Genomic DNA, 54,302 nt, shown 5'->3' on the forward strand with positions numbered 1-54,302 from the left:
CGGCCGATGAAGCCATCCCCGCCGCGCTATTGATCTGTCTGGTGCCCTTGGCCGGGCAATGGCGGGCGCTGGATGGCGAGATCGGCAAGCTGGACAAGCAGATCCTGGCTCAGGTCAGGCAGCAGCGAGCCGCCTTGCGGCTGACGACGATCCCGAGCGTCGGCCCGATCATCGCGCATGCGACCCTCGCCGCCATCGGCGACGGCCGCCAGTTCGCTTCGGCCAGGGACTTCGCCGCCTGGCTGGGCCTGACCCGCAAGAGCCATGACACCGGCGGCAAGCACAGGCTGACCGGCCATATCAGCCGTGCCGGCGACAGGGACCTGCGAAGGCTGCTCATTCTTGGCGCCAGTTCCTGGCTGCGCCAGGTCAGGGTCAAGCCCGACAGGGGCTCGCCCTGGATCCGCGGCCTGCTGGCCAGGCGGCCGGTCAAGGTCGCTGTCGTGGCGCAGGCGGCCAAGACCGCCCGCATCATCTGGGCGATGCTGCAATCGGGACAACAATACAGGGCACCAGCTGCGGCTTAACCGCCATCGAGGCCCTTAACAGCGTAAGGAGCAAAAGGCAGCACGGCAAAATGGTCAGGACCTGGGTCGGGACACTCCGCCTTCGTCATCGCGACACCAAAGCGCGCTAGAATGATTGGAACCCGATCCGCGTAACCCCTACAGGTCAGCGGTCATCAAAATCGACCGCACTAAAGGCCGAATACATGACCGCTCCAGACCCACGCCGTCGTCGCCATTTTGCCTCTTGCCTAAAAGGGGCCGTCCATACATGACGAAAACGCGAAGGCTTCGATCAAATTCCGAACGCTTGCGAAAGCCGCACAATGCAAAAGGCGGCCGAAGCCGCCTTTCCAAACATGTCTGTTGAAGAACCTTACTCGGCCGACGCGGACTCGGCGGCCTTCTTCTCGGCGGCGTCCTGCGCGGCCTTCTCGACGGCCAGCGCCTCGGCGGCGGCGACCTTCTCGGCCTCGATGCGGGCGCGTTCGGCGTTCAGCGCGTCGCGCTCTTCATCGTTCAGCTTGCGGGCACGCACGCCGGTGTTTTCCGAAATACGGGCCGACTTGCCGCGACGATCACGCAGGTAATAGAGCTTGGCACGGCGCACCTTGCCGCGGCGCACGATCTCGACGCCCTCGACCATCGGCGAGTAGACGGGGAAAACGCGCTCGACGCCTTCGCCGTAGGAAATCTTGCGGACGGTGAAATTCTCCTGGAAGCCGGAGCCGGAGCGGGCGATGACGACGCCCTCATAGGCCTGGACGCGGGTGCGGCTGCCTTCGGTGACGCGCACCTGGACGCGCACGGTGTCGCCGGGCTGGAATTCGGGCAGCTTGCGCTTGGCTTCGATCTTGGCGGCCTGCTCGGCCTCGAGCTGACGGATGAGATCCATCTCAATATCCACTTCTTGTTCTTCCGACAGTCAGAGCGTCCTCGGCTCGCCTTGCAGTTCCAATGACCGCTCGGCTATGCCCTTTGCCACAGGCATTGGACAGGGACGGCTACACCGCCATTGTTGACGGGTCCAGAAGATCGTTCTTCCGGTTCGGGCGGCGACATACAGCTATTTCGGCGCTTTGTCACGCCTTTGGGGCGTATTTTTTGCGCTCATGGCACCATCTTATTGCCACCCTGCCGGGTTGCGCGAAGCTGGCGAGCTTTCTAAGTCGGAAAAAAGTGATTTTCCCGGGCCTCCCCTCAATGACGTTCTTCGATGCCGTCCTGCTCTTCCTCGCGGGTTTTGCCTCGGGCGCCGCCAACGCAGTCGCCGGCGGCGGCACTTTCCTCACCTTCGGCGCCATGACGCTGGTCGGCTTGCCGCCGATCGTCGCCAACGCCACCTCCTCGGTGACGCAGTTGCCGGGTTACATCACCTCGACGCTCGCCTATTGGACCGATATCCGGCATTTCTGGCGCGGCGCCCTGCTGCTTTGCCTTATCTCGGCTGGCGGTGCGCTGGCCGGTTCGCTCATCCTTCTGGCGCTCGACAATCCATCGTTCCGGGCCTTGGTGCCGTGGCTGCTCATCGCCGCCACCGCCCTGTTTGCCGCCGGGCCTTGGCTGAAGCCCGCGGCCGGGCCGGAGCATCAGGCCTCGGTCGGCTCGCTTGCCGGTTCGCTCGCTCAGTTCGCAACAGCGGTCTATGGCGGCTTCTTCGGCGCCGGCATGGGCGTGATGATGCTGGCCACCCTCGGCATCACCCAGGCGGGCGACTATCACCGCCTGAACGCGTTGAAGAACATGCTGTCCATCGTGATCGCGATCGTCGCCATCCTGGTTTTCGTTTCCGGAGGCGTCGTCGCCTGGCCGCAGGCGATCGTCATGATCCCGGGCGTAGCGCTTGGCGGCTATGCCGGGGTGTGGATCGCCAAGCGCGTGCCGCAAGGCGTCGTGCGTGGCTTCGTCATCGCCGTCGGCCTGCTTTTGGCTTTCTACTATTTCACCAAGAGTTGACCTGGCGCCAACAGATCCGGCCGCCGTTCCCTGGTCAGCTTCTCGGCCTCGGCGCGCCGCCACTTCGCGATCTTCTTGTGATTGCCGGAAATCAGCACGTCCGGGATCGGCCTGCCCTCGAATTCCTGCGGCCGTGTGTAGTGCGGATGCTCGAGCAGGCCGTTCTCGAAACTTTCCTCCTCGCCGGAGACGGCGTTGCCCATGACGCCGGGCAAGAGCCGAACCACGGCGTCGAGCAGCACCAGCGCCGCCGGCTCGCCGCCCGACAGGATGAAATCGCCGATCGAGACTTCTTCCAGGTTGCGCGCTTCGATGAGCCGCTGGTCGACGCCCTCGAAGCGGCCGCAAAGGATGACGGCGCCCGGCCCGGCGGCCAGTTCCCGCACCCGGGACTGCGTGAGTGGCCTGCCACGCGGGCTCATCAAAAGACGCGGGCGCGGATCGCCCGGCGGCGAGGCGTGATCGATGGCCTTGGCCAGCACGTCGGCGCGCATCACCATGCCGGCGCCGCCGCCGGCCGGCGTGTCGTCGACGGTGCGGTGCCTGTCGGTGGCGAAGTCGCGGATCTGTATCGCCTCCAGCGACCAGGTGCCAGTTTCCAGCGCCCGGCCGGCGAGCGACAGGCCGAGCGCGCCCGGAAACATTTCGGGATAGAGCGTCAGCACCGAGGCGGCAAAGCTCACCGGTTGCCCCCGGCATCCTTCGGTCCGCGCGGCCTGCCCTTCGGATCGAAGCCGGAACCGCCGGGCGCCTCGCTCTCTTCGTCGTCGACCAGCCCGGCAGCCAGAGGGTCGATCTCGACAAAACCGTCGGCGATCGACACATGCGGCACCGCGGCCTGGGTGAACGGGATCAGGACGCCCTTGCGGCCGGCGAGCGTGACGTCGAGTATGTCGCCTCCGCCGAAATTATGCACGGCGACGATCCTGCCGATAACGCCGGTGTCGTCCCTGACCTCCAGGCCGATGAGGTCGGCGTGGTAGAACTCGTCCTCCTCGCCGTCATCCGGCAGCATCGAACGGTCGACGAAGAGCTCGGTGCCGGCGAGCGCCTCGGCGGCGTTGCGGTCGTTGACCCCCTTGAGGCGCACCACCACGACCGTGCCGGCCGGCCTGATATCGAGGATCTGGAAGGCGCGGCCGTCCTTGGCGTAGAGCGGCCCGTAGTCGGCCAGCGCCAGCGGATCGCCGGTGAAGGTCTTGACCCGCAATTCGCCCTTGATGCCGTGCGCGGCACCGATCACAGCCATCTGTACGGGGTTCTGGAGCTTGGACATCGGCGGATCCTTTGCCTTGCTCTAGAGCAATTCCAGGAAAAGTGTGTAGCGGTTTTCCGTTCGGAATTGCGAAAAAACAATAGCTGGAGCAGTTCGGCGATTTTACCAATCGCTGAACTGCTCTAACGCCCTCAAGTCGCCATTTCAATGATCGCCTCTTCACCGCTTCCTAACCTGCCGGGTGGAAAATGCCGCCATGCAGGAATTCCTCATCCCGGCAAAACCCGACCTTCAGGCGGCGCGCGAAACCTGGCTGAAGACCTTGGCGCGCGAGCGCCGGCTGTCGCCGGAGACGGTCGAAGCCTATGAGCGCGACACGCGCCAGTTCCTGCATTTTTTGACAGCACATTGCGGCGGTCCGCCCGGCATCGCCGACATCGCAGACCTGCGGCCTGCCGATCTGCGCGGCTTCCTCGCCGCGCGCCGCAATGACGGCGCCGGCGCCCGCACGCTCGGCCGCGGCCTGGCGGGCATCCGTTCGCTGCTGCGCTTTCTCGAAAAGCGCGGTCTCGCCAACGCGGCAGGTGCGGCAGCGCTGCGCGCGCCGCGCCAGCCGAAATCGCTGCCCAAGCCGCTGACCGCGAGCGATGCGAAACAGGTCGTGGCCGTGGAAGGCCAATTGGCGGAAGAGCCATGGATCGCCGCCCGCAACGCCGCCGTGCTGACGCTGCTCTATGGTTCCGGCCTGCGCATCTCGGAAGCGCTCGGCCTGACCGGCGCCGATCTCGCGTCGGACACCGACACCGTGCTGCGCATCACCGGCAAGGGCGGCAAGACAAGGCTGGTGCCGGTGCTGCCGGTGGCGTCACGTGCGGTCGCCGAATACCGGCGGCTCTGTCCCTTCCATATCGATCCGAAGGAGCTGCTGTTCCGCGGCGCCCGCGGCGGACCGCTCAACCCGGCGATCCTGCAGCGCGAGATGGCGAAGCTGCGCTCGGCGCTGAACCTGCCGGACACCGCCACGCCGCATGCCTTGCGCCATTCCTTCGCCACACATCTGCTTGGCCGCGGCGGCGACCTGCGCACCATCCAGGAACTGCTCGGCCATGCCAGCCTGTCGACCACGCAGGTCTATACCGGCGTCGACACTGCAAGGCTGCTGGATATCTACGAATCCGCTCATCCAAGGGCATGAACCCAGACTTCGTCATACCAGGGCGAAGCAGGAGCGGAGCTCCGTCGCGGAGATCTTGGTATCCATGCCATGACCTCGACGCTTCGCAACCGTGTAGGATTCTGCATCGTCGCATTCCGCGGCTCACGTCTCGGAATGGATCCTCGGGTCTGCGCGGCGTCGCTTCGCTCCTTACCCCGCCCGTGGATGACGACCCGGATGGGCGTTTCCGCTTGCCACCAGGGGGCATTCCATCCGACAGCTCACCACACCGGGAACAATTTCATTCCGCCGATTAACGGTTTTGCCGCTTTTGGCGGTTAAGAAGCTCCTCATGAAACGCGTCATCGCCATCGCCGACCGCGCGACTCTCGTCTCGTTGAAGCTGCTTGCAGCACTCAACGTGCTGTTTTTCCTGTCATTCCTCGCCGTCCTGCTGCTGGCCGGCAGGGCGCATGCCGAAGCTCCCGCCTGCGCCGGCACCGATCTGCTGGCAAGTCTTGCAAAGAGCGACCCCGCCGCCTTCAAGAAGGTCGAGGCCGAGGCGGCCGCCGTTCCGAACGGCAAGAGCCTGTTGTGGAAACTGGAGAAACCGGGCGAAAAGCCGTCCTATCTCTTCGGCACCATGCATATGACCGACGTGCGCGTCACCACGCTGCCGGCCGCCGCGCGGAAGGCCTATGACGGCGCCGGCACCATCATCATCGAAACCACCGACGCCCTCGACAAGGCCAAGATGATGGCCGCCATGGCCGCCGAGCCAGGCCTGATGATGTTCACCGACAACACGACGCTGTCCTCGCTGCTGTCGCCGGAAGACGCCGCGGTGCTGAACAAGGGGCTCGACGCACGCGGCATCCCGCCCCTGACCGTCGCCAAGATGAAGCCGTGGATCCTGTCGGCCATGGTGGCATTGCCGGCTTGCGAGGTGGCGCGCCAGGCTGCCGGCGCGCCGGTGCTGGACGTCAAGCTGGCCTCCGACGCCAAGGCGGCGGGAAAGAACGTCGAGGGACTGGAGACCGCCGCCGATCAATTGCGCGCCATGGCCTCGCTGCCGCTTTCGTACCACATGAAGGGGCTGGTCGAGACGCTGAAGCTCGGCGACAAGGTAAACGACGTCAACGAGACGATGATCGTGCTCTACCAGCGCGGCGAGGTCGGCATGTTCTGGCCCCTGTTCCGCGCCGTGCTGCCCGATGCCGGGAACGACCAGGCCGGCTATGCCGCTTTCGAGCAGACCATGATCACCAGCCGCAACAAGGTGATGGTCGACCACGCCATGCCGATTCTGGCCAAGGGCAATGCCTTCATGGCGGTCGGCGCGCTGCATCTGCCCGGTGCTGACGGACTGGTCGAAGATTTCCGCAAGGCGGGGTATATTGTTACCGCCGTCAACTGAGTCGTCTGGCGGCTGGCGGACTGAAAACGCCGGTTTTTCAGCGCTTTCCGCCCGCCCGCGTGAAACCCAATTCAGGGTTGCGCGTTGATGGCTGTTGATTGAAGCCTTTCTTTCCAAGGAGGACACGTTTCATGGCGAACCCTAATGACCCCTTCACCCCTCCGAGCACCCCTCCCTCGTCGGGTGGCGGCGGCAGCGGGTGGCTGATCGCCCTTGTTGTCATTATCCTGGCCATCGTTGCGTATTATGTTTTTGGCAGAAGCGGCGGCGAAAAGGCCCCCGCGCCCGCCGAGCCGCCGGCCGCCACCACGCCGGCCCCGGCCCCTGAACCGGCGCCCGCAACACCTGCTCCGGCGCCCGCGCCGGCCCCGACTCCCGCGCCAGCTCCGGCACCTGCGCCTGCTCCCGCACCAGCTCCAGCACCTGCGCCGGCTCAATAATAAGCTACAGCTCAACGACAAACGGCCCGCCAAAAGCGGGCCGTTTTGGTTGGTGGCAGCCTTGCCTTCGTTGAGCCTTCGGTACTGGCGCGTGGCGCGCAGTTAAAGCGCGTCGCGATCTTTCAGATTCGCTCCATGCGCTTTAGGTTTTTGATTTTACGCATGTCTTTATCCCGAAACCGGTTCCCACTTTCGGGAGACATGCTTTAAATATGAATGGGCTTGAAGAATGTCGCCAGCGCCGCTTCCTTCACCGCTTCCGACATGGTCGGGTGCGCATGGCAGGTGCGGGCGAGGTCCTCCGAGGAGCCGCCGAATTCCATCAGCACAGCCGCCTCGTGGATCATCTCGCCGGCACCGAAGCCGACGACATGGACACCGAGCACGCGGTCGCTTGCCTTGTCGGCCAGGATCTTCACGAAGCCGTCGGTGTGCAGCATGGCGCGCGCGCGGCCATTGGCGCTGAACGGGAATTTGCCGACCTTGTAGTCGATACCGGCCTTCTTCAGCTCTTCCTCGGTCTTGCCGACTGAAGCGATCTCGGGGCTGGTGTAGACGACGCTCGGGATGACGTCATAGTTCACATGGCCGGCCTGGCCGGCGATCATCTCGGCCACCGCCACGCCCTCGTCCTCGGCCTTATGCGCCAGCATCGGTCCGGCGATGACGTCGCCGATGGCATAGATGCCGGGCACGCTGGTCCTGAGATGCCCGTCGGTCTTGACCCGGCCACGCTCGTCCGTCTCGACGCCCGCTTCGTTCAGTCCCAGGCTGTCGGCATAGGGGCGACGTCCGGTCGCGACCAGCACCACATCGGCCTCGATGGTTTCCGCCGCGCCGCCCTTGACCGGCTCGAAGGTCACGCTGGCGCCCTTCTTGGACTTGGCGACGCCGGTGACCTTGGCCCCTAACTTGAACTCGAAACCCTGCTTGGACAGCAGCCGCTGGAACTGTTTCGAGACTTCGCCGTCCATGCCGCCGAGGATGGTGTCGAGGAACTCGACGACCGTTACCTTGGCGCCGAGCCTGGCCCACACCGAGCCGAGCTCCAGCCCGATGACGCCACCGCCGACCACCACGAGGCTGGCGGGCACCTTGGCCAGCGACAGCGCGCCGGTGGAGGACACGACCACCTTCTCGTCGAAGTCGACCTTGACGCCCGGAATGCCGGCGACGTCGGAGCCGGTGGCAATCACGATGTTCTTGGTCTCGATCTCCTCGACCTTGCCGTCGTCGCCCGTCACCGACACCTTGCCGGCGCCGATCACCTTGCCGGTGCCGCGGAAACTGTCGATCTTGTTCTTCTTGAACAGGAAGGCGACGCCGCTGACGTTCGAGGCCACGGTCGCATCCTTATGCGCCAGCATCTTCTTGAGGTTGAGCTTCGGCGCGCCGACCTCGACGCCCAGCGTATCGAAGGCATGGCCGGCCTCGGCGAACATCTCGGAGGCGTGAAGCAGCGCCTTCGACGGGATGCAGCCGATGTTGAGGCAGGTGCCGCCGAAGGTGGCGTTCTTCTCGATCACCGCCGTCTTCAGGCCGAGCTGCGCCGCCTTGATGGCGCAGACATAGCCGCCCGGCCCCGATCCGATGATTACGACGTCATAAGCCATGATGGTGTCCTTCTGGTCTGGCCTTCAGCGGCCGCCGCTCACATTGAGGATCGCGCCCGTTATATAGGAGGCCGCGTCCGACAGAAGATAGAGAACCGCGCTCGCGACCTCATCGGCCGTGCCGGCGCGCTTCATCGGCAGCATGTCCTGCATCCGCGCCACGCGATCGGGCTGTCCGCCCGAGGCATGGATCTCGGTCTCGGTGATGCCGGGGCTGACCGCGTTGACGCGAATGCCTTCGAGCGCGACTTCACGCGCGAGCCCGATCGTCAGCGTGTCGATCGCGCCCTTGGAGGCGGCGTAGTCGACATATTCGCCGGGCGAGCCCAACCTGGCTGCGGCGGACGAGATATTGACGATGGCGCCGCCCCGACCGCCGTAGCGGGTCGACATGCGTTTCACCGCCTCGCGCGCGCAGACGAAGGAGCCGACGACGTTGATGCGCATCATGCGCTCGACACGCTCGGCGCTCATCTCGTCGACACGCGCCTTGGCGTCGACGATGCCGGCATTGTTGACGAAGGCGTCGAGCCGGCCGAAGGCGCGGTCCGCCGCCTCGAACATCGCCACGACATCGGCCTCGCTGCCGACATCGCCCTTGACCGCGAAGGCTTCGCCGCCGGCGGCTTGCAGCTCGGCGGCGAGCGCCTCGGCCGCAGCCTGGTTGGAGACATAGTTGACCGCAACGCGATAGCCGGCCTGGTTTGCCTGCCGGCAGATGGCGGCGCCGATGCCGCGGCTGCCGCCGGTGACCAGCAGCGTCTTCTTGTCGGTGCTCATTCCTGACAGCCTTTCAGCGCAAAGACGTCCCAAGGCACCTTGGAGAAGCCGGCGGGACCGTAAGCGGCCGACATTTCGAGCGACGGCCCGAGATCGGGAAAGATCAGGCTTTTCGGCGCGTCGGTGCCCTCGGCCGGCAGCAGCCCGAGGGTGCCCTTGTCATCGGCGCTGTAGATCACACCTTCCCAGACCGTGCAGGCGGCAAGCTCCTCGCCGGTGACGTCGCCAGTCGGGCATTTGTACATCAGCGAGCCGTGCGGGCGCGAGGCGGAGCCTTCGGTCCACATGGCGATGCCGTCGAGCACGACATTGTTGTCGAGGATCATGCGAAAGCTGTTGGTGATCGTCGCCGAGGTGCCGGCTGGGGTGAAGTCGATCTCGGCTCCGCTTTTCGCGTCGCCATAGACGGCGAGCTGGATCGGGCAGGCGGCTTGCGCCGCCACGGGGATCATCGCCACGCCGGTCGCTATCGACGCGGTCGAAAGACTTTCCGACAGGAAAGAGCAGATCGTCACCGCTATCCGCCTTGAACAGCTTGATCGAGGATGAAGACTGTCGAAAGAAAATAATCTATCTCGAATGCAACGTTGTCATTCCTATCGACCGGAACTGCGTTCACTTCATATTTGAGGGTCAGGACGCGAGAACTTTCCGCCAGCTCAATATAGACGTCGCGCCCATGACCGCCGCCGATTGCCCATTTGAATTCGCTCTTGTTCAGGAACTGCAATGCCTTGGGCAAGGTATGTATGGCTATGGGGCTCGTGCCTCCAAAAGTCACGGGATGCCGGCCAACGTCGACGTCGAGATGGCCGTACCAAGTCGCCATCATTCCACCCGGTTGCAATCTCCCGAAGACGGGTTCGACGCGAATCGATCTCAGACGAAAATCGGGGCTGAAGAAGAACTCGCAATTTCGACCATAGATGCACCAGACCGACTCGGGATCGTCGTGGCGATAGTGATCGTCCGCCCTCACATCCTCCGGGTCGATCAAGCCTCGAACCGTTTCACGACTGCTTTTGCCAAGTTCGAGAGGCCCCGCCCGGCCTGTCGTCACAAGCTCGAACAGATCGATTGGCTCGACCGTTTCAGCCACCGCGCCAAACCTCAGAGATCGAGCACCAGCCGCTCGGGGTCCTCGAGGCTTTCCTTGACACGCACAAGGAAGGTCACGGCTTCCTTGCCGTCGACGATGCGGTGGTCGTAGCTGAGCGCCAGATACATCATCGGCCTGATCACGATCTGGCCGCCGACCACCATCGGCCTCTCCTGGATCTTATGCATGCCGAGGATGCCGGACTGCGGCGCATTGAGGATCGGCGTCGACATCAGCGACCCGTAAACGCCGCCGTTGGAAATCGTGAACGTGCCGCCTTGCATGTCCGCGACCGACAGCTTGCCGTCGCGCGCGGCGAGACCCAGCCGGCCGATCTCCTTCTCGATTTCGGCGATCGACATCTGGTCGGCGTCGCGCACTACCGGCACCACCAGCCCCTTGTCCGTGCCGACGGCGACGCCGACATGGGCGAAGTTCTTGTAGATGATGTCGGTGCCGTCGATCTCGGCATTGACCGCCGGGATCTCCTTCAGCGCGTGTGTCACCGCCTTGGTGAAGAAGCCCATGAAGCCGAGCTTCACGCCGTGCTTCTTCTCGAACACGTCCTTGTGCTTCGCCCTCAGCGCCATCACCGCGCTCATGTCCACCTCGTTGAAGGTGGTGAGCATGGCGGCGGTCGACTGCGCCTCCTTGAGGCGGCGCGCGATCGTCTGCCTGAGCTTGGTCATGCGAACGCGCTCCTCGCGCACCGCATCGTCGGCCGTCGACGGCGCCCGGGCCGCGACGGGAGCAGGTGCCGCCTTCGGCGGCTCGGCCGGCTGCGAAGGCGCACCCTTGGCGATCGCGTCGAGCACGTCGCCCTTCAGCACCTGGCCGCGTTTGCCCGAACCCGGCAGGTGGTCGACAGCGAGATTGTGCTCGGCGATCAGCTTCGCCGCGGCCGGCGCCGGCGGCATGGTGCGCGGTTCGATCGGACCACCGCCGCCGGCAACCTTGGCGGTTTCGGCCGCGGCCTGCTTGGTCGTGGAGGCGGCGTCCGGGCTGGAGGCCTGCGCCACCGCGTGCGGCTTGGCGGCGGCGGGAGCAGCCGCTTCGCCACCGGCGGAAATGGAGCCGAGCAACGCGCCGACATTGACCGTCTCGCCTTCCTTGACGGTGATCTCGGAGAGCGTCCCGGCGCCCGCGGCAGGCACCTCCACCGTCACCTTGTCGGTTTCGAGCTCGACCAGCGGCTCATCGGCGGCGATCGCGTCGCCGACCTTCTTGAACCACTTGCCGACGGTCGCCTCGGTGACGGATTCGCCGAGAGTGGGGACGCGGATTTCGGTAGCCATTGTGCCTGTCCGTTCTCTTCTCTTCTTGAGGTCTGTTTCGTTCGGGTCTGCTTATTCGCCCAAGACCTGCCTATTCACCAAGCGCGTCGTCGAGCAAGGCAGCGAGCTGGCTGAGATGCTTCGACATCAGTCCGGTCGCCGGCGAGGCCGAGGCCGGCCGGCCGGTATAGCGCACCCGCTGATGCTTGGCGTCGATATGCGCCAGCACCCATTCGAGATAGGGGTCGATGAACGACCAGGCTCCCATGTTCTTGGGCTCTTCCTGGCACCACACCATCTCGGCGTTGCGGAAGCGCGACAGCTCGGTGATCAGCGCCTTGGCCGGGAACGGATAGAGCTGTTCGACGCGCAGCAGGTAGATGTCGTTGATGCCGCGCTTCTCGCGCTCCTCGTAGAGGTCGTAATAGACCTTGCCCGAGCACAGCACGACGCGGCGGATCTTGGAGTCCTTCACCAGCTTGATCGGCTGGTCGGCCAACAGCTGCGCGTCGTCCCACAACAGCCGGTGGAACGAGCTTTCGCCCGCCATCTCCGACAGCGTCGACACCGCCCGCTTGTGGCGCAGCAGCGACTTCGGCGTCATCAGGATCAGCGGCTTGCGGAAGTCGCGCTTCAATTGCCGGCGCAGGATGTGGAAATAGTTAGCCGGCGTCGTAACGTTGGCGACCTGCATGTTGTCCTCGGCGCAGAGCTGCAGGAAACGCTCGAGGCGCGCCGACGAATGCTCCGGCCCCTGGCCCTCGTAGCCGTGCGGCAGCAGGCAGACCAGGCCCGACATTCTCAGCCACTTCCGCTCGCCGGACGAGATGAACTGGTCGAACACCACCTGGGCGCCGTTGGCGAAATCGCCGAACTGCGCTTCCCAGAGCGTCAGCGCCTTCGGCTCGGCCAGGCTGTAGCCATATTCGAAGCCGAGCACCGCCTCTTCCGACAGCATCGAGTTGATGACCTCGTAGCCGGCCTGCGCCGCCGACAGGTTGTTGAGCGGGATGTAGCGGGTCTCGTCGCGCTGGTCGTAGAGCACGGAATGGCGCTGCGAGAAGGTGCCGCGCTCCGAATCCTGGCCGGAGAGGCGGATCGGGTTGCCGTCGAGCAGGATGGCGCCGAAGGCCAGCGCCTCGGCCGTCGACCAGTCGATGCCTTCGCCGGATTCGATCGCCTGGCGGCGGTTCTCGAGGAAGCGCAGGATCGTCTTGTGCGCCTCGAAATCCTTCGGCACCTCGGTCAGCTTCTTGCCGATTTCCTTGAGCGTGCGGACCGGCACCGCGGTCTTGCCTCGGCGCTGTTCGTCCTGGTTGTCGGCCGTGCGCAGGCCCGACCACGCGCCGTCCAGCCAGTCGGCCTTGTTCGGCTTGTAGGATTGGCCGACTTCAAATTCAGACTCGAGATGCGCGCGCCAGTCGGCCCGCATCTTGTCGACCTCGGCCTGGGTGATGTGGCCTTCGGCGATCAGCCGGTCGGCATAGACCTGCACCGTCGTCTTATGGCTGCGGATGTTGCGGTACATGATCGGCTGCGTGAAGGACGGCTCGTCGCCTTCGTTATGGCCGAAGCGGCGGTAGCAGAACATGTCCACCACCACCGGCTTGTGGAACTTCATGCGGAATTCGGTCGCCACCTTCGCGGCGTGCACCACCGCTTCCGGGTCGTCGCCGTTGACGTGGAAGATCGGCGCCTCGATCATCTTGGCCACATCCGACGGATAGGGCGACGAGCGCGAGAAGCGCGGATTGGTGGTGAAGCCGATCTGGTTGTTGATGATGAAATGCAGCGTGCCGGCGACGCGATGGCCGCGCAGGCCCGAGAGCCCGAACATCTCGGCGATGACGCCCTGGCCGGCAAAGGCGGCATCGCCATGCAGCAGCAGCGGCATCACCTTGGCGCGTTCCGACAGCGGCACGATCTCACCGCGCTCGCGGCCGGCGAGCTGGTCCTGCTTGGCGCGCGCCTTGCCCATCACGACGGGGTCGACGATTTCCAGATGCGAAGGATTGGCGGTCAGCGACAGGTGCACCTTGTTGCCGTCGAACTCGCGGTCCGACGAGGCGCCGAGATGGTACTTCACGTCGCCAGAGCCCTCGACGTCGTCGGGCGCGGCCGAGCCGCCCTTGAACTCGTGGAAGATGGCGCGGTGCGGCTTGGCCATGACCTGGGAAAGCACGTTGAGGCGGCCGCGATGCGCCATGCCGAGCACGACTTCCTTCAGGCCGAGCTGGCCGCCGCGCTTGATGATCTGCTCCAGCGCCGGGATCAGCGATTCGCCGCCGTCGAGGCCGAAGCGCTTGGTGCCTTTGTACTTGACGTCGATGTACTGCTCGAAGCCTTCGGCCTCGATCAGCTTCGACAGGATCGCCTTCTTGCCGGTGGCGGTGAAGGTGATCTCCTTGTCGGCGCCCTCGATGCGGGCCTGGATCCAGGCCTTCTCCTCGGGATCGGAGATGTGCATGAATTCGACGCCGAGCGTCGAGCAATAGGTGCGGGTGAGGATATCCAGCATCTGCCGGATGGTGCCGAACTCGAGGCCGAGCACGTTGTCGAGGAAGATTGGCCGGTCGTAGTCGGCTGTTGTGAAGCCGTAATTTTCCGGCGACAGCTCGTTATAGTCCTCAAGCGGATTGGCGATGCCCAGCGGATCGAGTTTGGCGTGCAGATGGCCGCGCATGCGGTAGGCGCGGATCATCATGATGGCACGCACGGAATCGCGCGTCGCCTGGTGCACGTCGGCGTCGGAAACGGCTGCGCCGTTGACGACCGCCTTTTCCTTCACCTTCTTTTCGATGTGCTTCTCGATAAGGCCCCAATTGCCGTCGAGCGCCGAGACCAGCTCGCCATTGGCCTGCAGCGGCCAGGAGGGCTTCGCCCAGGAGGCGCCGGTGGCGTTTTTGCGAACGTCGCCCGCGTCGTCCTTCAGCGCCGCGAAGAAATCCTGCCATTCCGGATCGACGGAGGCCGGATTGTCCTCATAGGCGGCGTAGAGCGCGTCGATGTAGTCGGCGTTGCCGCCATAGAGGAACGAGGTGAGCGAGAATTGGTCGTTGGCCTGATCTTGTCTTGCCATTTTCATCTGCGGAGCCTGGCTCCGTCTCCTTAGTTGGAGGGGAGTAGGGGAATAGGGGAGGAAGGGAGTAGGGCACGTGCTGCCGCCATCTTTCCCTACTCCCCTACTGCCTTACTCCCCTACTCCCTTAACCCTTGATCGCCTCGACCAGCGTCGTGCCGAGCCTTGCCGGCGACGGCGAAACCCTGATGCCGGCCGATTCCATCGCCGCGATCTTGTCTTCCGCGCCGCCCTTGCCGCCGGAGATCACCGCGCCCGCGTGGCCCATGGTGCGGCCGGCCGGCGCCGTGCGCCCGGCAATGAAGCCCGCCATCGGCTTGCTTCGGCCGCGCTTGGCCTCGTCCTTGAGGAACTGCGCGGCGTCTTCCTCGGCCGAGCCGCCGATCTCGCCGATCATGATGATCGACTTGGTCTCGTCGTCGGCGAGGAACATTTCGAGCACGTCGATGAACTCGGTGCCCTTGACCGGGTCGCCGCCGATGCCGACCGCGGTGGTCTGGCCGAGGCCGACATTGGTGGTCTGGAAGACTGCCTCATAGGTAAGCGTTCCCGAGCGGGAAACAACGCCGACCGAGCCCTTGCGGAAGATGTTGCCGGGCATGATGCCGATCTTGCATTCGTCGGGCGTCAGCACGCCCGGGCAGTTCGGACCGATCAGCCGCGACTTCGAGCGATCGAGCCGTGCCTTGACCTTGACCATGTCCATCACCGGGATGCCTTCGGTGATGCAGACGATGAGCGGTATCTCGGCCTCGATCGCCTCGATGATGGCTTCGCCCGCGCCCGCCGGCGGCACATAGATGACGGAGGCGTTGGCGCCGGTCTTTTCCTTGCCCTCGGCGACGGTGGCGAAGATCGGCAGCGTCTCGCCCTTGGCGCCGGTCCAGGTCTCGCCGCCCTTCTTCGGGTGGATGCCGCCAACCATCTTGGTGCCGTGATAGGCCAGCGCCTGCTCGGTGTGGAAGGTGCCGGTCTTGCCGGTCAGGCCCTGCACCAGCACCTTGGTATTCTTGTCGACGAGAATGGACATGGGAGAGAACGCCTCTGAATTCAGCGATTACAAGAAAGGATTGACGGCCCGGACCGAGCCATAAACCTGGTTGTGGTTGAGATCCTCGGTGTAGAAAACCGGCGCGCCGAGCCGCTCCGCGGCCGCGAGCAATGCCGCGTCGCAATATTTGAGTTGATAGCGGCGCGCGAGACGGAGCCCCGCGATGACATAGGCCTGGTCGACCGGGACAAACGGAAGCGTGCCGAGAAAGACCAGCCACTCGTCGACCACAGCATCGGCGAAGACCGACTTCCGTCTCGCGACATTCGCGAATTCGGCCAAGGTCTGGCCCGAGACGCCGAACACAGTCTCGAGCACAAGGCTTTGCGCGATATCATGTCGGCGGGGATCACTTGTCCTCTCCGAAGCCGCGTAAAGGAGGACGTTCGAGTCGAGAAAGCATTCTATCTTCTCGTTCGGCATAGATCTCGTCCCGGTTCCATTTGTATGCAGGGCCCAGGTCGAGAGGTTTTTCGGCCATCAGCCTGCGCATCCCTTCCCGCGCCCAGGCAATCCTGTCTTCCTGCTCGACTTCATGCGCAAGTAGTGAACGAATGAGGGCGTTGAGCGTCGTCTTGCGACGCGCGGCAAGGCCTCGCGCCTGCTCAAGCAGGGTCTCGTCCATGGCCAGGGTGACGTTTTTCATTGTCCGTCTCCACATAAATACACAGCCATAATATGTGTGATTATGTGTAATCCTTCAGCCGCCCTGACCGCCGTCTCCATCGCTCAGCCTTCCTTCATCTCGGAAGGCGAGACGCGCCGATAGACGCCGCTCACCATGTCTTGCCAGACATCGTTGCCGGCGGGCTTGAACTGCAGTTGCATGCGGTATGTATCGGCGCCTTCAAAAACATAGGCCACGCGCGCGGCGCCGCGCGGCGACGAGCGCTCCAGAGTGAGCCTGCTGCCGTCCCACTGGCCTGTGGCGGGAGAGGCCGGCACAAAGCCCATCGAGTCGAACTGATGCATGGTGGCGAGGCCGTTTTGCTGGTCGAAGCCGAACACATTGTGCGCGCCGAACGAAACCGTGCCGTCGCGACGCTGGCGATAGCGCTGCACCACGAACAGGCCGCCGAACTCAGGCTGCGCCACCACTTCCGCGGTCGCCGTGCCCGCATCGGTCCACTGCGTCGCCGCCACCTCTTCCTCGCCGCGCCACGCGCCGACCAGCGCCTGCAGGCGCAGGTGATCGGCCGAGAGGGAAGAGAAGGCGTTCATGGTCAGAGCCGCTTCAAATCGGTGACGGTGAGGTCGCTCTTGGCGTTGCCGGTGTTCAAAGTCGTCGCCGGCTCGAACATCAGCACCACCGGTTCGGCGGTGAGCGAACGCGGCCGGTGCTCGACGCCGCGCGGCACGACGATGAAGTCGCCCTCGCCGAGCTCGACCGGCCCGTCGCGGAAATCGATGGCTATCCTGCCGCGCAGCACGAGGAAGGCCTCGTCCTCATTGTCATGCGCATGCCAGTCGAAGGCTTCGCCGAACTTGGCGATCTTGGCCTGGGCGTCATTGACGTCGCCGGCGATGTGCGGATCGAACACCTTGTCGATCTTCGCATCCGCTGCCTCGACTAGGTTTATTTTGCGCGGAGGCATCCGCTCAGCCCTTCACCGCCTTGACGATCTTCTTGGCCGCGTCGTCGAGGTCGTCGGCCGAGACGACGTTCAAGCCGCTGTCGTTGATGATCTTCTTGCCGAGCTCGGCATTGGTGCCTTCCAGCCGCACGACCAGCGGCACCTTCAGCCCGACTTCCTTGACCGCGGCGATCACGCCTTCGGCAATGACGTCGCATTTCATGATGCCGCCGAAGATGTTGATCAGGATGCCTTCGACCGCCGGATCCTTGGTGATGATCTTGAACGCCGCCGTCACTTTCTCCTTCGAGGCGCCGCCGCCGACGTCGAGGAAGTTGGCGGGCTCGGCGCCGTAGAGCTTGATGATGTCCATCGTCGCCATGGCGAGCCCGGCGCCGTTGACCATGCAGCCGATATTGCCGTCGAGCGCGACATAGGCGAGGTCGTATTTCGACGCCTCGATCTCCTTCTCGTCCTCTTCGGTGGTGTCGCGCAGCTCCATCACGTCCGGATGGCGGAACAGCGCGTTGTTGTCGAACGACACCTTTGCGTCGAGCACGCGCAGATGCCCGTCCTTCATGACGATCAGCGGATTGACCTCGAGCAGGCTCATGTCCTTGTCGACGAAGGCCTTGTAGAGCGTCGGGAACAGGGCGGCGCCGTCCTTCGCCGCATCGCCGTCGAGCTTCAGCGCGGCGTTGAGCTTCTTCACGTCTTCCGCCGTCACGCCCTTTTCCGGGTCGATGGCGACGGTGAGGATCTTTTCCGGCGTGTCATGCGCGACCGCCTCGATGTCCATGCCGCCCTCGGTCGAGACGACGAAGGCGACGCGGCCGACCGAGCGGTCGACGAGGATCGACAGATAGAGCTCGCGGGCAATGTCGGCGCCGTCCTCGATATAGAGGCGGTTGACCTGCTTGCCGGAAGGTCCGGTCTGCTTGGTGACCAGCGTATGGCCGAGCATTTCCTTGGCGTTGGCGACCACCTCGGCGGCCGACTTTGCCAGCCGAACGCCACCCTTGGCGTCGGGGCCGAGTTCCTTGAACTTGCCCTTGCCGCGGCCGCCGGCGTGGATCTGGCTCTTCACCACATAGAGCGGGCCGGGCAGCGCCTTGGCGGCGGCTTCCGCCTCGCTGGCGTTGAACACCGGCGCGCCTTCGGCAACCGGAGCGCCAAAGCCCTTCAGCAGCGCCTTGGCTTGATATTCATGGATGTTCATGCGCTTGGTCTCCGCAGAGGGGCGATTACTTGCCGGCGAGATGTGGGGCGATCTTGGTGCAGGCCTCGGTCAGACCCTGAACGGCGGCCACCGAATTGTCGAACATCTTCTGCTCGGCCTTGGACAGGTCGATCTCGATGACGCGCTCGACGCCGCCGGCGCCAATCACCACCGGAACGCCGACATAGGTGTTCTTGACGCCATATTGGCCCGACAGGTGCGCCGCGCAGGGCAGCACGCGCTTCTTGTCCTTGAGGTAGGATTCGGCCATGGCGATGGCCGAGGCGGCCGGCGCGTAATAGGCCGAGCCGGTCTTCAAGAGGCCGACGATCTCGGCGCCGCCGTCACGGGTGCGCTGCACGATCTGGTCGAGCTTCTCCTTCGAGGTCCAGCCCATCTTGACGAGGTCGGGCAGCGGGATGCCCGAAACCGTCGAATAGCGGATCATCGGCACCATCGAGTCGCCATGGCCGCCGAGCACGAAGGCGGTGACGTCCTCGACCGAAACCTTGAACTCTTCGGCCAGGAAGTAGCGGAAGCGGGCGCTGTCCAGCACGCCGGCCATGCCGACGACATGGCTGGTCGGCAGGCCGGAGAACTTCTGCAAGGCCCAGACCATGGCGTCGAGCGGGTTGGTGATGCAGACGACGAAGGCCTTCGGCGCGTATTTCTTCAGGCCGGCGCCGACCTGCTCCATGACCTTGAGGTTGATGCCGAGCAGGTCGTCGCGGCTCATGCCTGGCTTGCGCGGCACACCGGCGGTGACGATGCACACATCCGCGCCTTCGATGCCGGCATAGTCGTTGACGCCGGTCAGCCTGGCGTCGAACCCGTCGACCGGCGAGGACTGCGCGATGTCGAGGCCCTTGCCCTGCGGAATGCCTTCGGCGATATCGAACAACACCACGTCGCCGAGATCCTTGAGGCCGATCATATGGGCGAGCGTGCCGCCGATCATGCCCGAGCCGATGAGCGCTATCTTGTTGCGTGCCATGTCAGGATGTTTTCCCTTGTCTGTGACGATGCCCAAATCTTGGCAGAATTGACGACGGGGCCGGGAAGGCCGGAAGGATGCGGGAACCCGCGAGATTTCGCCGCACCCAATAGCTCCGGCGCGGAAGAAATTCAAACGATTATTTCGAGCTTAGTGTTTTCAATCGGTTAGATGGTTTGGGAATTACGTAAACGTCAAAATTTGTGAGCCGACTGAGGAGAATTTACACAATGAACGTCGAAATCAGAAGGCTCCATCCCGGCGATGACGCCCTTGTGATGCAAGTGGCAAACGATGTCTTCGACGAGCCGGTCCGACCCGACCGCCGTGGCGGTTGTCGACGGAATGGTGGTCGGCCAGTGTGCCGCGGTCATCCACCGCCATCCCGACAAGGTGAGCGAGCTCTACATCGATGAAGTCGGCGTGGCACCGCCTTTCCAGCGGCAAGGCATTGCGAGCAAGATGCTCGATGCTGTGTTCGAGATCGGCCGCGAGCACGGCTGCGAAGAGGCCTGGGTCGGCACCGAGCCCGATAACGAGCCGGCGCGGGCGCTTTATGAAGCGCGGAATGAGCAGCATGGGAAGGCGGAGGATTTCGTCATGTATGTATATGAGCTTGCGAGACTGGACGAAGCGCCCATGCCTTCATGAGGCGACTACGCCCGCGCCTGCCGCGCTTCCGCCACCGGCGCCCCACCGTCGTTCCGCCCAGCCTTCCAGCCAATCTCGGCTCTGCATTTCGATCAGTCGCGAGGCGGTGCGTTCGAACTCGAACACTTCCGTGCCGCGCTTGGCGGTGTAGAGCCCTTCGGGTGGCGCCTCGGCGCTCATCACCAGCCGAATGCGGTGATCGTAAAGTGTGTCGATCAGCAGGATGAAGCGCTTGGCCTCGTTGCGCTTGCCTTCGCCGAGCACCGGCACGTGGTCGATGAAGATCGTCGAGAAGCGGTCGGCGATCGCCAGATAGTCGCGCGCCCCGTGCGGCTTTTCGCAAAGCTCGGCGAAGGAAAAGCGCGCGGCATCGCCGGCGGCGCGCGGCACGACGATATGACGCCCTTTTAGCGCGATCGTCGTCTCCGCCGTCGGCCTGCCTTGCGTCATCGCCGTCCAGGCCTCGTCGAGCGCGGTGTCGGCCGCCTCGTCGGCAGGCGTGACATAGACCGGCAGGCGATTGAGCTTTTCCTGCCGATAATCCTTTTCGGCATCCAGCGTCAGCACTTTGGCATTGCGTTCGAGCAGGCCGATGAATGGCAGGAAGAGCTGCCGGTTGAGGCCATCCCGATAGAGGTTCTCCGGCGCGACGTTGGAGGTGGCTACCAGCACGACGCCGTTGGCGAACAAGGCTGAGAACAGGCGCGACAGGATCATCGCATCGGCGATGTCGGTGACGGAAAACTCGTCGAAGCACAGCACCCAGGCCTCGTCGGCCAGCGCCCGCGCCACCGGCGGGATCGGGTCGTCCTCCTTCACGTCGCCGTTCTTGCGCGCCGCGCGGTGCTTCTGGATGCGGTCCTGCACGTCGGCCATGAAGTCGTTGAAGTGGACGCGGCGCTTGCGCCTGACCGGCAGCAGCTCGAAGAACATGTCCATCAGCATGGTCTTGCCGCGTCCGACGCCGCCATGGACGTAGAGGCCCTTGACTGGCTCCCGCGGCTGCCTTTTGCGCGCGAACAGCCAGCCCAGCGCGCTGGATTTCTGCGCCAGCCTTTTTGCCGAGATCTCGTCGGTCAGCCGGTCGAGCGCGGCGACGACACGCTCCTGCGCCGGGTCGCGTCCGACCGCGCCGGTTTCTACCAGGTGGTCATAGCGCTGCCTGACGGTCACATGGGTCTGGAGGCCGTCACGCAGATGCATAGTTCACGTCGTTTGCTGTGAGCAGAATGCTCTGGGTGCCAAGGGTGTGCTGAGATTCAGGTCAGGCCGAGCCGAGAATGGCGGCTTGCGAGAACCGGAGCGGAGCGTACTTGAAGTACGTGAGCACCGGAAGCCGCCGTTCGCAGGCCGGCACCACCTGAATATCAGCACACCCTATGGCTTTACCTTGTAAGCGAAATCGGCTGGCCGTTGGAAGTCTGGCCGTCGAACTTTTCGCCGCCGGAGGAATAGAGCCTGGCCAGCGCGCCGCCGTTTTCGTCATAGAGCGTGAGCTGCTTGCCGGCGACGTTCCACGACTTGATGCCGTCGATTGGGGCTGGGCAGTGCAGCGGCCCGGCGCGATAACCGGCGCCGAACTTGGTCTGCGGCGTCGCCACCTTGCAACCCTGGCCTCCGACGCTGACGTTCCAGACGCCGGCGACGCTGGCCGCGGTCAAATCCGTCGCGCCCGCGGGCGCCGCGCCGTCCGGCGGCAGCGAGGCGACCTGCGTGTTCTTCGGCGCGGTCGGGAATTGCGACGGGTCGGTGGTGCCCGGAGCGGCCGGCGGCGGCAGTTGGTTCTGCGTCACCGTGCCGGACGGCGCCGGCGTGAGCGGCGCCGGCTGCTGGTCGTCCATCGACGAGAAGCGCGAGGTCGAGCAGCCGCCCGCAACGAGCGCGGCCAGCGATACGGCCAAAAGGCCCGTTTTCGAAAAAGTGCGGGTCTTTGAAAAAGTCATTCCAACCTCCGTCGGATCCGGTGGGGGGCGCCGTCCGCGTAAACACTCGCTTCACCAAGATGGCGAAGGTGGCAGAATTTCAACCCGATATGGTTAAAATAGGGTTTTCGGAGCTCGTGTTGCAAATTTATCGCAAGGGTGTCTCCTGCCGGAGACACGCCGGGCGTCTCGGGCCGTAACTTATTGAAATTTCAGGCTTGCAGCCGTGCGCTAGGCACGAAGACATAGCCGTCGGGGCCGACGACATAGCATTCGCGCAGGCCATGCGGCTTGTCGATCGAGCCTGCCAGCACGACATGGCCAAGCGCCGCCGCCTTTTTCTCCACCGCATCCGGATCGGCACCATAGAGGCGCAATTCGACGCCGGCGCCGCGCGTTTCGGCACCGGTAATCACGCCGGTCATCGGATTGTCGAGATAAGAATGATCGGCATGCAGCATGAGGATCGAGCCCAGCAGCGCGATCGCGGCGAAATCCTCGTCGGCATAGATGATTTCAGCGCCGAGCACGTCGCGGAAGAAGGCTCCCATCGCCGTCGGTGACCAGAAGGTTGACGCCCAGCCCGCGCGGCAGCGAGCGGCCGAAATCCTCGGCCCTCATCCATGGTGTCTTGGTCCGCTTCATCGCCATGGCGCTCGTCCTCCGGTCCCGATCGTAAACCAAGCAATGTTCCGGCCCTTGGCATTCGTCAGCAAAATGCTTGCGCCAGGCGGCGGCGTCCTTATTTCAGGAAAAAGCAACAGAGCGGACGGAGAATCGATGGCCGCGGGAAAGAAAGCAGCCAACCGCTACTATAGCGGCCCGCCTAGCGATCATTTCGACGGCGCGCTCTTTTTCAATCCCGAGGGCAGGCCGCCCGCGCGCTTCAGCGATTTGCTGAGATGGCAGTTAAGCGGGGCACGCTCGAAATGGCCGGCGGCTTTCCCAAGCCCCTACCGCCAGGCAAAGCCGGACAAAAGGATCGAGGGCGTGGCACTTCGGCTCACCATGGTCGGCCACGCCTCGCTGCTTATCCAGACCGCCGGATTGAACATTCTGACCGACCCGGTCTGGTCGGAACGCGCCTCGCCCTTCGCCTTCGCCGGGCCGAAGCGAGTCAACGCGCCGGGCGTCGCCTTTTCCGATCTGCCGCCGATCGATCTCGTGCTGGTCAGCCACAACCACTATGACCATCTCGACCTCGCCACATTGCGACGGTTGAAGCAGGGCCATGACCCGCTTTTGCTCACGCCGCTCGGCAATGACGCGATCGTCGGCGCCGCAGTATCCGGCATGCGGCTTTCGGCGCATGACTGGGGCGAGCGGGTCGAAGTCGGCAACGGCGCCGTCGTCCATGTCGAGCCGGCGCACCATTGGTCGGCGCGCGGCGGACGCGACCGCCGCATGGCGCTATGGGCGGGTTTCGTCATCGAGACGGCTGGCGGCAAGGTTTATTTCGCCGGCGACACCGGCTTTCATGACGGCATCAACTACCGGCTGATGGCAAAAAAGCATGGCGGCTTCCGGTTGGCAATTTTGCCGATCGGCGCCTATGAGCCGCGCTGGTTCATGGCACCCCAGCACCAGAATCCCGAGGAAGCCGTCCAGGGCATGAGGCTGTGCAACGCCGCCCATGCCGCCGGCTGCCATTGGGGCACCTTTCAGCTCACCGACGAGCCGATCGAGGAGCCGGCGCAGAGGCTGGCCGAGGCATTGGCGGCCGAAAGCATCGCGCACGAGCGCTTTCGCGCCATGCGCCCCGGTGAGATATGGGACGTGCCCGCCGCCTGACTGAGGAACCGGAGCCGGCGAAACGCGTTGGTCCAGCGACGCAATTCGCTCGGAGCCTCCCATGATCAGGTGGATCATCATTCTTCTCATCGTCGCCGCCGCGGCGAGCCTGCTCGGCATGCCGGCCCTGGCCGGTGCCGCCGCCATGGGCGCGCGCATCCTGATCGGCATCGTGCTGATCCTCTTCCTGCTGCTCGTGCTCGGCGTGTTCGCGGTGACCTAGGCGCGACCTCTTTGTTGTCGCCGCGCGCGACCTCTTGGTCGTCGCCGGGCGCGGCGCCTTCGCCGCCGCCAGCATGCGCCGGACTGGTAATTCCTGCCCGTTTCCGCCATATAGCGCCAAACGGACACTGAAATGACGGGATCGATGGCAGGCACCGCCCCCTTCGCCAAGATGAACGGCATCGGCAACGAGATCATCGTTGCCGATATGCGCGGCCGTGCCGATCACGTGACAGCCGCCGCCGCGACCGCGCTCAATGCCGACGCCGCGACCAAGTTCGACCAGATCATGGCGATCCACGATGCGCGGACGGCAGGCACCGCCTATTACGTCGACATATTGAATTCCGACGGCTCTGGCGCCCAGGCCTGCGGCAACGGCATGCGTTGCGTGGTGCAGGCTTTGGCCGCCGAGACCGACCAGAAGATTTTCACCTTCGAGACCCGCGCCGGCATCCTCAACGCGCAGGAACATGCCGACGGCACGATCTCGGTCGACATGGGCAAGCCGCGCTTCGGCTGGCAGGAAATCCCGCTCGCTGAGGAATTCCGCGACACCCGCATGATCGAATTGCAGATCGGCCCGATCGACGCGCCGGTGCTGCACTCGCCATCTGTCGTCTCGATGGGCAATCCACACGCCATCTTTTGGGTCGACCGCGACGTCTGGTCCTACGAACTCGACCGCTTCGGTCCGCTGCTCGAGAACCATCCGATCTTTCCCGAGCGCGCCAACATCACCATCGCTCAGGTCACCTCGCCGCGGACGATGATCATCCGCACCTGGGAGCGCGGCGCGGGTCTCACCAAGGCCTGCGGCTCGGCTGCCTGCGCCGCCGTGGTGGCGGCCGCGCGCACCAAGCGCACCGGCCGCAGCGTGACGCTGATCACGCCCGGCGGCGGCGAACTGCATGTCGAGTGGCGCGAGGACGACCACGTGATCCTGACCGGCGCCGCCGAATGGGAGTTTTCCGGCAGCTTCGATCCCTCGACCGGCGCCTGGGCACGCGATACCGAAAGCGCTGCCTGATGTCCGCTCTCGCCAAAGGTGTCGACGTCGTCACGTTCGGCTGCCGGCTGAACACCTATGAATCCGAGGTGATGCGACGCGAGGCCGAAAGCGCAGGCCTGGGCGCGCTCCAAGGCGGCGCCGTCATCTTCAACACCTGCGCCGTCACCGCCGAGGCGGTGCGCCAGGCCAAGCAGGCGATCCGCAAGGCCCGGCGCGAGAACCCTGAGGCGCGCATCATTGTCACCGGCTGCGCCGCGCAGACCGAGCCGCAGAATTTCGCCGCCATGGACGAGGTCGACCTCGTCCTCGGCAACGAGGAGAAGCTGAAGGCCAACTCCTACCGCGCGCTGCCCGATTTCGGCGTCAACGACACCGAGAAGGCGCGCGTCAACGACATCTTCTCGGTGCGCGAGACGGCAAGCCACATGGTCGACGCCATCGAGGGCCGGGCGCGCGCCTTCGTGCAGGTGCAGAATGGCTGCGACCACCGCTGCACCTTCTGCATCATCCCCTATGGCCGCGGCAATTCGCGCTCGGTGCCGATGGGCGCCGTGGTCGAGCAGATCAAGCGGCTGGCCGGAAACGGCTATGCCGAGATCGTGTTGAGCGGCGTCGACATGACCAGCTTCGGCGCCGACCTGCCGGGCAGCCCGAAGCTCGGGAAGCTGGTGAAGACGATCCTGCGCCAGGTGCCCGACGTGAAACGACTGAGGCTCTCCTCGATCGATTCGATCGAGGCTGACGACGACCTGCTGGATGCGATTGCCACCGAGCCCAGGCTGATGCCGCATCTGCATCTGTCGCTGCAGTCGGGCGACGACATGATCTTGAAGCGCATGAAGCGCCGGCATCTGCGCGACCAGTCGATCCGCTTCTGCGAGGACGTGCGCAAGCTTCGCCCCGGCATCGTCTTCGGCGCAGACATCATTGCCGGCTTCCCGACCGAGACCGAGGCGATGTTCGAAAATTCGGAAAGAATAGTCGAGGAATGCGGCCTGACGCATCTGCACGTCTTCCCGTTTTCCCCGCGCGAGGGCACGCCCGCCGCGCGCATGCCGCAGGTTCGCCGCGAGCTGGTCAAGCAGCGCGCCGCAAGGCTGCGCGCCGCCGGCGAAGCCGCCTATCGCCGCCATCTGGCGGCGCTTGCCGGCACGCGCCAGTCGATCCTGGTCGAGCGCGACGGCCTCGGCCGCACCGAAGGTTTCACGCTTGCCGCGATCGCCGTTGGACAACCGGGCGAGATCGTCGAGGCGGTTGTCACCGGCCATGACGGCGCCCGCCTGATCGCGGCTCCCCTTGCCGCCCAAGCCGCCTGAGACTGCGAGACGCATGGCTGGTTTCTTCAAGAAGATATTTTCGTTCGGTAAGAAAGAGGTCGTCGAGGAGCGTGTCGACGAGACAGCGCCGCTGCCGCCGATCAAATGGGACGCGCTGGAGGCGCTGAAGCCGGGAGCCGAGCAGGAGCCTACGCCCCAGCCGGCGCCCGAAGAGCCGAAGCCCGAGCCCGCCCCGGTCATCCCGCCGGCACCGGAGCCGGTTGTTCCCTCCGAGCCGGAACCGCTGCCCGAACCCAAGCCGGAAGAAGAGCCTCAACCGGCGCCGGAGACACCTGAACCGCCGGCGCCGGAAGAAGTGCCGGTGCCGCCTGCCCGGCCCGAGCCCACACCGGGGCCGGCACCCGAGCCGAAACCGCAGGAAATCCCACCGCCCGCGCCGAGCGAGCCGGACATCGTGCCGTCGCGGCCGGAGCGACAGCCGGAACCGGCGCCGGTCGAAGTACCGACGCCGCCAAGCGAGGTTCCAGCCCAGACGCCGGTGCCTGAAATCCCGCCGTCGACTCCATCCCTGTCGCAATCAACCTCCGAGGCCGGCGCCGCCCCTCATCCGCCTGCCGGCACCTTCTCCCCGTATAGTGACGGGGAGAAGGAGGAAGCTCTAACGCCGACGCCCCCCTCTCCCCGTCCTTCACGGGGAGAGGGTAAGGGTGAGGCGCAGCGCCAACCTGTAGAGGATTCGGCACCGACCCCCGAGACGTCGACGGAAATTCTGCAGCCTCTTCGCCAGCCGGCGCCGATCGAGCCGCAGCCGGTGCGCGCCGAGATCGCTCCCGAGCCCGAAGCCGCGCCAACGCCCCGCCCTCCCCTCGAGGGGGAAGTAGGGGCGCCCCCAAAGTCCGCTCCCTCCGCCGGCAAGGTGACGGTCGCCAAGAAGGTCGAGCAGAAGGCCGAGCCGCAGAAGGCGCCCGAGCCGGCGCCGAGGCGCTCCTGGTTCCAGCGCATGCGCGACGGGTTGGCACGTTCCTCGCGCGAGCTCACCGGCAACATCGCCGGCGTGTTCACCAAGCGCAAGCTGGACGAGGACACGCTGCAGGATCTGGAGGACGTGCTCATCCGCGCCGACCTCGGTGTCGAGACGGCGCTGCGCGTCACCGACTCGCTTGCCTCCAGCCGTTACGGCAAGGATGTTTCCGATTCGGAAGTCCGCGCGGTGATGGCCGCGGAAGTGGAAAAAGTCCTGACCCCGGTCGCCAAGCCGCTCGAGCTCGACCTCAGCCACAAGCCGCATGTCATCCTGGTCGTCGGCGTCAACGGCACCGGCAAGACGACGACCATCGGCAAGCTGGCGGCCAAGCTGACTGAAGGTGGCCTTTCGGTGATGCTCGCGGCTGGCGACACCTTCCGCGCCGCCGCCATCGAGCAGCTGAAGATCTGGGGCGAGCGCACCAAGTCGCCGGTCATTGCCACCAAGCTCGGCGCCGACGCCGCCGGCCTCGCCTACGATGCCTTCGAAAAGGCGAAGGAGGCCGGCTCCGACGTGCTGATCATCGACACGGCCGGCCGCCTGCAGAACAAGACCGAGCTGATGGCGGAACTGGAAAAGATCGTGCGCGTGCTGGGCAAGCTCGATCCGGAAGCGCCGCACACCGTGCTGCAGACGGTCGACGCGACCACCGGCCAGAATGCGCTGAGCCAGGTCGAGATCTTCCGCAACGTCGCCGGCGTCAACGGCCTGGTGATGACCAAGCTGGACGGCACGGCGCGGGGCGGTATTCTGGTGGCGATCGCCGCCAAGCACAGATTGCCAGTCTATTTCATCGGCGTCGGCGAGCAGGTCGACGACCTCGAACCGTTTTCCGCAAGCGAATTCGCCAGGGCGATCGCCGGCGTGGCTTGAACATGGCGTGATCTGCCTGCTTTTCGGCCAGATCATGCGCAACAAGGATCTTTATGAACATCCTCGAACGCGACCCGTCCGACCCGCGCCGCAAGCCGCTCAATCCCGGCTTGAAGTTCCTGCTCGAGCTTGGGCCAGGCCTGGTGTTCTTCTTCACCACCATCCGCGGCGAATGGCTTGCGCAAAAGTTCCCGATCCTCACCCATCTCGGTGAGCCCATCCTGATCGCCACCGCATTCTTCATGGTCGCAACGGCCCTCTCGCTCAGCGCGTCCTGGGCGCTGACGCGCAGCCTGCCGCTGATGCCGCTGGTCTCGGCGATCGTTGTCTTCGTGTTCGGCGCGCTCGCCTTGTACCTGCAGGACAAGACCTTCGCCTTCATGAAGCCGACGATCATCAACTCCCTGTTCGGCGTAGCCCTGCTCGGCGGCCTGGTCTTCGGCAGGTCGCTGCTCGGCTATGTCTTCGATTCGGCCTTCCAGCTCGACGCGGAAGGCTGGCGCAAGCTGACCTTCCGGTGGGGGCTCTTCTTCCTGTTCCTGGCCGTGCTGAACGAGGTGGTGTGGCGGAATTTCTCCGAAGCCACCTGGCTGTATTTCAAGGTCTGGGGCACGATCCCCATAACCTTGCTCTTTACCTTCAGCCAGATGCCGCTGATCATGCGCCACTCGCTGGAGGAAAAAGCCAAGGACGAGGACAAGGAAAGCAATTCCAGGAAAAGTGTGTAACGGTTGGACTCGGCGACTTCGCCGTAGCCTTCCGCCCGGAATTGCGCGACGACAGGGGGACAGGGATGGAATTCCTCACCACGCGCGACGAGCTGAGGACGATCTACAAGACGCCCCGCCCGACCGACGGCTCGATCCGCAAGGAACTCAAGGCGCTCGACGGCCACTGCCGCTCCTTCATCGGCAAGAGCCCCTTCGTGCTGATCGGTTCCTCCGACGGCGCCGGCAATGCCGACGTGACGCCGAAGGGCGACAAGCCCGGCTTCACCGCCATTCTCGACAACAGCACCATCGCCATTCCCGACCGCCCGGGCAACAACCGGCTGGACACGCTGGAGAATATCATCCGCAATCCTTCGGTCGGACTGCTTTTCCTCATTCCCGGCATGAACGAGACGCTGCGCGTCAACGGCGACGCCCGCATCACCGTCGATGCCGGCCTGCGCGAGCGCCTGGCCGTCGACGGCAAGGCGCCGCAAAGCGTCATCGTGGTGACGGTCAAGGCCGCCTACATGCACTGCGCCAAGGCCTTCATGCGCTCCGAGCTGTGGAAGCCGGAGACCTGGTACGATCGGGCGAGCCTGCCGACGCTCGGTGAGATCATCCGCGACCAGCTGGCGCTGGCCGAGAGCGCCGGCGAGATCGACCGCGAGCTGGACGAGGATTACCGCAAGACCCTGTGGTAGCATTCGGAACGACTCACCCGTTCCGTTCGGCTCATCCCCTTGATCGAGATCCTCGCCATCTCCGGCAGCCTGCGCGCCGCTTCCACCAATTCGGCGCTGATCGCGGCTTTAGCCGCCAACGCGCCCGCGGATTGCCGCGTCGTGATCTATGGCGGACTTGGCCGGCTGCCGATCTTCAATCCGGACGACGAGGGCGAGCGCACGCCGCGCGAAGCCGCCCGCCTGATCGACGCCGTCACCCGCGCCGACGGCGTCATCGTCTCCTGCCCGGAATATGCGCATGGCGTGCCGGGCGGCCTGAAGAACGCGCTCGACTGGCTGGTGTCGCGCGACGCCGCCGTCGGCAAGCCGGCGATGCTGGTGCATGCCTCGCCGCGCTCGCTCTATGCCCGCGCCGCGCTCGCCGAGATCATGCGCACCATGTCGTTCGCGATGTATGAAAAGGCTCCGCTCGAGATCGCGCTGCTCGGCAAGAAGCCGCTGGAGGTGGAGGCGATCCTGGCGGAGGCGGCTAGCCGACAGGCGATGCGAAACGAGGTCCAGAGTTTCGCTGACTTCATCCGCGCCGGCTGAGCGGTTGTCACCCGCCGCCGAGTTCCTTCGCACCCCCCTCTGTCCTGCCGGCCTCTCGCAACCTTCGTATCCTCAATAAGTCTTGGCGCCATTGACCATCAGCCGGACCATGTAGAGCGAGGTGGTGCCGGCGATGTAGAGGCAGTTGCGCTTGGCCCCGCCGAACACGCAATTGGCGGTCACCTCCGGCACCTTGACCTTGCCGATCAGCGTGCCATCGGGATCGTAGCAGTGGATGCCGTCGGCCGCGCTCGTCCAGATGCGTCCGGCATCGTCGAGCCTGAAACCGTCGAACAGGCCGGCCGTGCAGTCGGCGAACACCTTGCCGCCCGAGACCGTCCTGCCGCCGTCGACGACATTGAATACCCGCATATGCGCAGGGTTCTCGGCCCCATGCGTGCGGCCGGTGTCGGCGACATAGAGCAGGCTCTCGTCGAGCGAGAAGGCGAGCCCGTTCGGCCTGACCATGTCGGTGATGACGGCCTCGACCTCGCCCGTACCGGGATCGACGCGGTAGACATAGCAGGCGCCGATCTCGCTCTCGGCCTTGTCGCCTTCATAATCGGTGTCGATGCCGTAGGTCGGGTCGGTGAACCAGATCGAGCCATCGGACTTCACCACCACGTCGTTGGGCGAGTTCAGCCGCTTGCCCTTCCATGTGTCGGCGATGGTGGTGACCGAGCCATCATGCTCGGTGCGGCTGACGCGGCGGCCCGAATGCTCGCAGGTCACCAGCCGCCCTTCCCGGTCGACGGTGTTGCCGTTGGAATTGCCCGAGGGCTGGCGGAAGACACTGACGCTGCCGTCGGTCTCGTCATAGCGCAGCATGCGGTTGTTGGGAATGTCGGACCAGACGACATAGCGGCCGGCCGCGAACCAGGCCGGGCCTTCCGCCCACCGGCACCCGGTGAACAGCTTTTCAACCTGCGCGCCGCCGTTGAACAGCCGCGCGAAACGTGGATCGAGAATTTCGTAATAGTCGGCGGCCGCCATGCTTTCCTCCCGGCATTCACGTGCGCATGACCCCGAAAGTCGGAATCGATTTTCGGAAAGGGGTCATGCGCAAAGTCAAAGTGCTACAGCGTTCTTTGCGCGTCCGGAAGGACGCGCGACGCTGTAGGGAGATCAAGACAGCAGGAGGACGCAAAGGCAAGATCGATGATTGCCTTCACCACATCATGAACGCCGCGCACGGCATTAGGACCGGGTTAACCGGCTATGCGCTGGCTGCAATGGTGCATTGCAACATCTTTCTTTTGCAACGCACCATTCCTATGTCATGCTCGCAATCGATCAGGGAGGAACAAACCGCCGCATGAATGCGGCAGCAAAGGAACCTCGTCATGATCTTCGACAACATCGTCGCCCGCGCCCGCACCAACATCGCCAAGCGCCGCCAGTACAACCGTCTCGTCGCCGAAATCGAGAACCTGTCGAGCCGCGATCTCGCCGATCTGCGCGCCGACCGCTCCGAGATGCTCTACCAGATCCGCAAGCAGATCTTCGGCTGATCTTTCTTGCCGACCAGCGCGAGGCCTGACGGCGCGTTGAGATTCAGGTCAGGCCGAGTCGAAAATGGTGGGTTCCGAGAACCGGAGCGGAGCGTACTTTAAAGTACGTGAGCACCGGAAGCGCAGGAAGCCGCCATTTGCAGGCCGGCATCACCTGAATATCAATGTGCCGCCAGCGCTTTCTCGATCTGCGGCAGCAGCAGATCCCTCGCCGATTCCGGCGTCAGCGGCCCGACATGCTTGTAGGCGATTTTGCCGTTCCTGCCGATGACGAAGGTCTCCGGCACGCCGTATACGCCCCAGTCGATCGCCGCGCGCCCGGCCGGATCGACGCCGATCGCCTGGTACGGGTTGCCGAGATCGCCAAGGAAGCGGCGGGCATTCTCCGGCTGGTCCTTGTAGTTCAGCGCCGCAAGCGTGAAGCGCTTGTCCTGCGACAATGCCAAGAGCACCGGATGCTCCTCGCGGCAGGGCGCGCACCATGACGCGAAGACGTTGACCAGCGTCACCTTGCCGCCGAAGGCTTTCGAATCGAGACCCGGCAGGTTCGACCCTTCGAGCGGCGGCAGGTTCGTCTGCGGTGCCGGCAGGCCGATCAGGGCCGAGGGGATTTCCGACTCGTCACGGCCGGACAGGAGCTGCGACAGGAACAGCCCGGCCAGCCCAAGGAAAACCAGCAGCGGCAAAATCACGAACAGGCGGCGACGAGGCGCCGGTGTTTGGGTTTCGGTGCTCACGGCTTTGTCGTCCCGGCCTTGTCCGAGCGGCGCCGTACGCCCGCGGCCTCGAGCGCGGCGAGCTCGCGCTTGCGCGCTCGCTGGTCGAGCAGGATCCAGCCGATCAGCCCGACCAGCACGATCGCCGTAATGGCATAGGCCGCGGTGACATAGAGGGCGTGCGCGCTCATATCCGCGTACCCGTGTGCGTGCCTTCCGCGCCTGCGACGCCAATCCGTTCGATCATGCCTTCCCTTAACCCTGCAGCGCAGGCCGCGCAATCAGCCGCCGCGCCGCAGTTGAAAACGTCCTTCCGGCCTCAATCCGTCCCGTGACGCAGTGCCAGCGCGGCCGCCAGCGGCCCAACCACGGCAAGAAACAGCGTCAGCGCGGCAACAATGAGGAAGGGCTGCAGGAACGGCGCCGGATCGGCCACAGCGCCGTAGCTCGCCGAGACGCCGAAGATCAGCACCGGGATGGTGAGCGGCAGCACAAGCACGGAGATCAAGAGCCCGCCGCGCGGCAGCGCCACCGCGACCGCGGCGCCAGCGGCGCCGATAAAGGTGATGGCCGGCGTGCCGACGAGCAGCGTGAGCGCCGTGGCGCCGATCCCGAGCGGCTCCATGTTCATGAAGAGGCCGAGCAAGGGCGCCGCGATCACCAGCGGCAGCACGCTGCCCATCCAGTGCGCCAGGCACTTGGTCAACACCGTCAGCGCCAGCATGTGGCGGTCGCTGTTGAGCACGAGCAGATCGAGCGAGCCGTCCTCGCGGTCGGCCTGGAACAGGCGATCGAGGCCGAGCAAGCAGGCGAGCAAGGCGGCGATCCACAAGATCGCCGGGCCGATGCGGGATAGAAGGTTGAGATCGGGCCCGACGCCGAACGGGATGGTGGCGATCACCGCCAGGAAGAAGATGACGCCGATCAGCGCTCCGCCGCCGGCGCGGATGGAAAGGCGGATATCGCGCAGGAAGAGGGCTAGCACCGGCGAAGCGCCTCTGCGCTGTGATCGCCCTCGTTGCGAACGCCGCGTCCCTTCACACCCCCCTCTGCCCTGCCGGGCATCTCCCCCGCAAGGGGGGAGATTGGCAGCTCCAACGACAGCATCTCCCTTTCGACTTTGGTGATCGGCGAAAGCCTGCGCGACATCCAATCTCCCCCCTTGCGGGGGAGATGGCCGGCAGGCCAGAGGGGGGTATCGTTGGGCACCGGCGTCAAGAGACTGTTCCCATCCTCAACGCCTTCGCCCCCTCCAGCCCCAGCGGCAAATGCGTTGCCGCCACGATGATCCCTCCCTCCTGGCAGTGCTCCCTCATCAACCCTGCAAACCTTTCCTCCGACGCCTTGTCCAATCCGGCCGTCGGCTCGTCGAGGAGCCATATCGGCCGGCGGCTGACCAGAAGCTTCGCGATCGAAGCCCGCCGCCTTTGCCCGGTCGAAAGGTAGCCGAACGGCAGGTGGCTAATTCCTCCCAGCCCGACCGTCTCCAACGCCTCCTCCACATCCAGCCCCGGCTCACCCTGGAAAGCGCGCCAGAAGCCCAGATTCTCTTCCACCGTGAGCGCCGTCTTCATCGCATTGAGATGGCCGAGATAGTGCGAGGCCGAAGCGACCGAGGGAAAATCCTCGCCGCCGCCCTCGATCTTCACCTTGCCTTCGGCCGCCGGCAGCAGACCGGCGACGACCCTCAGAAGCGTCGACTTGCCGGCGCCGTTCGGCCCGGTGACGATGAGCGCCTCGCCCTTTTCGAGCGCGAATCCGATGCCGGAAAAGACCGTCTCGCCGCCGCGCTCGCCGCCCAGATTTTCGGCGATCAGCCGCATTCTTGCCCGTCCCGAAAGCACCGTTTCGCGGCCGCCGCCGCACCGCACAAATTTGCCTTTCGACTGTCTAGAACTATTCCAGGAAATTCTCTATATGCGGTTCATCCGTGCCAGCGGTCGGCGCGGGAGAAGAATTAGCGCCGAACCAGCGCACGCGCCGCCTTGAACGGCTCGGGTTGCTCGGGAGCGGACAGCGGAAATGGCCGTACCCGCACCTTTGCGCGTGATTGCATGCCATCGGCGTCCGTTCCCTTTCAGGCTGAACAGACAAGGACGGATCGCACGTGTCAAAATCCCTCGACAGTTTCAAATGCCGCCGCACCCTGACCGTGGGTGGCGCGGACTATGTCTATTTCGACCTCGCCGAGGCCGAGAAGAACGGCCTTAACGGTATCGCCCAGCTGCCCTATTCGATGAAGGTGCTGCTGGAGAACCTCTTGCGTAACGAAGACGGCCGTTCCGTCACCAAGGAAAGCATTCAGGCAGTCGCCGCCTGGCTGAACGACAAGGGCACCGCCGGTGTCGAGATCGCCTATCGCCCGGCCCGCGTGCTGATGCAGGATTTCACCGGCGTTCCGGCCGTGGTCGATCTGGCCGCCATGCGCGACGGCATCAAGGCGCTCGGCGGCGATCCGGAGAAGATCAACCCGCTGGTGCCGGTCGACCTCGTCATCGACCATTCCGTCATCGTCGACGAGTTCGGCACGCCGATGGCCTTCGCCCGCAACGTCGAGCTGGAATATGAGCGCAACGAAGAGCGCTACAAGTTCTTGAAATGGGGCCAGCAGGCCTTCCGCAACTTCCGCGTCGTGCCGCCCGGCACCGGCATCTGCCATCAGGTCAATCTCGAATATCTCGGACAGGTGGTGTGGACCAATAGCGAGGACGGCGAGACCACCGCCTATCCCGACACCTGCGTCGGCACCGATTCGCACACCACCATGATCAACGGCCTCGGCGTGCTCGGCTGGGGCGTCGGCGGCATCGAGGCCGAGGCCGCGATGCTCGGCCAGCCGGTCTCCATGCTGCTGCCGGAAGTCATCGGCTTCCGCCTCACCGGCAAGCTGAAGGAAGGCGTCACCGCCACCGACCTCGTGCTCACCGTCACCCAGATGCTGCGCAAGAAGGGCGTCGTCGGCAAGTTCGTCGAATTCTTCGGTCCCGGCCTCTCCAACATGACGCTGGCCGACCGCGCGACCATCGGCAACATGGCGCCGGAATATGGCGCCACCTGCGGCTTCTTCCCGGTCGACAGCGAGACCATCCGCTATCTGACGATGTCCGGTCGCGACGAGAACCGCATCGCGCTGGTCGAGGCCTATTCGAAGACGCAAGGCATGTGGCGCGACGCCGGCTCGCCCGATCCGGTCTTCACCGACCTGCTCGAGCTCGACCTCGGCGACGTCGTGCCGTCGATGGCCGGCCCGAAGCGTCCCGAGGGTCGCGTCGCGCTGCAGGACATTCCCGCCGGCTTCGCCAAGGCGATGGAGACCGAGTACAAGAAGGCCGCCGAGATTTCGAAGCGCTACGCGGTGGAAGGCGCCTCCCACGATCTCGGCCATGGCGACGTCGTCATCGCCGCCATCACCTCCTGCACCAATACCTCGAACCCGAGCGTGCTGATCGGCGCCGGCCTTTTGGCTCGCAACGCCAACCGGCGCGGTCTCAAGCAGAAGCCGTGGGTGAAAACCTCGCTCGCCCCCGGCAGCCAGGTGGTGGCCGAATATCTGGAGAAGTCCGGACTGCAGAAGGAACTCGACCAGATCGGCTTCAACCTGGTCGGCTTCGGCTGCACCACCTGCATCGGCAATTCCGGCCCGCTGCCGGGGCCGATCTCGAAAACCATCAATGACAAGGGCCTGATCGCTGCCGCGGTCTTGTCCGGCAACCGCAACTTCGAAGGCCGTGTCTCGCCGGACGTGCAGGCCAACTACCTCGCCTCGCCGCCGCTGGTGGTGGCGCATGCGCTGGCCGGAACCGTCACCAGGGACCTCACCACCGAGCCGCTCGGCGAAGGCAGCGACGGCAAGCCGGTCTATCTCAAGGACATCTGGCCGACCTCGGCCGAGATCCAGGAGTTCATCGAGAAGAACGTCACGCGCGAGCTCTTCGCCCGCAAATATGCCGACGTCTTCAAGGGCGACGCGTACTGGCAGAAGGTCAAGGCGCCGGAAGGCCAGACCTATGCCTGGGACGACCATTCGACCTACGTGCAGAACCCGCCCTATTTCGCCGGCATGGGCCGCGCCTTCGGCAAGGTCGGCGACATCAAGGGCGCGCGCGTGCTCGGTCTCTTCGGCGACAAGATCACCACCGACCACATCTCGCCAGCGGGTTCGATCAAGGCGGCGTCGCCGGCCGGCAAATATCTCACCGAGCATGGCGTCGGCGTCGCCGACTTCAACCAGTACGGCACGCGGCGCGGCAATCATGAGGTGATGATGCGCGGCACCTTCGCCAATATCCGCATCCGCAACCACATGCTGGGCGAGAACGGCCGCGAGGGCGGCTACACGATCCACTATCCCTCGAAGGAGGAGATGTCGATCTACGACGCGGCGATGGAATACAGGAAGGAAGGCGTGCCGCTGGTGATCTTCGCCGGCGTCGAATACGGCAACGGCTCCTCGCGCGACTGGGCGGCCAAGGGAACGAACCTGCTTGGCGTCCGCGCGGTCATCGCCCAGTCCTTCGAGCGCATCCACCGCTCGAACCTGGTCGGCATGGGCGTCATCCCCTTCGTCTTCGAGGACGGCACCTCATGGGCTTCCCTCAACCTCAAGGGCGACGAGCTGGTCGAGATCGACGGGTTGGACGAGATCAAGCCGCGCCAGAAGATGATGGCCAAGGTCACCTATGGCGACGGCGCGGTGAAGAACGTGCCGATCGTCTGTCGCATCGATACGCTGGATGAGCTCGACTACTTCAAGAACGGCGGCATCCTGCAATACGTGCTGCGCGAACTGGCCGCGTAGCGGCCAGGCAGTAGGGCTTAGGCAGTAGGCAGTAGGGAAACAGGACACCTACTGCCTACTGCCTACTGCCTACTGCCTACTGCCTACTGCCTACTGCCTACTGCCTACTGCCTACTGCCTACTGCCTAATTAAACCGCCGCCGGCCAAGCATTCGCCGGCCCGGCTCGAAGTCCTGATCCGGTTCGCACGCAATAGAGATCGGGCGACATTGGTAAACTTTACCACATGGCGATGATGCGGCTCCGAAATCGAACCGCATCGAAAAATGCAGCCGCGCTCCTGGTGCCGCCTTATCTGCGGTTGCGATGCCAAAATTTCACCGCAACGTGACTTCCCGTTGATTGTCCGTTCTGCCACATATTTTAGCAATCAGAACAAGGCCGGCTTCACCGGCGGGAAATCGGAACAGTCATGGCATCTCGAGGACCATTGCGGCTTGCGGCATTTGCGCTGGCCCTTTCAACGTTTGCCGGTGCCGCGCTGGCAAGCGAGCCCGAGAAGCCCTTGGGCGTGGTCGAGCTCTTCACCAGCCAGGGCTGCAGTTCCTGCCCGCCGGCCGATGAATTCTTCGCCGAGCTGGCCGCCAAGGAAAACATCGTCGCGCTCGCCTACCACGTCAATTACTGGGACTATCTGGGCTGGCAGGACACGCTGAGCAACAAGAAGAACACCGACCGGCAGTATGACTACATGCGCTCCTTCGGCAGCCGCTCGGTCTATACGCCGCAGGCCGTCATCAACGGCCGCAGCCATGTCAACGGCGCCAGTCGCAAGGACGTCGACGGCGCGCTGGCCCGGATGGACAGGACCGGCGAGGGCATGCGGGTCGGCATCAAGGTGAGCCGCACCAGCGACCGCGTCACGATTGACGCGGGCGACGCCGGCAATGGCCCGGCCGACGCCCATGTGGTGATCGTCTATTTCGATCCGCCGCAGATGGTGAAGATCGGCCAGGGCGAGAACAGCGGCCGCAGCCTGACCTACTGGAACGCCGTCTCCGACATCCAGACCGCCGGCATGTGGCACGGCAAGGCGCAGCGCTACGAATTGCCGATGACCGAGATCTCCAAGAAGGGCGGCTGCGCGGTGCTGCTGCAGTCCGTCGGCAAGGACGGCATGCCCGGTCCGATCCTAGGCGCCGCATTTATTCGCAAGCCATAAACCCCTTCTCCCCTTGTGGGAGAAGGTGGATCGGCGCGCAGCGCCGAGACGGATGAGGGGTGCTCCAGCGAAGTGAGACGTCGGTTTTCACTGGAACGCCCTCTCATCCGGCCGCTTCGCGGCCACCCTCTCCCACAAGAGGAGAAGGTGGAGCCAACAAAAAACCGGCGTCAGCTTGCTTCTGACGCCGGTCATTCAGGTTTTGGGATCGTCGCACCTGATTTTTCCAAGGAAAAACCGAGGTTGGTTCGATCCGACGCTGACCCGTGGGCGGGGGGCTTGGGGTTTACGAGCCGGTGCCGGACCGAACCGTCTCAGGCAACGCGGGTAAACTCGTCGGACATTGGGGCATGAGCGCGGATAATTTGTGGCGAGAATGTGGCAGAGCATCACCAATGACAACACACGTTTCGCAAACGTGACTGGACCTTTCGGAAACCGCGCGACGCCCGCTTGCTTCGCCGGCCCTTGCAATTCGGCCGCGAAAGCGCGAACCTTGGCTGGCGCAAGATCAATCGAAGGATCGAGGCATGACCGATCACAGCAGCGGGATGGAGGATGGGGAAGCATCCGGAATATTGATCCCGTTGCATGAGGCGCGCAGCGCACGCCTCGACCAACCGGTGCGCTTCGACCGGCGCGAGCTCGACCAGATCCTGAGGCTTTACGGACGCATGGTGGCGGCCAATGAATGGCGCGACTATGCGATCGACCATCTCTCTGATCGCGCCGTCTTTTCGGTCTTCCGCCGCGCCAGCGAAGTGCCGCTGTTCCAGATCGTCAAGGACCCGAAACTGGCGCGCCGCCAAGGCGCCTTCGCTGTCATCGCCGCGGGCGGACGAATCCTCAAGCGCGGCCAGGAGCTCGGCCGCGTGCTAGGCGTCTTCGATTCCAAGCTGAAGCTGGTCGAGGCCTGAGCCGGGAAGAGGAACTGGGGAATTGAAGAACTGAAGAATTGAGGAAAGGAGGCGCTAAACGCCTGATATAATTATCTTTCTTCAGTTGTTCAATTCCCGTTACCCTCATTTCCCTCCGAGCCTGAATCTCCGCTCCGGCAGCGACTCCGGATCCGGCGGCAGCTCGGCGCCACCGTTGAGCGGCAGCTGCATGAACACCGTATCCAGCCAGCGGCCGTGCTTGTAGCCCGATCCTTCCAGGCGCCCGGAATGGCGGAACCCGAGCTTCTCGTGCAGCCGCACCGAAGCGCTTTCCGCGTGGCCGTCGCCGATGACCGCGATGATCTGGCGGAAACCTGCCGCACGCGCCGCCTCGATCAGCGCCTGCATCAGCAGGAAGCCCACGCCCTGGCCCTTGGCCTCGGTCGCGACATAGACCGAATCCTCGACGACGAACCGATAGGCGGGGCGCGGCCGGAACGGTCCGGCATAGGCATAGCCGAGCACGGCGCCGTCCTTTTCCGCCACGAGATAGGGAAAGCCGCCTGCCGCTAGACTCTCGAATCGATTGCCCATTTCGGCGCGGCTGGGCGGCTCCAGCTCGTAGCTCGCGGTGCCGTGCGTGACCGCGTCGGCGTAGATTTCCGTGATTCGGTCAAGGTCGGCCGCCGTCGCGGCTCTGATCGCTGTATTGCTCATAATTTGTGCAGTTCGTTTTCCTGCCTTGATAACAGCAGAGGGCTGCACAAAAAGAAAGGGCGGTCGTTGGGCCGCCCTTTCGAAGTCTATGGTCCAGTGGGACCGGGTAACTGCCTTTAGCGGCGGTCGCCCATGAACTGCAGCAGGAACATGAACAGGTTGATGAAGTCGAGATAGAGCTGCAGCGCGCCCATGATGGCCTTGCGGCCGGCGACGTCCGCGACGTCGCCCTCGAAATACATCTCCTTGATCCGCTGCGTGTCGTAGGCGGTCAGGCCCGCGAACACCAGCACGCCGATCGCCGAGATGGCGAAGGCCAGCGCCGACGACGCCAGGAAGATGTTGATGACCATCGCGATCAGCAGGCCGATCACGCCCATGATCAGGAACGAGCCCAAGGCCGTCAGGTCACGCCGGGTCGTGTAGCCATAGAGCGACAGCGCGCCGAAGGCCGCGGCCGTGGCGAAGAACGTCTGGGTGATGCTGGTGCCGGTATAGACGAGGAAGATCGTCGACAGCGACAGGCCGACAAGGCCGGCATAGACCCAGAACGTGGTCTGCGCCGCCGCCACGCTCATCGACTGGATCCTGAACGACAGGAACATCACGGCAGCCAGCGGCGCCAGGATGACGACCCAGCGGAACGCGCTTGCATAGATGAGCTGGCCGAAGGCCGTGAGCTGACCGTCGCCGGTGACGGCGAGTTGGAACGCACCCCAAGCGGCAAGGCCGGTGATGAGCAGGCCGAGCCCCATCAGGTTGTAGACTTTGATCATATAGGCCCGCAGGCCCTGATCGATATCGACGCGCGCGCCGGGGGCGGCGGACGTCTGGTAGTTGCGAATGGGATCAGCCATTGGAAATCCTCTGTTGCTTCTGCCCCGTCCGGTGACAGGTCCCGGGACGACCACTTTGGATGGCCCTTGGACCAGGCGCCGCTGGCGGGGCTCCAGCATGCCTGCGGGAAATATGATGGTTCTTGACCTCAAGGACAAGACGGCAACGAGGCGTCACGCTTCGTGAGAAAGCAAAAGGCCGGGTTTTGGCCGTTTCGGCCCGGCATTCTTACAAAGATTTAACGAGGTCGAGCCTGCTCCAGCGCTCGCCGCGTCAGAGGTTGCGCAGCACCGGCGCCGCCTTGTGGCCAAGCACCCGCCAGGTACCGGCAAGGCCGATACCGACGGTGACGCCGAGCGAGACGAGGATCGTCGCGACCGCCACCTCCGGCATGAAGTGCGACGGCAGCGTCATGATGTGCGCGACGACGAACCATGCCGCGATGCCGCCCGCGGCAAGTGCGAACAGCGCGGTCGCAAGGCCGATCAGCACATATTCCAGCGAGAAGGCGGTGATCAGTGTCCCGCGTGTCGCGCCGAGCGTCTTCAGCACCACCGCGTCATGGATGCGCGCCCGGTTGCCGGCTGCCAGGGCGCCGGAGAGCACCAGCACCGAGGCGATCAGCGCCACGCCGGCGGCGGCGCGGATCGCCGTGCCCAATTGCGCGACCAGCCGGTTGACGATATCGAGCGCGTCCTTGACGCGGACCGTCGTCACCGCCGGAAATGCGCGCGTGACGGCGTTGAGCAGCCGCGCGTCGTCTGCCGTGGTGGCGCCCTTGTCGGTCAGCGTCGCCAGCCAGCCATGCGGCGCACCGGCAAAGGTGTTGGGCGAGAACACCATGACGAAATTGATGCCCATGGTTTCCCATTCGACCTGACGGAAATTGGCGATTTTCGCCGTCACGTTGCGGCCGAGCACGTTGACGGTGACGGTGTCGCCGAGCTTCAGCCCGATCGCGTTGCCCTCCTCGGTCGAGAACGACACCAGGGGCTCGCCGGAATAATTCTGCGGCCACCATGCGCCTTCGGTCAGCGTGGCGTTCTCCGGCTGCCTGGCGTCATAGGTCAGGCCGCGGTCGCCGCGCAGCACCCAGGCGCTGTCGGCGGGGATCTTCACCTTGTCGACGTCGACGCCGTTGAGCGCCATGATGCGGCCGCGCAGCATCGGCACCTTGACCAGCGTTCCCCGCGGCGCCTCCTTTTCGACCAGGCCGGCGAAAGCGTCGACATCGCTGCTCTGGATGTCGACGAAGAAGAAGTTCGGCGCCCGCTCCGGCAGGCTGCCGGAAATCTGCCGCCTGAGATTGCCGTCGATCAGCGCCAGTGTCACCAAGAGCGTCAGACCGAGGCCAAGCGACAGCACCACCGATGGCGTCAGCGCGCCGGGACGGTGGATGTTGCCGAGCGCCAGCCGAAGCGACACGAAACGCACGCGCGGGCTTCGCCGGGCCGTCCATTGCACCAGCGCCGCGACCAGCCGCAGCACCAGGAAGGCAAAGACCGTGGCGCCGACGAAGATCGAGGCGATGCGCCGGTCGTCGGCGGAAAATATGGCCAAAGCCGCCAGCCCGAGCACGATCGCGAGAGCAGCGCCGATATAGGGCAGGCGCGGCCAGCCGCGGCTCTCAAAACCCATCTCACGAAACAGCGCCGTCGCCGGCACGTCGCGGGCGCGCCCAAGCGGCAAGAGCGCGAAGGCCAGCGTCACCAAGAGACCGAACAGCGCCGCGATCGCGAGCGCGCCGGGATAGAAGCCCCCCTCCGCCGGCACCGGGATGACCGACTGCAGAAGCGCGCTCGCCGCGAACGGCATGGTGGCACCCAGGACCAGGCCGAGCGCGATCCCGAGGCCGGCAATCAAAAGGATCTGTACCAGATAGACGGTGAAGACGAAGCCGCCGGAGGCGCCGAGACTCTTGAAGGTGGCGATGACGCCGCGCTTTCCGTCGAGATAGGCGCGCACCGCGTTCGCCACGCCGACACCGCCGACCACCAGCGCCGTCAGCCCGACCAGCGTCAGGAATTGCGAGAAGCGCTGGATATTGGAGGAGAGCGCCGGCGCCGCGTTGCTGCGCGTGCGGATCGACCAGCCGGACTGTGGAAATTCCTTCGCCGCCTCGGCCTGGACTTCCTTGATCCGCGCCTCGCCGGTGCCGGCGGGCAGCCGCAGCTTGTAGGCGTTTTCGACCAGGCTGCCGGGCTGCACCAGTCCGGATGCGGCAAGTCCATCATTCGAGATCATCAGCCGCGGCGCGAATCCAAAGCCATCGGATATCGCGTCCGGCTCGCTGAGCAGCCTGGTCCTCAGCTCGAAAGTGGCGTTGCCGAGCTTCAGCCGGTCGCCGATATGCAGATTGAGCCGGTCGAACAAAAGATCGGGCGCGGCGGCGCCGAAGACGCCCGCTCTCTCGCCGAACAGCTCCTCCTTCGGCAGCGGCGGATCGGTTTCCAACGTGCCGTAGAGCGGATAGGCGTCGTCGACCGCCTTGGCCTCGACCAGCGCCTGGTCGGAGCCGTCCTCGAGCCGCGCCATCGAACGCATGCCCGAATTCAGCGACACCATGCCCAGGCTGCCGAGGAAGCCGAGTTCGGCAGGCGTAGCGCTGCGTTGGTTGATCTGGAAGCGCAGATCGCCGCCGAGCAGCGTCTGGCCCTGGTTGGCGACGCCGGCGGTGATCGCCTGCGCCACCGAATTGACGCCGCCGATCGCCGCGACGCCGAGCGCGATGCAGGCAAGGAAGATCATGAAGCCGGACAGGCCGCCGCGCATCTCGCGCAGCGAGAAGCGGATGGCGAGCTTCAGCGTTCGCATCAGGCCGGTACCTTCACCGCCCTCGGCGCATCCTCGATCCGCCCCGAGCGCATCGACACCTGGCGCGAGCAGCGGGCCGCAAGCGCCGGATCATGCGTGACCAGTACCAGCGTCATGCCGCGCTCGGCCGCCTTGGCGAACAAGAGGTCGGCGATCTGCTTTCCCGTCGCCTGGTCGAGATTGCCGGTCGGCTCGTCGGCAATCAGGATGCGCGGCGAAGGCGCCAGCGCCCTGGCGATCGCCACGCGCTGCTGCTCGCCGCCCGAGAGCTCTCCGGGATAGTGCTTCACGCGGTCACTCAGGCCGACCGCCGCGAGCTCCCGCGCCGCCACGCCGAACGGGTCGGCATGGCCGGCGAGCTCCAGCGGCACCGCGACATTTTCAAGTGCCGTCATATTGGGGATGAGGTGGAAGGACTGGAAGACGATGCCGATGTTTCGCCCCCGGAACGATGCAATCTGATCCTCGCTTTTGCCATTGAGCAATTCGCCGGCGATTCGCACTGTTCCCGCATCGACCCTTTCCAGCCCGGCCAGAACCATCAGCAAGGTGGACTTGCCGGAACCCGACGGGCCGACGATGCCGGTGGCTTCGCCGGCGGCCACATCGAGGCTTACGCCTTTCAGCACATGGACGGAGGAAGCGCCCTCGCCGAGCGTCAGCGAGACATCCCTCAATGCGATGACGGCTTCTGTCACGGTGAAAGCGTCCTATATGGTGGAAAAAGGAGACGAGAACGCCTCCTCCCGGGGATTGTTTCGGTCATATGGGGCTCGCCGCATGGCTTTCAAACACACAACCGCCGCAGCCCTCATCCTTTTCCTTGCGGTTTGCGGCGCCATTTCGTCGGCGCGCGCCGAGACCTTTACCATCGTCGGCTTCGGTGACAGCCTGACGGCAGGCTTCGGCCTCGGCCCGGGCCAGGGCTTCACCGACAGGCTGCAGGCGGCGCTGAAGGTGAAGGGTCATGACGTTGCCGTCGCCAATGCCGGCGTGTCCGGCGACACCACGAGCGGCGGGCTGGCGCGGCTCGACTGGTCGGTGCCGGACGGTACCCGGCTCGTCATTCTCGAGCTCGGCGCCAACGACATGCTGCGCGGCGTCTCGCCCGACATCGCCGAAAAGAACCTCGACGCGATGCTGGCGAAGTTGAAACAGCGCAAGATCGCCGTACTTCTGGCCGGCATGCGCGCGGCGCCCAACCTCGGCGCCGGCTACCAGCAGGCATTCGATGCGATCTATCCGAGGCTCGCCGCGAAATACGATGTTCCGCTCTATCCGTTCTTTCTCGACGGCGTAGCCGGCCATCCCGGCCTGCAGCTCGAGGACGGCCTGCATCCCAACCCCAAGGGCGTGGATGTGATCGTCGAGCACATCCTGCCCACTGTCGAGAAGGCAATTGCCGCCGATGGCGGCGCATAAAGCATGTCTCCCGAAAGTGGGAACCGGTTTTGGACAAGGACATGCGCAAAATAAAAAACCAGAGCGCGCTCAGTGAACCTGAAAGATCGCGATGCGCTTTGGTGAGGCTGGAATACCACGGTTTCCCTTGGGGAAACTTTGTGGACAACAAACTGCTTGCTCCGCGCGGATATCGATGATTCGCTAGGGATGAGAGTTTCGATTCGAGGACAGGAGGCTTCCCATGCCACGTCTTTTCACCGCCCTCGAAATTCCGCGTGACGCTGCTCTTTCGCTGTCCCTGCTCCGGGGCGGTCTTCCCGGAGCCCGCTGGATAGACGTCGAAAACTACCATCTGACGCTACGCTTCATCGGCGATGTCGAAGGCCATGTCGCCGACGAAATCGCTAACGCGCTAGATCGCATCCACCGCCCTTCTTTCCAGCTGGCGCTCTCCGGCGTCGGCGCCTTCGGCGGCAAGAAGCCGCATGCGGTGTGGGCCGGCGTCGCCGTCTCGCCGGACCTTACGGCGCTGCAGGGCGAGATCGACCGCATCTGCCAGCGGCTCGGCCTGCCGGCCGATCCGCGCAAGTTCATGCCGCATGTGACGCTCGCCCGCCTGCGCAATTCGAGCCCTGCGGACGTCGCGCAATATCTTTCGGCGCGCGGCAACTTTTCAGCGTTGCCTTTCCGCGTCGGCCGCTTCGTCCTGATGTCGTCGCGCGATTCGGTCGGCGGCGGCCCTTACATCGTCGAGGAAGCCTGGCCGCTGGTCGGCGCCGACGTGCGTGCCTCCAGCCGCTTCGCCAGCGCCTCCGACGCTTCGCGGATCATGCGGTAGACGGCGGTGAAGGCCTGCTGGTCCTCGTAATAGGGATCCGGCACGTCCCGTTCCGTTCCGTTCGCAAATTTCAGATAGAGATGGATACGGTCGCGCGCGGCCTGAGGCGCCAGCGCCTTGAGATCGCGCACATTCGAACGATCCATGCCGAGGATCAGGTCGAAGCGCGAAAAATCCTCCGGCGCTATTCTGCGCGCCCTCTGCCCCGAAATGTCGATGCCGTGGCTTGCGGCGACCGCGATCGCGCGCGGATCCGGGGCAGAGCCGACCTCCCAGCCACTGGTGGCGGCCGAATCGAGCACGATATCGCCGGCCATCCCGCGTTCGGCCAGAACAGCGCTCAGAACGCCCTCGGCCAGTGGCGAGCGGCAGATGTTGCCGAGGCAAACGAACAGAATGGATTTTATGGGCTTTGCGCTCATCGATCCGGCGCTATGGTTGTTTCAATTTTCGAATAGCACGGGAACCCGACATGACCAGGGAAAAACTCAGCAAGGAAGCGATCACGGCTGCACTCACCGAACTCGAAGGCTGGTCGCTGGCCGCCGACGGCGCCTCCATCAAACGCAGCTTCGGCTTCAAGAATTTCTCCGAAGCCTTCGCCTTCATGACCCGCGTGGCTTTAGCCGCCGAGAAGATGGACCATCACCCCGACTGGTCGAACGTCTACAAGACGGTCGACGTGACGCTGAACACGCATGACGCCGGCGGCGTCACGGCGCTCGACATCGAGCTGGCCAAGCGGATGAACCGGTATTTCGGGTAGGGCGAGGACACGGCCTCGACGTCGTTTCTATGGTCTACGCCGTGTCGCTTCGCTCCTTGCTCCGCCCGTGGATGACGAAGGGAGGGATATTCCGGCCAATCTCCACGTAGGTAACGATTGCCAACTCGGCCAATGCTGCCGAGTTCGATTCTGAGGCCAGCACAACGCCCAACTCTTGCAGCAGCCCACCGCTTTCACCACATCTCCCGCGGCGGGCCGGCACGCAAGGTCGCGCGGCCAAGGAGACATTGATGGCGCAGGAATCCGGTTTTGATTTCTTCGGCTTTGGCGACAAGCTCGCCGGCGAGGGCGAGGTGCGCGAGAAATTCTGGCGCACCGCCAAGAAGGCCGCCCGGCAGATCCCGTTCATGGACGAGGTGGTCGCCGCCTATTATTGCGCCATGGACAGGGACACGCCGCTGCGCGCCAAGGGCATCCTGCTTGCCGCGCTCGGCTATTTCGTGCTGCCTGTGGACTTCATCCCCGACTTCGTCCTCGGTCTCGGTTTTACCGACGACCTCGCCGTGCTGACCGCAGCGATCACCGCCGTCAGCGCCCACATCACGCCCGCGCACCGGCAGGCCGCCAGGGACGCCCTGGCCGACAAGGGCTAAAGCATGTCTCCCGAAAGTGGGAACCGGTTTCGGGACAAAGACATGCGCAAAATCAAAAGCCTAAAGCGTACGGAGCGAATCCGAAGGATCGCGACGCGCTTTAGCCCCGGAGCGAGGACCGGCTCCGCGGTGTTGCAACGAGACCGCGAAACCGCCCGCGCGAGAAGACAAACTCTTGCCGCTTTCGTGCCCTCCAAGTTCGCGCCGGGACATCGCGACCGCCGCTCCGAAGCGGCGGCGCGAATGGTGGCGGTTTCCTGGGGTGAGGCTCCTTTTCTTGAGGAAAATTCACCGTTTGGTAACCCTGATTAAATCAAAATGAAGCGACGGCAGGACGCCAGGCGGCCCGCCTCCGCACCATTTGGGAATACGGGAAGAACGATGCGCGGATTGATTGCTACAGTTTCCAGCCTGGTCCTGGCGGCCGCCTTCGCGGCGCCGGCGCTGGCACAGCAGGCGACCAAGATCGGCCAGCACAATGCCTGGGGCACCTACAGCTATCAGTCGGCGGGCGGCAAGGTCTGTTATGTGCTGACAGTGCCGACCGACAAGCAGCCGCCGTCGCTCGACCATGGCGACATGTTCTTCTTCGTCAGCCAGCGTCCCGGACAGCAGGTCTCCTACGAGCCGCAGTTCATTGCCGGCTACAACTTCCAGGAAGGCTCCAAGGCCACCGTCACCATCGACAAGAAAACGTTCTCGATGTTCACCCGCGGCAAGTCGGCCTGGGTCGAGAACGCCGCCGAGGAGCCGGTGCTGATCGCCGCCATGAAGACCGGCACCGACATGAAAGTGTCGGCCAAGTCGGGCCGCGGCAACCCCACCTCCTACGTCTTCTCGCTGAAGGGCATCTCGGCCGCGCTGGCCTCGATCGCCAAGTGCAAGTAGGCGAAAGCAAAAACCTGCCTTGAGGCAGGGCCGGACCGCAAGTCCGGCTTTTTCAGCCTGGATGCTCGGCGGCCCGCCGCCGCCGGATCGCCTCGGCAACGAACACGCGCGACAGCGCGTGATAGAGCGGCTCGTTGGAGATCAGCCGCGCCGTGCCGTAGCCCAGCACCGCCGCGCACATCAGCGCGATGACATTGTCGTGGTTGCCGGTCATTTCGAGGATGATGACGAAGGCCGTCATCGGCGCCTGCACGACGCCGGCGAAATAGCCGGCCATGCCGAGCAGCGCGGCGAGACCGGTGCTGGCGCCGAAGACCAGGCCGAGCGTGCTGCCGAGACCGGCGCCCACCGCCAGCGACGGCGCGAAGATGCCGCCCGGAATGCCCGACACCATCGAAAGCACCCCGGCCGCGAATTTTTCCAGGAAGAAGAACGCCGGCAGCGGCGTGCCTTCAATGGCGCCACGGGCCTGCGTGTAGCCGGTGCCGAAAGTGAGGCCGCCTGAGCCGAGGCCGATCACTGCCACCGCAAGGCCGCAGATGCCTGCCACGAGCAGCGCGCGCCACAATGGCTGCAGCGCGTTCCAGCGCCGGATGCGCCGCGTGATCTTCAGCGCCAGCAGCGAAAACAGCGCGCCGAAACCGCCGCCGATGACACCGCAGGCAATCACCAGCGGCCAGTCGGTGGCAAAGGCCACCGTGTCCCTGGCGACGCCGAAATAGGTGTAGTTGCCGAGCAGGCCGAGCGAGGCAAGGCCGGCCAGGATCACCGCCGTCAGAACCAGCCCGTTAGTGCGCGACTCGTAAGCGCGGCCCATCTCCTCGATGGCGAAGACGATGCCGGCAAGCGGCGTGTTGAAGGCGGCTGCGACGCCGGCGGCGGAGCCGGCCAGGATCAGGCCGCGCGCCTGCGCCATGCCGCCCCAGCGCGCGGCCTGCAACATCAGCGAGGCGCCGACCTGCACCGTCGGCCCCTCGCGGCCGATCGAAGCGCCGCAGAACAGGCCCATCACGGTGAGCGCGATCTTGCCTGCCGCCAGGCGAAGCGAAAGGAGGTGCCCGCGGTCCTCGTCGTCGCGCAGATGGCGGGCGGCGATCGCCTGCGGAATACCGCTGCCTTGCGATCCCGGAAAGAAGGAATGGGCAAGCCAGGCGCAAAATACGAAGCCAGTGGGCGTCAAGATAAGCGGCAGGTAGAAGCGCCAGCCGCCATCGCCGGCTGTGACGACGTGGAACAGCGCCTGCGCCCGGTCGGCCAGCATTGCGAACAGCACGCTGATCAGCCCGATCGAGAGGGCGCCGGCCCAGAACACCAGGCGCGGCTGCCAGACGCGCCGCGACCCCCATATTGCCTGCGAGCGCCGCAGCATGGGGTGTCTTCGCGATATGCCGGCCATCTGCGCCCTCTTGGTGATGGCTCGGCCTAGCACACTTATGCAGCCGATCAAGCCCGTGGGTCAGGCTGGTTGCGCGCGCGGCCAAGCCCTCACCGGCAATTCCCCAAGAGCGCTTCCCCAAGAGCGCTCGATCGGCGCGCCGAATCCCGCCGGCGTCGCGCCGGCGGGATCGGGCTGGCTCACATGGCCATTTTTTCACATTCGGCCTGTGCCTTCTTGGTCGACGTGTCGATCATGTAGGCTTTGCCCTTGGCGTCGGTCATCATCATCATGCAGTGCTTGATCGGCTTGGCCGACTTCATCATTTCGCTGCTCATTTTTGCGTCCGGCATCATGGTGCCCATGTGGCCGTCGGGCATGATCGCCGTCACCTGCCCTGCCTTCATCATCGTCATGGTTCCCATCGTGTCCTCGGCAAGCGCCGGCGAGACGGACAGGCCGACAAGGCCGGCAATCGCGACAAGCTTGATCGAATGCATTCTGCTCACTCCCGTTTTGCGCGGGGCACAATTGCCCCTTTCAGATTTCGCCGCCGGGTGGCGAAGCGTTACGCAAACACGACTATGTGATCGGACTGAAGATGGCGCGCACGTCAGCGGTCACCGCCGAAGAGCGGATACTCAAGAGTAAGGTCGTTGCCGATCGGCGCCTCTCCCTTCTCCCCTTGTGGGAGAAGGTGGCCGAGCGAAGCTCGGTCGGATGAGGGGTGCTCCAGCGGAGTGAGACGCTGGCGTTTCCTGGAACACCCCTCAACCGTCTCGGCGCTGCGCGCCGATCCACCTTCTCCCACAAGGGGAGAAGGGAAGCCCCGCCCCATGACTCCGCCTGCAAGCTGTGCTATGCGCCGCGCTTCATTCAGGCACGATGCTGAAATCGGCCGCAAACCGCTTATATTGGCGCAACCATGACCCTTTCATTCGATCTGACTGCCGAAGGCGCGCGCGACGCCTTGCGCGCTCGTGCTGCAGCGGCCGAAAAACCGTCGCTGATCGGCCTGACTCGCGCCGAACTCGGCGCCGCCCTCGTCGAGGCCGGCATCGTGCCTGAGCGCCAAGCCAAGATGCGCGCCCAGCAACTCTGGCACTGGATGTATGTGCGCGGCGTCTCCGACTTCGCCCACATGTTCAACATCTCCAAGGAATTGCGCGCCGAGCTCGACAAGCATTTCACCGTCGCCCGGCCCGAAATCGTCGAGGAGCAGATCTCTTCCGACGGCACGCGCAAATGGCTGTTCCGCTTCCCGCCGCGCGGCGCCGGCCGGCCGGTCGAGATCGAGACCGTCTATATCCCGGAGGAGGGTCGCGGCACGCTCTGCATCTCCTCGCAGGTCGGCTGCACGCTGACATGTTCCTTCTGCCACACCGGCACGCAGAAGCTGGTGCGCAACCTGACGACGGAGGAAATCCTGGCGCAGCTGCTCACCGCGCGCGACCGTCTCGGCGACTTCCCCGACCGCGACACGCCGGACGGCGCCATCGTGCCGGCCGAGGGCAGAAAAGTCTCCAACATCGTCATGATGGGCATGGGCGAGCCGCTCTACAATTTCGAGGCGGTAAAGAAGGCGCTGCTGATCGCTTCCGACGGCGACGGCCTGTCCCTGTCGAAGCGCCGCATCACGCTGTCGACCTCCGGCGTGGTGCCGGAGATCGCCCGCACCGGCGAGGAGATCGGTGTCATGCTGGCGATCTCGCTGCACGCCACCAATGACGACCTGCGCGACCTTCTGGTGCCGATCAACAAGAAGTTTCCGCTGAGGGAGCTCATCGCCGCCTGCCGCGCCTATCCGGGCCTGTCGAACGCCCGCCGCATCACCTTCGAATATGTGATGCTGAAGGACGTCAACGATTCGCTCGAGGACGCCAAGGCGCTGGTGAAGCTCTTGAAGGGCATTCCGGCCAAGATCAATCTGATCCCGTTCAACCCCTGGCCCGGCACCAACTACCAGTGCTCGGACTGGGAGACGATCGAGAAGTTTGCCGACTACATCAACAATGCCGGCTATGCCTCGCCGATCCGTACGCCGCGCGGCCGCGACATCCTGGCTGCCTGCGGCCAGCTGAAGTCGGAATCGGAGCGGATGCGCAAGGTGGACCGCCTGGCGCTGGAAGCCATGATGATCGCGGGGCACGGCGAGGCGTGAGGCGTATCGTCGCCTATCTCGTCCGCATCGCTGCCATCCTCATCGGCTATCTCGTCGCCTCGCTGGCGGCGAGCGCCTTCCTCAACGTGCTTTTCCTCGGCTATTTCGGCTATGGGCCGGAGCCCGGGCACCCGTCGATCGCGCCCGCGCTCTATTTTTCGGTGCCTTTCCTGGCGCTGTTCGTCGCCTATTTCGGCTTCATGCCGGCCGCGGTCGTCATCGTGATCGCCGAAGTGCTGGGACGGCGCGACTTGCTGTTCTACGCGCTGGGCGGCGCCGTCATCGCCATCCTCTTCCTCGGCTTGGCGCACAATACCGGCGATGGCGAATTCGATGTCGCCGACACCAATGTGAGGCTCGCGCTGGTCGGCGCCGGCATGGTCGGCGGCATCTTCTACTGGCTCTCGGCCGGCCGCTGGGCCGGCAGCTGGCGTCGCGAGCCGCTGCCCGATCCCGAAGCCTGATTTCAGCACCGGCCAGGTAGCGAGGCGAGGTCTACTTCGCCTGCGCGGTCAGGATCTTGAGCGCGAAGGCCGAGAACACGCCGCCGAACAGATAGTCGACCACGCGCGTCACGCGCGGGCTCGCCTTCATCGCCGCCGAAAACTTCTCCGCCGCCAGCACCATCGGCGCCGTCACCGGGATCGACAGCACGATGAACATGACGCCGAGGAAAAACAGTTTTCCGGGCGCATTGGGATCATGCGCGGAGACGAATTGCGGCAGGAACGTCATGAAGAACAGGATGATCTTCGGATTGAGCAGATTGACGCCGAGCCCGGCCGCCCAGCTGCGGAACAGCGAGATCCGAGGCCCTTCCTTCTTCTCCGGCGAAAAGGCCGAGCCTTTCGTCACCGCCTGCCAGGCGAGGAACACGAGATAGCCGGCGCCGAAGATCTTCAGCGCGAAAAAGGCCATCGGCGAGGCGACGATCAGCGCCGAGACGCCGACCACCACCAGCGTGGTATGGATCAGCGTACCGCACAGCGCCCCGGCCATCGAGGCGAAGCCGGTGGCGCGGCCTTGGCTCAGCGTGCGTGACACGAACAGCGTCATGTCCGGACCCGGCGTGATCGCCAGGATGACGGTCGCGATGGCGAACTGGATCAGCGTCGTGGTGTCGGGAATGAAGGACATTGCTCGCCCCTGCGGGATGGATCGCAGACCCTATAGCGCGGCCACGTCCGCTTCGCCAGCAACTGTCGGCGTGAACGTCTGGCCCAGCTTCTGCCGCCGCCCCGCGCGCCTTCGTCTCTTGCATGAGCCGGAAACGGCGTGATACTCGCCCCCAAACCTTTTACCCGCGGAACCGCAACAATGTCCAAGATCAAAGACGTGAAGAAAGTCGTGCTCGCCTATTCCGGCGGCCTCGACACCTCCATCATCCTGAAATGGCTGCAGACCGAGCTCGGCGCCGAGGTCGTCACCTTCACCGCCGACCTCGGCCAGGGCGGCGAGCTGGAGCCGGCGCGCCGCAAGGCCGAGATGATGGGCATCAAGGACATCCGCATCGTCGACGTGCGCGAGGAATTCGTTTCCGACTTCGTCTTTCCGATGTTCCGCGCAAACGCGGTCTATGAAGGCACCTATCTGCTCGGCACCTCGATCGCCCGGCCATTGATCTCCAAGCATCTGGTCGAGATCGCCAGGGAAACCGGCGCCGACGCGATTGCGCACGGTGCTACCGGCAAGGGCAACGACCAGGTCCGCTTCGAGCTTTCGGCTTATGCGCTCAACCCCGACATCAAGGTCATCGCGCCTTGGCGCGACTGGTCGTTCAAGTCGCGCACCGACCTTCTCAACTTCGCCGAGCAGCACCAGATCCCGGTGCCGAAGGACAAGCGCGGCGAGGCGCCCTTCTCGGTCGACGCCAACCTTTTGCACTCCTCCTCCGAGGGCAAGGTGCTGGAGGATCCGTGGAGCGAGCCGCCGGAATTCGTCCATCAGCGCACCGTCTCGCCGATGGACGCGCCCGATGTCGTCACCGAGATCGAGATCGAGTTCCTGAAGGGCGATCCGATCGCGCTCAATGGCAAGAAGCTGTCGCCGGCCACCATGCTGGCGGCGCTGAACGATCTTGGCCGCGACAACGGCATCGGCCGCCTCGACCTGGTCGAGAACCGTTTCGTCGGCATGAAGTCGCGCGGCGTCTACGAGACCCCCGGCGGCACCATCCTCATCGCCGCCCACCGCGCGATCGAATCGATCACGCTCGATCGGGGCGCCGCCCACCTCAAGGACGAGTTCATGCCGCGCTATGCCGAGCTCATCTACAACGGCTTCTGGTTCTCCCCCGAGCGCGTCATGCTGCAGGCGATGATCGACAAGAGCCAGGAAGACGTCGAAGGCACGGTCCGGCTGAAGCTCTACAAGGGCAATGTCATCGTCACCGGCCGCAAGTCGAAGAAGACGCTCTATTCCGACGCGCTGGTCACCTTCGAGGACGACCGCGGCGCCTACGACCAGAAGGACGCCGAAGGCTTTATCCGCCTCAACGGTCTGCGGCTCAGGACGCTTGCGGCGAGAAACCGCAGCTGAAACTGCTGATCTCCCCAGCACGGGGAGTGCTGTCCCGGCAGCCCATCCTTCGTCATTCTAGGGCGGAGCAAGGAGCGAAAGCGACGCGCGCAGACCCTAGAATCCATGCCGTGACGGTTGAGAGCCGCCACAGTGCAGAACGTTCACCAGCC

Annotated in this window: 59 protein-coding genes (1 of these 59 running past the window's edge); 26 read left to right on the forward strand and 33 right to left on the reverse strand. The window is 64.7% G+C overall.

The genetic code is table 11. The annotated features are described in order from the left end of the window. On the forward strand, nt 1-527 hold a 527-nt coding region (locus P9236_RS27690; RefSeq protein WP_278077799.1), incomplete at its 5' end, for an IS110 family transposase. Between the two features lie 355 nt (nt 528-882). Here the strand turns inward: P9236_RS27690 and rplS are convergent. Continuing rightward, nucleotides 883-1,401 carry a 50S ribosomal protein L19 gene (gene rplS / locus P9236_RS27695; RefSeq protein ID WP_278077800.1) on the reverse strand — a complete coding sequence of 173 codons (519 nt, stop codon included), beginning with the start codon at nt 1,399-1,401 and terminating at the stop codon, nt 883-885. A 308-nt stretch (nt 1,402-1,709) separates the two neighbouring features. Here rplS and P9236_RS27700 point away from each other — a divergent pair, with 308 nt between their 5' ends. Further along, nucleotides 1,710-2,462 carry a sulfite exporter TauE/SafE family protein gene (locus P9236_RS27700; RefSeq protein ID WP_278077801.1) on the forward strand — a complete coding sequence of 251 codons (753 nt, stop codon included), beginning with the start codon at nt 1,710-1,712 and terminating at the stop codon, nt 2,460-2,462. Here P9236_RS27700 and trmD read toward each other — a convergent pair. Both trmD and rimM read right to left on the reverse strand, forming a co-directional pair. After that, the gene (gene trmD / locus P9236_RS27705; RefSeq protein ID WP_278077802.1) at nt 2,444-3,145 is read right to left on the reverse strand and encodes a tRNA (guanosine(37)-N1)-methyltransferase TrmD; all 702 of its coding nucleotides are present in this window, start codon (nt 3,143-3,145) and stop codon (nt 2,444-2,446) included. The two genes, P9236_RS27700 and trmD, sit on opposite strands and share 19 nt — an antisense overlap. Beyond that, on the reverse strand, nt 3,142-3,738 hold the full coding sequence (gene rimM / locus P9236_RS27710) for a ribosome maturation factor RimM (RefSeq protein WP_278077803.1): 597 nt from the start codon (nt 3,736-3,738) through the stop codon (nt 3,142-3,144). Before rimM ends, trmD begins: the two co-directional genes overlap by 4 nt. 196 nt (nt 3,739-3,934) lie before the next feature. On the opposite strand from rimM, the gene P9236_RS27715 reads away from it, so the two are divergent. Then, complete coding sequence (locus P9236_RS27715) at nt 3,935-4,873, forward strand: tyrosine recombinase XerC (RefSeq protein ID WP_278077804.1); 939 nt, start codon at nt 3,935-3,937, stop codon at nt 4,871-4,873. 313 nt (nt 4,874-5,186) lie between these two features. Then, a complete protein-coding gene (locus P9236_RS27720; RefSeq protein WP_278077805.1) occupies nt 5,187-6,251 on the forward strand; it encodes a TraB/GumN family protein in 1,065 nt (354 codons plus the stop codon). A 646-nt stretch (nt 6,252-6,897) separates the two neighbouring features. On the opposite strand, the gene lpdA is transcribed toward P9236_RS27720, so the two are convergent. The 13 genes from lpdA to mdh all read right to left on the reverse strand — a co-directional run bounded on the left by lpdA (nt 6,898) and on the right by mdh (nt 19,374). Further along, a complete protein-coding gene (gene lpdA, locus P9236_RS27725; RefSeq protein ID WP_278077806.1) occupies nt 6,898-8,304 on the reverse strand; it encodes a dihydrolipoyl dehydrogenase in 1,407 nt (468 codons plus the stop codon). A 24-nt stretch (nt 8,305-8,328) separates the two neighbouring features. Next, nucleotides 8,329-9,084, reverse strand: a complete 756-nt coding sequence (locus P9236_RS27730; protein WP_278077807.1) for a glucose 1-dehydrogenase — start codon at nt 9,082-9,084, stop codon at nt 8,329-8,331. Next, nucleotides 9,081-9,536 (reverse strand): hypothetical protein, encoded by a 456-nt coding sequence (locus P9236_RS27735; RefSeq protein ID WP_278077869.1) that lies wholly within the window; start codon nt 9,534-9,536, stop codon nt 9,081-9,083. Before P9236_RS27735 ends, P9236_RS27730 begins: the two co-directional genes overlap by 4 nt. Before the next feature lie 65 nt (nt 9,537-9,601). After that, on the reverse strand, nt 9,602-10,183 hold the full coding sequence (locus P9236_RS27740) for a hypothetical protein (protein ID WP_278077808.1): 582 nt from the start codon (nt 10,181-10,183) through the stop codon (nt 9,602-9,604). An 11-nt stretch (nt 10,184-10,194) separates the two neighbouring features. Next, complete coding sequence (odhB, locus tag P9236_RS27745; protein ID WP_278077809.1) at nt 10,195-11,478, reverse strand: 2-oxoglutarate dehydrogenase complex dihydrolipoyllysine-residue succinyltransferase; 1,284 nt, start codon at nt 11,476-11,478, stop codon at nt 10,195-10,197. A 70-nt stretch (nt 11,479-11,548) separates the two neighbouring features. Then, a complete protein-coding gene (locus P9236_RS27750; RefSeq protein WP_278077810.1) occupies nt 11,549-14,536 on the reverse strand; it encodes a 2-oxoglutarate dehydrogenase E1 component in 2,988 nt (995 codons plus the stop codon). 127 nt (nt 14,537-14,663) lie between these two features. After that, nucleotides 14,664-15,566: a succinate--CoA ligase subunit alpha gene (gene sucD / locus P9236_RS27755; protein ID WP_278077811.1), complete on the reverse strand. Its 903-nt coding sequence runs from the start codon at nt 15,564-15,566 to the stop codon at nt 14,664-14,666. Between the two features lie 27 nt (nt 15,567-15,593). Then, nucleotides 15,594-16,010 (reverse strand): PIN domain-containing protein, encoded by a 417-nt coding sequence (locus P9236_RS27760; RefSeq protein WP_278077812.1) that lies wholly within the window; start codon nt 16,008-16,010, stop codon nt 15,594-15,596. Next, a complete protein-coding gene (locus P9236_RS27765; protein WP_278077813.1) occupies nt 15,937-16,233 on the reverse strand; it encodes a hypothetical protein in 297 nt (98 codons plus the stop codon). Before P9236_RS27765 ends, P9236_RS27760 begins: the two co-directional genes overlap by 74 nt. Before the next feature lie 83 nt (nt 16,234-16,316). Further along, nucleotides 16,317-16,808, reverse strand: a complete 492-nt coding sequence (locus tag P9236_RS27770; protein WP_278077814.1) for a DUF1579 family protein — start codon at nt 16,806-16,808, stop codon at nt 16,317-16,319. Nucleotides 16,809-16,810: 2 nt separating this feature from the next. Next, the gene (locus P9236_RS27775; protein ID WP_278077815.1) at nt 16,811-17,182 is read right to left on the reverse strand and encodes a cupin domain-containing protein; all 372 of its coding nucleotides are present in this window, start codon (nt 17,180-17,182) and stop codon (nt 16,811-16,813) included. A 4-nt stretch (nt 17,183-17,186) separates the two neighbouring features. Next, nucleotides 17,187-18,380: an ADP-forming succinate--CoA ligase subunit beta gene (sucC, locus tag P9236_RS27780; RefSeq protein WP_278077816.1), complete on the reverse strand. Its 1,194-nt coding sequence runs from the start codon at nt 18,378-18,380 to the stop codon at nt 17,187-17,189. Nucleotides 18,381-18,405: 25 nt separating this feature from the next. Next, the gene (mdh, locus tag P9236_RS27785; RefSeq protein WP_278077817.1) at nt 18,406-19,374 is read right to left on the reverse strand and encodes a malate dehydrogenase; all 969 of its coding nucleotides are present in this window, start codon (nt 19,372-19,374) and stop codon (nt 18,406-18,408) included. Nucleotides 19,375-19,668: 294 nt separating this feature from the next. Between mdh and P9236_RS27790 the strand changes: the two genes are divergently transcribed. Further along, nucleotides 19,669-20,025 carry a GNAT family N-acetyltransferase gene (locus P9236_RS27790; RefSeq protein WP_278077818.1) on the forward strand — a complete coding sequence of 119 codons (357 nt, stop codon included), beginning with the start codon at nt 19,669-19,671 and terminating at the stop codon, nt 20,023-20,025. On the opposite strand, the gene zapE is transcribed toward P9236_RS27790, so the two are convergent. The 3 genes from zapE to P9236_RS27805 form a co-directional block, all read right to left on the reverse strand. Next, the gene (gene zapE / locus P9236_RS27795; RefSeq protein WP_278077819.1) at nt 20,020-21,228 is read right to left on the reverse strand and encodes a cell division protein ZapE; all 1,209 of its coding nucleotides are present in this window, start codon (nt 21,226-21,228) and stop codon (nt 20,020-20,022) included. The genes P9236_RS27790 and zapE overlap by 6 nt on opposite strands. A 182-nt stretch (nt 21,229-21,410) precedes the next feature. Continuing rightward, nucleotides 21,411-21,968, reverse strand: coding sequence for a protease inhibitor Inh/omp19 family protein (locus P9236_RS27800; protein ID WP_278077820.1), 558 nt, complete (start codon nt 21,966-21,968; stop codon nt 21,411-21,413). 191 nt (nt 21,969-22,159) lie between these two features. Beyond that, a complete protein-coding gene (locus P9236_RS27805) occupies nt 22,160-22,498 on the reverse strand; it encodes a hypothetical protein (RefSeq protein ID WP_278077821.1) in 339 nt (112 codons plus the stop codon). Nucleotides 22,499-22,727: 229 nt separating this feature from the next. Between P9236_RS27805 and P9236_RS27810 the strand changes: the two genes are divergently transcribed. The 8 genes from P9236_RS27810 (at nt 22,728) to P9236_RS27845 (ending at nt 30,133) form a co-directional block, all read left to right on the forward strand. After that, nucleotides 22,728-23,738, forward strand: a complete 1,011-nt coding sequence (locus P9236_RS27810) for an MBL fold metallo-hydrolase (protein WP_278077822.1) — start codon at nt 22,728-22,730, stop codon at nt 23,736-23,738. A 61-nt stretch (nt 23,739-23,799) separates the two neighbouring features. Then, entirely contained in the window at nt 23,800-23,961 is a 162-nt protein-coding gene (locus tag P9236_RS27815) for a DUF1328 family protein (protein WP_149791585.1), read from the forward strand. A gap of 144 nt (nt 23,962-24,105) precedes the next feature. After that, on the forward strand, nt 24,106-24,990 hold the full coding sequence (gene dapF, locus P9236_RS27820) for a diaminopimelate epimerase (protein WP_278077870.1): 885 nt from the start codon (nt 24,106-24,108) through the stop codon (nt 24,988-24,990). Then, nucleotides 24,990-26,288 carry a tRNA (N(6)-L-threonylcarbamoyladenosine(37)-C(2))-methylthiotransferase MtaB gene (mtaB, locus tag P9236_RS27825; RefSeq protein ID WP_278077823.1) on the forward strand — a complete coding sequence of 433 codons (1,299 nt, stop codon included), beginning with the start codon at nt 24,990-24,992 and terminating at the stop codon, nt 26,286-26,288. The genes dapF and mtaB overlap by 1 nt, the downstream gene beginning before the upstream one ends. 13 nt (nt 26,289-26,301) lie before the next feature. Then, nucleotides 26,302-28,146 carry a signal recognition particle-docking protein FtsY gene (gene ftsY, locus P9236_RS27830; protein ID WP_278077824.1) on the forward strand — a complete coding sequence of 615 codons (1,845 nt, stop codon included), beginning with the start codon at nt 26,302-26,304 and terminating at the stop codon, nt 28,144-28,146. Nucleotides 28,147-28,199: 53 nt separating this feature from the next. Beyond that, entirely contained in the window at nt 28,200-28,874 is a 675-nt protein-coding gene (locus tag P9236_RS27835; protein ID WP_278077825.1) for a septation protein A, read from the forward strand. A 65-nt stretch (nt 28,875-28,939) separates the two neighbouring features. Further along, entirely contained in the window at nt 28,940-29,560 is a 621-nt protein-coding gene (locus P9236_RS27840; protein ID WP_278077826.1) for a pyridoxamine 5'-phosphate oxidase family protein, read from the forward strand. A 39-nt stretch (nt 29,561-29,599) separates the two neighbouring features. Further along, nucleotides 29,600-30,133 (forward strand): NADPH-dependent FMN reductase, encoded by a 534-nt coding sequence (locus P9236_RS27845; protein ID WP_278077827.1) that lies wholly within the window; start codon nt 29,600-29,602, stop codon nt 30,131-30,133. Nucleotides 30,134-30,205: 72 nt separating this feature from the next. Here P9236_RS27845 and P9236_RS27850 read toward each other — a convergent pair whose 3' ends face one another. Continuing rightward, nucleotides 30,206-31,126, reverse strand: a complete 921-nt coding sequence (locus tag P9236_RS27850; protein ID WP_278077828.1) for an SMP-30/gluconolactonase/LRE family protein — start codon at nt 31,124-31,126, stop codon at nt 30,206-30,208. Between the two features lie 65 nt (nt 31,127-31,191). Here P9236_RS27850 and P9236_RS27855 point away from each other — a divergent pair, with 65 nt between their 5' ends. Together P9236_RS27855 and P9236_RS27860 are read left to right on the forward strand one after the other, a co-directional pair. Continuing rightward, nucleotides 31,192-31,452, forward strand: coding sequence for a hypothetical protein (locus P9236_RS27855; protein WP_278077829.1), 261 nt, complete (start codon nt 31,192-31,194; stop codon nt 31,450-31,452). 24 nt (nt 31,453-31,476) lie between these two features. Next, a complete protein-coding gene (locus tag P9236_RS27860) occupies nt 31,477-31,644 on the forward strand; it encodes a hypothetical protein (RefSeq protein ID WP_278077830.1) in 168 nt (55 codons plus the stop codon). Nucleotides 31,645-31,805: 161 nt separating this feature from the next. Here the strand turns inward: P9236_RS27860 and P9236_RS27865 are convergent, their stop codons facing one another. From P9236_RS27865 to ccmA, 4 genes are all read right to left on the reverse strand, one after another. Beyond that, nucleotides 31,806-32,381 (reverse strand): DsbE family thiol:disulfide interchange protein, encoded by a 576-nt coding sequence (locus P9236_RS27865; protein WP_278077831.1) that lies wholly within the window; start codon nt 32,379-32,381, stop codon nt 31,806-31,808. Further along, complete coding sequence (gene ccmD, locus P9236_RS27870) at nt 32,378-32,551, reverse strand: heme exporter protein CcmD (protein ID WP_278077832.1); 174 nt, start codon at nt 32,549-32,551, stop codon at nt 32,378-32,380. Before ccmD ends, P9236_RS27865 begins: the two co-directional genes overlap by 4 nt. Before the next feature lie 128 nt (nt 32,552-32,679). Beyond that, complete coding sequence (gene ccmB / locus P9236_RS27875) at nt 32,680-33,345, reverse strand: heme exporter protein CcmB (RefSeq protein ID WP_278077833.1); 666 nt, start codon at nt 33,343-33,345, stop codon at nt 32,680-32,682. A 229-nt stretch (nt 33,346-33,574) separates the two neighbouring features. After that, nucleotides 33,575-34,183, reverse strand: a complete 609-nt coding sequence (gene ccmA, locus P9236_RS27880) for a heme ABC exporter ATP-binding protein CcmA (RefSeq protein WP_278077834.1) — start codon at nt 34,181-34,183, stop codon at nt 33,575-33,577. Nucleotides 34,184-34,467: 284 nt separating this feature from the next. Between ccmA and acnA the strand changes: the two genes are divergently transcribed. The 3 genes from acnA (at nt 34,468) to P9236_RS27895 (ending at nt 39,237) form a co-directional block, all read left to right on the forward strand. Further along, nucleotides 34,468-37,158 carry an aconitate hydratase AcnA gene (gene acnA / locus P9236_RS27885; RefSeq protein ID WP_278077835.1) on the forward strand — a complete coding sequence of 897 codons (2,691 nt, stop codon included), beginning with the start codon at nt 34,468-34,470 and terminating at the stop codon, nt 37,156-37,158. Nucleotides 37,159-37,570: 412 nt separating this feature from the next. After that, nucleotides 37,571-38,320, forward strand: a complete 750-nt coding sequence (locus P9236_RS27890; protein WP_278077836.1) for a thioredoxin family protein — start codon at nt 37,571-37,573, stop codon at nt 38,318-38,320. A gap of 530 nt (nt 38,321-38,850) precedes the next feature. Beyond that, the gene (locus P9236_RS27895) at nt 38,851-39,237 is read left to right on the forward strand and encodes a DUF2794 domain-containing protein (RefSeq protein WP_278077837.1); all 387 of its coding nucleotides are present in this window, start codon (nt 38,851-38,853) and stop codon (nt 39,235-39,237) included. 105 nt (nt 39,238-39,342) lie between these two features. Here P9236_RS27895 and P9236_RS27900 read toward each other — a convergent pair whose 3' ends face one another. The 4 genes from P9236_RS27900 to P9236_RS27915 all read right to left on the reverse strand — a co-directional run bounded on the left by P9236_RS27900 (nt 39,343) and on the right by P9236_RS27915 (nt 44,264). Continuing rightward, nucleotides 39,343-39,915: a GNAT family N-acetyltransferase gene (locus tag P9236_RS27900; protein WP_278077838.1), complete on the reverse strand. Its 573-nt coding sequence runs from the start codon at nt 39,913-39,915 to the stop codon at nt 39,343-39,345. Between the two features lie 116 nt (nt 39,916-40,031). Next, on the reverse strand, nt 40,032-40,772 hold the full coding sequence (locus P9236_RS27905; RefSeq protein ID WP_278077839.1) for a Bax inhibitor-1/YccA family protein: 741 nt from the start codon (nt 40,770-40,772) through the stop codon (nt 40,032-40,034). A 253-nt stretch (nt 40,773-41,025) separates the two neighbouring features. After that, complete coding sequence (locus P9236_RS27910; protein ID WP_278077840.1) at nt 41,026-43,566, reverse strand: ABC transporter permease; 2,541 nt, start codon at nt 43,564-43,566, stop codon at nt 41,026-41,028. After that, on the reverse strand, nt 43,566-44,264 hold the full coding sequence (locus tag P9236_RS27915; protein ID WP_278077841.1) for an ABC transporter ATP-binding protein: 699 nt from the start codon (nt 44,262-44,264) through the stop codon (nt 43,566-43,568). The genes P9236_RS27910 and P9236_RS27915 overlap by 1 nt, the downstream gene beginning before the upstream one ends. Before the next feature lie 82 nt (nt 44,265-44,346). On the opposite strand from P9236_RS27915, the gene P9236_RS27920 reads away from it, so the two are divergent. Together P9236_RS27920 and thpR are read left to right on the forward strand one after the other, a co-directional pair. Beyond that, a complete protein-coding gene (locus P9236_RS27920; protein WP_278077842.1) occupies nt 44,347-44,988 on the forward strand; it encodes an arylesterase in 642 nt (213 codons plus the stop codon). A gap of 223 nt (nt 44,989-45,211) precedes the next feature. Beyond that, entirely contained in the window at nt 45,212-45,808 is a 597-nt protein-coding gene (thpR, locus tag P9236_RS27925) for an RNA 2',3'-cyclic phosphodiesterase (protein WP_278077843.1), read from the forward strand. Here thpR and P9236_RS27930 read toward each other — a convergent pair. Beyond that, entirely contained in the window at nt 45,712-46,230 is a 519-nt protein-coding gene (locus P9236_RS27930) for a low molecular weight protein-tyrosine-phosphatase (RefSeq protein ID WP_278077844.1), read from the reverse strand. The two genes, thpR and P9236_RS27930, sit on opposite strands and share 97 nt — an antisense overlap. A 50-nt stretch (nt 46,231-46,280) precedes the next feature. On the opposite strand from P9236_RS27930, the gene P9236_RS27935 reads away from it, so the two are divergent. The 3 genes from P9236_RS27935 (at nt 46,281) to P9236_RS27945 (ending at nt 48,076) form a co-directional block, all read left to right on the forward strand. Beyond that, on the forward strand, nt 46,281-46,574 hold the full coding sequence (locus tag P9236_RS27935; RefSeq protein ID WP_278077845.1) for a 4a-hydroxytetrahydrobiopterin dehydratase: 294 nt from the start codon (nt 46,281-46,283) through the stop codon (nt 46,572-46,574). Nucleotides 46,575-46,825: 251 nt separating this feature from the next. Then, entirely contained in the window at nt 46,826-47,188 is a 363-nt protein-coding gene (locus tag P9236_RS27940) for a YkvA family protein (protein WP_278077846.1), read from the forward strand. A 381-nt stretch (nt 47,189-47,569) separates the two neighbouring features. Then, nucleotides 47,570-48,076 (forward strand): invasion associated locus B family protein, encoded by a 507-nt coding sequence (locus tag P9236_RS27945; RefSeq protein ID WP_278077847.1) that lies wholly within the window; start codon nt 47,570-47,572, stop codon nt 48,074-48,076. A gap of 52 nt (nt 48,077-48,128) precedes the next feature. Here the strand turns inward: P9236_RS27945 and P9236_RS27950 are convergent, their stop codons facing one another. Next, the gene (locus tag P9236_RS27950; protein WP_278077848.1) at nt 48,129-49,472 is read right to left on the reverse strand and encodes a chloride channel protein; all 1,344 of its coding nucleotides are present in this window, start codon (nt 49,470-49,472) and stop codon (nt 48,129-48,131) included. 179 nt (nt 49,473-49,651) lie between these two features. After that, nucleotides 49,652-49,951, reverse strand: a complete 300-nt coding sequence (locus tag P9236_RS27955) for a hypothetical protein (protein ID WP_278077849.1) — start codon at nt 49,949-49,951, stop codon at nt 49,652-49,654. A 425-nt stretch (nt 49,952-50,376) separates the two neighbouring features. On the opposite strand from P9236_RS27955, the gene rlmN reads away from it, so the two are divergent. Then, nucleotides 50,377-51,612, forward strand: a complete 1,236-nt coding sequence (rlmN, locus tag P9236_RS27960; protein ID WP_278077850.1) for a 23S rRNA (adenine(2503)-C(2))-methyltransferase RlmN — start codon at nt 50,377-50,379, stop codon at nt 51,610-51,612. Beyond that, on the forward strand, nt 51,609-52,076 hold the full coding sequence (locus tag P9236_RS27965; RefSeq protein WP_278077851.1) for a hypothetical protein: 468 nt from the start codon (nt 51,609-51,611) through the stop codon (nt 52,074-52,076). The genes rlmN and P9236_RS27965 overlap by 4 nt, the downstream gene beginning before the upstream one ends. A 31-nt stretch (nt 52,077-52,107) precedes the next feature. Here P9236_RS27965 and P9236_RS27970 read toward each other — a convergent pair whose 3' ends face one another. Next, entirely contained in the window at nt 52,108-52,749 is a 642-nt protein-coding gene (locus tag P9236_RS27970; protein WP_278077852.1) for a LysE family translocator, read from the reverse strand. A gap of 180 nt (nt 52,750-52,929) precedes the next feature. Between P9236_RS27970 and P9236_RS27975 the strand changes: the two genes are divergently transcribed. Then, the gene (locus P9236_RS27975; protein WP_278077853.1) at nt 52,930-54,150 is read left to right on the forward strand and encodes an argininosuccinate synthase; all 1,221 of its coding nucleotides are present in this window, start codon (nt 52,930-52,932) and stop codon (nt 54,148-54,150) included. A 143-nt stretch (nt 54,151-54,293) separates the two neighbouring features. Here the strand turns inward: P9236_RS27975 and P9236_RS27980 are convergent, their stop codons facing one another. Then, nucleotides 54,294-54,302: the 3' end of a GIY-YIG nuclease family protein gene (locus P9236_RS27980; protein WP_278077854.1), read on the reverse strand. 279 nt of this gene lie beyond the right edge of the window; the window shows 9 of its 288 coding nt (coding positions 280-288); its start codon lies beyond the right edge, outside the window; the stop codon is at nt 54,294-54,296.

The organism is Mesorhizobium sp. WSM4884, from assembly GCF_029625675.1.
Taxonomy (GTDB): Bacteria; Pseudomonadota; Alphaproteobacteria; order Rhizobiales; family Rhizobiaceae; genus Mesorhizobium.

What these genes read in the sequence shown, in the direction of transcription:
- P9236_RS27750 (WP_278077810.1), bottom strand. Translation starts at nt 14,536, where the DNA reads ATGGCAAGACAAGATCAGGCCAACGACCAATTCTCGCTCACCTCGTTC.
- P9236_RS27860 (WP_278077830.1), top strand. Translation starts at nt 31,477, where the DNA reads ATGATCTTCGACAACATCGTCGCCCGCGCCCGCACCAACATCGCCAAG.
- rimM (WP_278077803.1), bottom strand. Translation starts at nt 3,738, where the DNA reads ATGTCCAAGCTCCAGAACCCCGTACAGATGGCTGTGATCGGTGCCGCG.
- P9236_RS27910 (WP_278077840.1), bottom strand. Translation starts at nt 43,566, where the DNA reads ATGCGAACGCTGAAGCTCGCCATCCGCTTCTCGCTGCGCGAGATGCGC.
- P9236_RS27905 (WP_278077839.1), bottom strand. Translation starts at nt 40,772, where the DNA reads ATGGCTGATCCCATTCGCAACTACCAGACGTCCGCCGCCCCCGGCGCG.
- P9236_RS27790 (WP_278077818.1), top strand. Translation starts at nt 19,669, where the DNA reads ATGTCTTCGACGAGCCGGTCCGACCCGACCGCCGTGGCGGTTGTCGAC.
- mdh (WP_278077817.1), bottom strand. Translation starts at nt 19,374, where the DNA reads ATGGCACGCAACAAGATAGCGCTCATCGGCTCGGGCATGATCGGCGGC.
- P9236_RS27855 (WP_278077829.1), top strand. Translation starts at nt 31,192, where the DNA reads ATGCGCAAAGTCAAAGTGCTACAGCGTTCTTTGCGCGTCCGGAAGGAC.
- P9236_RS27850 (WP_278077828.1), bottom strand. Translation starts at nt 31,126, where the DNA reads ATGGCGGCCGCCGACTATTACGAAATTCTCGATCCACGTTTCGCGCGG.
- odhB (WP_278077809.1), bottom strand. Translation starts at nt 11,478, where the DNA reads ATGGCTACCGAAATCCGCGTCCCCACTCTCGGCGAATCCGTCACCGAG.
- sucD (WP_278077811.1), bottom strand. Translation starts at nt 15,566, where the DNA reads ATGTCCATTCTCGTCGACAAGAATACCAAGGTGCTGGTGCAGGGCCTG.
- P9236_RS27900 (WP_278077838.1), bottom strand. Translation starts at nt 39,915, where the DNA reads ATGAGCAATACAGCGATCAGAGCCGCGACGGCGGCCGACCTTGACCGA.
- sucC (WP_278077816.1), bottom strand. Translation starts at nt 18,380, where the DNA reads ATGAACATCCATGAATATCAAGCCAAGGCGCTGCTGAAGGGCTTTGGC.
- P9236_RS27945 (WP_278077847.1), top strand. Translation starts at nt 47,570, where the DNA reads ATGCGCGGATTGATTGCTACAGTTTCCAGCCTGGTCCTGGCGGCCGCC.
- P9236_RS27765 (WP_278077813.1), bottom strand. Translation starts at nt 16,233, where the DNA reads ATGAAAAACGTCACCCTGGCCATGGACGAGACCCTGCTTGAGCAGGCG.
- P9236_RS27720 (WP_278077805.1), top strand. Translation starts at nt 5,187, where the DNA reads ATGAAACGCGTCATCGCCATCGCCGACCGCGCGACTCTCGTCTCGTTG.
- P9236_RS27730 (WP_278077807.1), bottom strand. Translation starts at nt 9,084, where the DNA reads ATGAGCACCGACAAGAAGACGCTGCTGGTCACCGGCGGCAGCCGCGGC.
- mtaB (WP_278077823.1), top strand. Translation starts at nt 24,990, where the DNA reads ATGTCCGCTCTCGCCAAAGGTGTCGACGTCGTCACGTTCGGCTGCCGG.
- P9236_RS27895 (WP_278077837.1), top strand. Translation starts at nt 38,851, where the DNA reads ATGACCGATCACAGCAGCGGGATGGAGGATGGGGAAGCATCCGGAATA.
- zapE (WP_278077819.1), bottom strand. Translation starts at nt 21,228, where the DNA reads ATGCATCTGCGTGACGGCCTCCAGACCCATGTGACCGTCAGGCAGCGC.
- P9236_RS27920 (WP_278077842.1), top strand. Translation starts at nt 44,347, where the DNA reads ATGGCTTTCAAACACACAACCGCCGCAGCCCTCATCCTTTTCCTTGCG.
- P9236_RS27810 (WP_278077822.1), top strand. Translation starts at nt 22,728, where the DNA reads ATGGCCGCGGGAAAGAAAGCAGCCAACCGCTACTATAGCGGCCCGCCT.
- P9236_RS27935 (WP_278077845.1), top strand. Translation starts at nt 46,281, where the DNA reads ATGACCAGGGAAAAACTCAGCAAGGAAGCGATCACGGCTGCACTCACC.
- P9236_RS27840 (WP_278077826.1), top strand. Translation starts at nt 28,940, where the DNA reads ATGGAATTCCTCACCACGCGCGACGAGCTGAGGACGATCTACAAGACG.
- P9236_RS27970 (WP_278077852.1), bottom strand. Translation starts at nt 52,749, where the DNA reads ATGTCCTTCATTCCCGACACCACGACGCTGATCCAGTTCGCCATCGCG.
- P9236_RS27735 (WP_278077869.1), bottom strand. Translation starts at nt 9,536, where the DNA reads ATGATCCCCGTGGCGGCGCAAGCCGCCTGCCCGATCCAGCTCGCCGTC.
- P9236_RS27955 (WP_278077849.1), bottom strand. Translation starts at nt 49,951, where the DNA reads ATGCATTCGATCAAGCTTGTCGCGATTGCCGGCCTTGTCGGCCTGTCC.
- thpR (WP_278077843.1), top strand. Translation starts at nt 45,212, where the DNA reads ATGCCACGTCTTTTCACCGCCCTCGAAATTCCGCGTGACGCTGCTCTT.
- dapF (WP_278077870.1), top strand. Translation starts at nt 24,106, where the DNA reads ATGGCAGGCACCGCCCCCTTCGCCAAGATGAACGGCATCGGCAACGAG.
- P9236_RS27835 (WP_278077825.1), top strand. Translation starts at nt 28,200, where the DNA reads ATGAACATCCTCGAACGCGACCCGTCCGACCCGCGCCGCAAGCCGCTC.
- P9236_RS27715 (WP_278077804.1), top strand. Translation starts at nt 3,935, where the DNA reads ATGCAGGAATTCCTCATCCCGGCAAAACCCGACCTTCAGGCGGCGCGC.
- P9236_RS27940 (WP_278077846.1), top strand. Translation starts at nt 46,826, where the DNA reads ATGGCGCAGGAATCCGGTTTTGATTTCTTCGGCTTTGGCGACAAGCTC.
- P9236_RS27930 (WP_278077844.1), bottom strand. Translation starts at nt 46,230, where the DNA reads ATGAGCGCAAAGCCCATAAAATCCATTCTGTTCGTTTGCCTCGGCAAC.
- lpdA (WP_278077806.1), bottom strand. Translation starts at nt 8,304, where the DNA reads ATGGCTTATGACGTCGTAATCATCGGATCGGGGCCGGGCGGCTATGTC.
- P9236_RS27760 (WP_278077812.1), bottom strand. Translation starts at nt 16,010, where the DNA reads ATGCCGAACGAGAAGATAGAATGCTTTCTCGACTCGAACGTCCTCCTT.
- P9236_RS27975 (WP_278077853.1), top strand. Translation starts at nt 52,930, where the DNA reads ATGTCCAAGATCAAAGACGTGAAGAAAGTCGTGCTCGCCTATTCCGGC.
- P9236_RS27770 (WP_278077814.1), bottom strand. Translation starts at nt 16,808, where the DNA reads ATGAACGCCTTCTCTTCCCTCTCGGCCGATCACCTGCGCCTGCAGGCG.
- P9236_RS27815 (WP_149791585.1), top strand. Translation starts at nt 23,800, where the DNA reads ATGATCAGGTGGATCATCATTCTTCTCATCGTCGCCGCCGCGGCGAGC.
- rlmN (WP_278077850.1), top strand. Translation starts at nt 50,377, where the DNA reads ATGACCCTTTCATTCGATCTGACTGCCGAAGGCGCGCGCGACGCCTTG.
- rplS (WP_278077800.1), bottom strand. Translation starts at nt 1,401, where the DNA reads ATGGATCTCATCCGTCAGCTCGAGGCCGAGCAGGCCGCCAAGATCGAA.
- P9236_RS27805 (WP_278077821.1), bottom strand. Translation starts at nt 22,498, where the DNA reads ATGGGAGCCTTCTTCCGCGACGTGCTCGGCGCTGAAATCATCTATGCC.
- P9236_RS27775 (WP_278077815.1), bottom strand. Translation starts at nt 17,182, where the DNA reads ATGCCTCCGCGCAAAATAAACCTAGTCGAGGCAGCGGATGCGAAGATC.
- P9236_RS27890 (WP_278077836.1), top strand. Translation starts at nt 37,571, where the DNA reads ATGGCATCTCGAGGACCATTGCGGCTTGCGGCATTTGCGCTGGCCCTT.
- P9236_RS27800 (WP_278077820.1), bottom strand. Translation starts at nt 21,968, where the DNA reads ATGACTTTTTCAAAGACCCGCACTTTTTCGAAAACGGGCCTTTTGGCC.
- P9236_RS27700 (WP_278077801.1), top strand. Translation starts at nt 1,710, where the DNA reads ATGACGTTCTTCGATGCCGTCCTGCTCTTCCTCGCGGGTTTTGCCTCG.
- ccmD (WP_278077832.1), bottom strand. Translation starts at nt 32,551, where the DNA reads ATGAGCGCGCACGCCCTCTATGTCACCGCGGCCTATGCCATTACGGCG.
- P9236_RS27950 (WP_278077848.1), bottom strand. Translation starts at nt 49,472, where the DNA reads ATGGCCGGCATATCGCGAAGACACCCCATGCTGCGGCGCTCGCAGGCA.
- ccmA (WP_278077834.1), bottom strand. Translation starts at nt 34,183, where the DNA reads ATGCGGCTGATCGCCGAAAATCTGGGCGGCGAGCGCGGCGGCGAGACG.
- ftsY (WP_278077824.1), top strand. Translation starts at nt 26,302, where the DNA reads ATGGCTGGTTTCTTCAAGAAGATATTTTCGTTCGGTAAGAAAGAGGTC.